The sequence below is a fragment of the Microbispora sp. NPDC046973 genome, assembly GCF_040644495.1.
In the GTDB taxonomy this organism is placed as follows: domain Bacteria; phylum Actinomycetota; class Actinomycetes; order Streptosporangiales; family Streptosporangiaceae; genus Microbispora.
Genome location: NZ_JBEYWQ010000018.1, coordinates 1 through 56518, shown reverse-complemented (window position 1 = coordinate 56518; position 56518 = coordinate 1). Strand labels below are relative to the sequence as shown.

Sequence of the window (56518 nt, the reverse complement as noted above, 5' to 3'; positions counted from 1 at the left end):
TCCTTTTACGGTGACGGCTCGTTAGGGTGAGCGATCGATTCCCGCTTGATTTCCTGCTCGAGTTCCCGGGTGCGTCTGTGCGTCATTATCGGTGGGGTGTTTCCGCCCTTGTCGCCGCCGTCGGATATGGCGCGGTGGTCGCGGTCGCCGCCGTGGTCGCGACGGCCCGCGGCGACATCGGACTTCTCTGGCGGGTGACCCTCCTGTCCGATGTGGACGAGGACGTCACGGTGCGGGACCTGTTCGCGAAGGTGGACGTCACGGCCGTGTGGCCGAACGCGCTCGTCCTCCTCGCGGCGGGCGGCCTGTGGGGCTGGACGCTGTGGCAGGGCCTGCGAGGCCCGGTCGCGGGGCGCCCGCCGGTGACGGACCGCGGTGCGCTGCGGCTACGTGTGGCGTTGTACGCGGCGGCGGGGTCCTGGCTGGTCTACGCGGTCGCACCGGCCTGGCCGTGGTGGGCGGTGGTGATCGACTCGCTGGTCATGTCGGTGGTCGTGGTGCTGTTCCACCCGGTGCTGCGCCGCACAGTGGGGTTCCCCGGACTCGCCCTGGCCGCGGGCCTGCTGACCAACACGAGTGTGGCTGCCGTCGAGGTGTTCGACGTGCTCGACTGGCGCGAGGCACGGCGCGTGGCCGACATGCCCGATCTCAGCGCCGTGGCGGGCCTGATCTGGACGGCGCTGGTGTTTCTGACGCAGTGGCGGGACGGCCGCTGGCGGCGGGCGACCGTCTGGTATGGCATCGCCTCCCTGGTGGTGCCGGTCGCGCTCCTGCCGCTGGCCGTCCCACTGGAGATCGCCGGGATCTCCGGAGGCGTCTACGGCGCCGCGATCACGACCGCCGACGCCCTGTCGGTGATCTGGCTCGCCCGCTCCGCCCACGAGCTCGCCGACCCACCTGACCCGGCCGCCCCTCTCGTCCCGTCCGACCCACTCGGCCCGCCAACCGCCCAGGCCGCCGGGTAATGGTTCGTTATGCGGATACCCGCCCTCGCCTTGGGGATAGCAGGTGTTCGTATGGCCTGCCTAATCTGAGGTAAGTGGCGCTCTCTACGACCGTATGACGCGCAGCGTACGGAGCGTCCGGGGCGCTTCTGCACGGGTGCCCGCTGGTGACCAAGGAGCACGACACGATGAACTCGCAGACCATGGACCGCGCCGACGTCTGCACGGCCAGGGCGGTCGTTTCCGAATACACGTGTCCGGTGCCGCACTCTCCTCAAGAGGTCGTTGCCGTACGGCACCGTGCGCTCGGCGTCCTCGCGGCCTGGGGAACGCCCGGGACCGCCGCGCAGGAGGCCGTGCTGGTGATCTCCGAGATGGTGACCAACGCCGTGCTCCACGCCCTGCCGCCGGCCGAGCTCCGGCTCCTCCTCTGCTCGGAGGACGATCGCGACGTCATCCGGGTCGAGGTCACCGACGCCGGAGCGGCGCCGGTGTGGCCGGGGGCCGGGGCGTCCCCCGGCGAGAGCGGGCGCGGCGCCGTCGTCGTCGACGCCCTCGCCATCCGGCACGGCTCCCTGAGCGGCCCCTCCGGCATGACCACGTGGTGGGCGGACCTGCCGGCCCGCTGAGCGCCGCCCGGCGCGCCCGCGCTCAGCGGCGCAGCGTCTCCGACGGGGACTCCCCGAAACGCCGTCGGTAGGCGAGGGCGAACCGCCCCAGATGGACGAACCCCCAGCGGTAGGCGACGTCGGTGACCGTGGTGGCGCCCGAATCGTGGACCGTGAGTTCGGCACGCACCCGATCGAGGCGCACCTCCCGCAGATAGCTCATGGGCGTCGTCTCCAGCTGGCGCCGGAACCCCTCCTGCAGCGCCCGCGCGCCGACGCCCACCGACTCGGCGATCTCCTCCACCGTGAGCGGTTCCGCCGCCCGCGCCTCGATCAGGTCCACGGCCCGTTCCACCGCCGTCGGTGCGACGCGGGGCTGCCCGCCCGACAGCGCCTCGCTGTAGTTGCTGGGCTGGGCCAGCAGCAGCTGCGTCATCAGCAGCCCCTCCAGCTGCCTGAGCGCGACGGGCTGCTCCAGCATCGCGCCGCCGGTCTCCGCCTCCCGTCTGAGCAGCTCGACGACCGACAGCCAGGACCGGGCGGGCGGCCTGGTCAGGTCCATGCCGAGGGAGAAGGTGAGCGGCCTGCGCGGCGTGCGCCCCAGGAGCTTGGCGAGGTGGGCTTCGAGCGCGGCGCGGTCGAAGCGGGCGATCAGCGACGCGTGCCCGGGGGACCACCGCATGCACATGGGCCGCGTCAACGACAGCACGGCGGCGAGCTCGGGCGTCGCCACGATCCGTTCGCGGCCGTGGGTCACGTCCGCGGTGCCGGTCAGCGGGATCTCGACGAGCAGGTAGCTGTCCAGCGGCCGCGGCGTGATCAGCACCTCCGTGCCGTAGCCGAGCGAGTACAGCCCGACCCCGTCGAACGCCACCCCGTTCATGCGGACGTCGAGCCGGGTCTCCGGATCCACCGGCCGCAGCCCGTGATCGCCGAGGTCGTTTCCGACCCGCGTACGCGCCTCGTCGACGTCGTGTGTGTGCAGCCGCAGGTGCGCGGCGAGTGGCAGCGACTGTTCGGCCATCTTCGCCTCCCCAAGGCGGCAGGCCCCCCGTTCCCGCAGGTCGCGGGCGCGACACAAGCCTACGCGCGCCGCCCGCCCGGGCGGTACGCGGCCGCGGAGAGAACGGGCCGGTCGGTCAGATCAGGCGGCGGGAGACGATGCCGGTGCCGACATCGTGGCCGCACCACAGGCGGAAGCGCTCCCCGGGGCGCAGATACTCGACCGCGTCGTCGTCGGTCGTCGCGATGGTCACCACGTGCAGCCGGTCGCCGGGGGTCAGCGGCTCCTCGTCGTCCGCGGTGATCGCCACCTGGAAGGGGCGGCTGGGTCCGCTGCCGTCCTCCCCGGCGCAGGCGCAGATCACCAGCGACTGCGTGCGGAAGGGCAGTTCGTGCGGCAGGCCGCCCTCGTCGGAGGGCAGGAGCGTGATCAGTGCCTTTGCCTGGACGGTCATCGAGACCACCAACTTTCACGCGACTATTGCACGGCGTCTATCGCACTGCGGTCTATCGCACTGCGGTCTATCGCACTGCGGTCTATTGCGCTGCGGTCTGTCGCATCGCGTCGTCTATTGCACTGTGCAACGTTCGCTCCGACCGAATTGCTTCCCCGTGAGGGCCTCACTCCCCAGTGTGCGCCGCGGGGGCGGTGGAGCCGCGCACCACCAGCTCCGTCGCGAGTTCCACGTGGTGCGACTCGACCTGCTCCCCCGCCGCCAGGCGCAGCGCCGTACGCACCGCGACGGCGCCCATCTCCCGGAGCGGCTGCCGCACGGTGGTCAGGGGCGGCGAGGCCATCCGGGCGATCTGCGTGTCGTCGAAGCCCACGATGCTGAGGTCCTCGGGCACGCGCAGCCCCCGTGCCCTGGCCGCCTCCAGCACGCCGAGCGCGATGTCGTCACAGCCCGCGAAGATCGCCGTGGGCGCCTCCGGCAGGTCGAGCAGGGCCGCCCCGCCCGCCACGCCGTCGTGGTAGTGGAAGGTTCCGGTCCGCACGTACCCCGGCAGGACGGGCGCACCCGCGGTCTCCATGGCGGCCCGGTAGCCGTGCAGCCGGGCCTGGTTGCAGGCCGCGGTGGCCGGGCCGCCGAGGTAGGCGACGCGCCGGTGGCCGAGCCCGAGCAGGTGCTGCGTCGCGGCCATGCCACCGGCGAAGTTCGTCGAGCCGACGCTGGTCACCCGGGCCCTCGGCAGGTTCAGCGGGTCGATCACGACCAGGGGCAGCCGCGCCCGGGCCAGGGCGGTGAGCTGCCCGGCGCTCAGCTCGCCGGTGACGGCGACCAGCGCCCGCCGCCCGGCCGCGACCAGGTCGCGCGCCCACCCTCCCGTGCGGTCGGCGTTGCGCCGGATGCTCACCACCACGGCCACGTCGAGATCGGCGCCGGCCTGCACCGCGCCCTGCACGATCTCGGTGGAGTACGCGTTGAGGTCCGCGTCGAACTCCACCTCGATCGTGTCGGGCGCCGCCTCGCCCCGGCGCTGCGGCGGCGCGACGTAGTCGTGCTGCTCCAGCAGCGACAGCACCAGGGAACGGGTCTCCGGCGCGACGTCGCTGCGGCCGTTGAGCACCTTCGACACGGTCGCGACCGACACCCCCGCCGAGGCCGCGACCGTGGCGAGAGTGGCCCGCCTACGACTGGGCGGCATCTGTTCCTCCCTGATCGGGGCCCGTGGCCGGTCGCACGTCCACGGGGGTGACCAGCCGCCGGTCGTGGCCGACGTGGCGCAGCGGGCCGGTCAGCCGTACGCGGCCCTGGCACGGCAGGTCCGACGCGGAGGTGCCGACGTAGACGTCGATGTCCCCGGGCTCGACGATCCGCCGCAGGTCGCGGCCGGTGAAGGCGGTCCTGTCCGCGTGCACGGTGAAGGTCGCCCGCGCGCTCTCGCCGGGCTCGAGCCGCACCCGGGCGAACCCGGCGAGCTGCCGCATCGGCCTGGTCACCTGTGCGAGCACGTCGTGCAGGTAGAGCTGGACGACCTCCTCGCCCGTCCGGCCGCCGGTGTTGCGCACGCGCACCGACACCGTGAACTCCCCGTCGGTGGGGACCTCGGAGTCGCTGATCTCCAGGTCGCCGACCTCGAAGGCGGTGTAGGACGCGCCGTAGCCGAACGGGAACAGCGGGGTCGGGTCGAGGTTGCTGATCCCGTGGCTGTCGGAGCCCAGCGGCGGCTGCAGGTAGGTGCCCGGCTGGCCGCCCGGGGTCCGCGGAATCTGCACCGGCAGCTTCCCGCTGGGCTGCACCCGGCCGGACAGGACGCCGGCGATCGCCGCCCCGCCCTCCTCGCCCGGCATGAACGCCTGGACGAGCGCGGCGGCCCGGTCACGCACCCGCCCCAGCGCGTACGGCCGGCCCGACACGACGACCACCACGACCGGCGTGCCGGTGGCGGCCAGCTCGATCAGCAGGTCCTCCTGCACCCCCGGCAGCCGCAGGTCCTCGGCGTCACAGCCCTCGCCCGAGGTGCCCTGCCCGAACAGCCCGGCGAGGTCGCCGACGACGGCCACGCACAGGTCGGACTCGCGGGCGGCCGCGAGCGCGGCGGCGAAGCCGGAGCGGTCCTCCTCCCGCCAGTCGCAGCCCCGCTCGTGGACGATCTCGGCGTCCGGCAGCTCGGCACGCAGCGCGTCGAGCAGGCTGGGCGCCTCCACGCCGAGCCCGAGATTCGGGTGGCGGGGCAGCACGTGGTTGGGGAAGGCGTAGCAGCCCATGAACGTGCGCGGGTCGTCGGCGCAGGGCCCCACCACGGCCACCCGGCGCGGCCCCGGGCGCCCCTCACCGAGCAGCGGCAGCGCGTCGCCCGCGTCGAGCAGCACGATCGACCGCTCGGCCAGCTCGCGGGCCAGCGCCCGGTTGGCCGGCGAGTCGAGGTCCACGGTGTCCGCGCCGGCCACCGACCCCTCCGGCGTCCAGTCCGGGTCGAGCAGCCCGAGCTGCACCTTCTGGGTGAGCAGGCGGCGCGCGGCCCGGTCCACCAGTTCCTCGGGCAGCTCGCCCCGCCGCACCCGCTCGGCCAGGTGCCCGCCGAAGCCGAGCGTGTCGGGCAGCTCGACGTCGATGCCCGCGGTCAGCGCGAGCACCCCGGCCTCTTCGTGGTCCGCGGCGACCTGGTGCATCTTCGCGAGGAACGCGATCGCCCAGTAGTCCGACACGACCGTGCCCGTGAATCCCCACTCGTCGCGCAGCACCTCGGTCAGCAGCCACGGGTCGGCGGCGGCGGGCACGCCGTCCACGTCGGAGTAGGAGTTCATGACCGAGCGCGCGCCACCCTCGGCGATGGCGGTCTCGAACGTCGGCAGGATCATGTCCATCAGCTCGCGCCGGCCCATCGGGACCGGGCCGTGGTTGCGGGCCGCCCGCGACGCGGAGTATCCGGCGAAGTGCTTGAGCGTGGCGATGACCCCGGCCTTCTCCAGACCGCGCACGTAGGCGGCGCCGAGCGACGCCACGAGGTACGGATCCTCGCCCAAGGTCTCCTCGACCCGGCCCCAGCGGTAGTCGCGCACCACGTCCAGCACCGGCGACAGGCCCTGGTGGGCGCCCACGGCGCGCATGTCCCTGCCGATGGCGGCGGCCATCCGCTCCACCAGCTCGGGGTCGAAGGTCGCGCCCCACGCGATGGCCGCCGGGTAGACGGTCGCGCCGTAGGTGGTGAAACCGGTCAGGCACTCCTCGTGGACCAGCGCGGGGATGCCGAGCCGGGAGTGCTTCACCACCTCGCGCTGCAGCCGCACCACCTCCGCCGCGCCCTCCACAGCCGTCACCGGAGCACTGCCGAACACCCGCGTCAGGTGGCCGAGCCCATGGCGTGCCGCCTCCTCGATGGGCACCGTCCCCGAGGCGGCGAAGACGTCCTGCATGGGGGCCACGTTGTGCGCGTTGTCGGGCTCCACCTCCTCCGGGGACTGCATGTCGTTGCCGATCCACCGGCTGCCGAGCTGGCCGACCTTCTCCTCAAGGGTCATCTCCGCGAGGAGGGCCTCGACCCGGTCGGCCACGGGGAGTGCCGGGTCCTGCCACGCCCGGAGCGTCCCGTCCGCCGCGTGCGTCCGATCTGGGGCCGTCATCTGCTCTCCTCAAAAAGGTTTCGAAACATTTCGGCGCCACGGGCAGTTCTGTCGTCATATTTTCGGTCGACCATGATCACCAGGTGTGACGCCTGTTCGTCGGTACTTTACACACGCCTCACGCTGAGCTGGAGAGCTCGTGAGAGCGCTCTTGACAGTCAGGTACCGCAAATCTAGATTGGCGTGCCACGCGGCTTGTGTCGAAATGTTTCGAACGAGCTGACTTCAAGAAGGAGTGGACAGTGGCACCGGGGTGCCGATCCACGTCGCCCCGCCCCGCCGCGTCCGAGTATTTTTCAACGAGCCGCGGCCAGCCTCGGCGTTCGACGTACGGAGATCAGCGTGGAGTCCAGGAATACATCCCGCCGCACCTTCCTCAGCCTTTCCATGGGCCTCCCCCTGGGTGCCGCGTTGGCGGCCTGTGGCACATCCGGCCCGGCCCCCTCCGGCGGGGGCGCGAGCGGCGGTGCCGCCGGCGGCAACGGTGGCGGCGGGGGCAAGGCCACCTACTGGTTCCTCCAGGGCCCGCCCGGTGAGGCTCCCCGCACCGCGTCCGTCGAGCGGTTCAACAAGGCCAACCCCAACGGCCAGATCGCGATCACCACGATCCAGAACGACGCGTACAAGACGAAGATCAAGACGGCGATCGGCGCGAACCAGGCGCCCACCATCATCTGGGGCTGGGGCGGCGGCGGTCTGCGCAGCTACGTGCAGGCCGGCCAGGTCGAGGACCTCACCTCGTGGTTCGGCGAGAACGCCGCCGTGAAGGACCGGCTGTTCCCCGGCGCCTTCGGCGCCGCGACGATCGACGGCAAGATCTACGCGATGCCGTGCGAGACGGTGCAGCCGATCGTCCTGTTCTACAACAAGAAGGTCTTCGAGAAGGTCGGCGCCCAGCCGCCGCAGTCGTACGGCGACATCCTCGACCTGGTGAAGAAGTTCAACGCCCAGGGCATCGCGCCGTTCTCCCTGGCCGGCCAGTCGCGCTGGACGAACATGATGTGGCTCGAGTTCCTCTTCGACCGCATCGGCGGCCCCGAGGTGTTCCAGGCCGTCTTCGACGGCGAGAAGGACGCCTGGAACAACCCCGCCTCCATCGAGGCCCTGACCAAGATGCAGGAGCTCATCAAGGCCAACGCCTTCATCAAGGGCTTCTCCTCGGTCACCGCCGACTCCAACGCCGACCAGGCCCTGCTGTACACCGGCAAGGCCGCGATGATGCTGCACGGCAGCTGGTCGTACGGCATCCAGCAGGCGCAGGGCGGCGACATCGTCCCCAGCGGCGGCCTCGGCTGGATGAACTTCCCGGGGGTCGACGGCGGCAAGGGCGACCCGACCAACACCGTCGGCAACCCCGGCCAGTACCTGTCGATCTCCTCCAAGGCGACGCCCGAGCAGAAGGAGATCGCCAAGAAGTTCTTCGCCACCGGCGTCCTCGACGACCAGGAGCAGAAGGACTGGGTCGGCACCGGTGGCGTGCCGATCGTCAAGGGCTCCGACAAGCTGTTCGCCGGCTCCAAGGACGCCGAGTTCCTGAACTTCATCTACGGTGTCGCCAGCAACGCCAAGGTGTTCGCCCAGTCGTGGGACCAGGCGCTCAGCCCCACCGCGGCCGAGGTGCTGCTGGACAACATCGCCAAGCTGTTCCAGCTGTCGATCTCGCCCCAGCAGTTCGCCACGAACATGAACGCGGTCATCGGTAAGTAAGCATGTCCGCTATCAACGCAAGAAGGACGTCGTCCGCCGTCGCGCCCAAGACGCGCGGCGGCGCCGTCCTGCCGTGGCTGGCCACGCCGGCGCTGCTGGCCTTCGTGGTCTTCGCGCTGATTCCGCTGATCGGGGTCCTGCTGCTCAGCTTCACGTCCTGGGACACCCTGGGCGAGATCAAGCTGACCGGGCTCGAAAGCTGGCGGTCGGTGCTCACCGACCCCGGTCTGCCGCACGCGCTGTGGGTGACGTTCCTGATCACGGCGCTGTCCTGGGCGGTCCAGACACCGGCCAGCATCCTGATCGGGGTGTTCCTCGCGGGCCGTCAGCGCTACCGCGAACTGCTCGCGGTGCTGTACTTCATCCCGCTGCTGCTCAGCTCGGCGGCCATCGCCATCACCTTCAAGGCGCTGCTCGACCCGAACTTCGGGCTCGGCGCGGGGCTGCACATCGACCTGCTCAACCAGGACTGGCTCGGCGAGCCCGGCCTCGCCATGGCCGTCGTGATCTTCATCGTGTCCTGGCAGTTCATCCCGTTCCACGCGCTGCTCTACCAGGGCGGCGTACGGCAGATCCCGCGCTCGCTCTACGAGGCCGCGGAGCTGGACGGCGCGGGGCGGGTCCGCATGTTCTTCAACATCACCCTGCCGCAGCTCAAGTACACCGCCATCACGTCCTCCACGCTGATGGTCGTCGGCTCCCTGACCTTCTTCGACCTGATCTTCGTGCTGACCGAGGGCGGTCCCGGCGACGCCACCCGCGCGCTCGCCCTGGACATGTACAAGCGCGGCATCCAGGCCAACCTCATGGGTCAGGCCTGTGTGATCGGTGTCATCCTCGTTCTCGTGGGTCTCGCCCTGGCGCTGCTGCTGCGCCGGCTGGGCGGCCGCAACCCCAACGCCAGCCAGCTGGAAGGGGCCTGACCGTGACCGCGACCCACACCTCGAGGGCGGCCCAGCGCGCCGCGGCGCCGGGAGCGCACGGACGCCGCCGGGCGAAACCGTCCTCCCAGCGCCCCAACTGGCTGGCCGGTCTGATGGGCTGGCTGTGGCTGGCCGTGGTGATCATCCCGATCTACTGGATCGTGATCACCAGCTTCAAGACGCAGTCGAACTACTACGTCACCAACCCGCTGGTGCCGCCCAGCGATCCGACGCTGGACAACTACCGGCTCGTGCTCGACCTGGACTTCCCGCTGTACTTCCTGAACAGCCTCCTCGTCGCCATCGGCACGGTCATCCCGTCGGTCCTGTTCGCGTTCATGGCGGCGTACGCCATCGTCCGGAGCGCCGGCGCCAGCCGTTTTCTCCGCGGGGTGAACTCGCTGTTCCTCATGGGCCTGGCCATCCCGCTGCAGGCGACCGTCATCCCGGTCTACCTGCTGATCATCAAGCTGCACCTCTACGACTCGCTGACGGCGCTGATCCTGCCGTCGGTCGCCTTCGCGATCCCGCTGTCGGTGCTGGTGCTGGCCAACTTCATCCGGGACGTGCCCAAGGAACTGTTCGAGTCGATGCGGATGGACGGCGCGACCGAGTGGAAGACGCTGTGGGGCCTGGCCTTCCCGCTCACGCGGCCGGCCGTCGTGACGGTGTCGATCTACAACGCGCTGCAGGTCTGGAACGGGTTCCTGCTGCCGCTGATCCTCACCCAGAGCCCCGACAAGCGCACGCTCCCGCTGGCGCTGGCGGCGTTCCAGGGCGGTCCTTACGGCGTGAACGTGCCCGCCGTGCTGGCCTCCGTCGTGCTGACCATCCTGCCGATGCTGATCCTCTACACGGTCGGCCGCCGTCAGCTGCTCAGCGGCCTGACCGCCGGTTTCGGCAAGTGAGTTCCGGCAGGTAAACGCAGGACCTCACTCCCCGCCGTACAGACGGCCGAGATCGACGAGTTCCACGTCGGGCCGTCTGTCGGCGAGGCGAACCAGCGCGGCGGAGAACCCCGAGCGCGCGAACAGGAGCAGCTCTTGGGCAGCGCGGGCTGCCCACACCGCTTTTCGGGTCTTGTACGGGCGCCTTCCCGGGGTTACGCTCACGCCTAACTATTAGGAAACTTTCCTAAGGAAGGAAGGCCACGGGACCGGCCGTCGTGTCACCCGACGCCTCCTCGCGGACGCCGATCGGCACCCCGGAAGGACGGCATTGATGAACAAACGGCTGCTCAGCGCGGTGTTACTCGCGTTGGGCCTCTGTCTGGCAGGGGTCGGGGCGGGCCCCGCGCCCGCGTCGGCGTCCAGCGCGGCGCTCGCGTACGCCGCCTGGGCGCCCAACACCTACTACGCCACGGGCACGCGGGTGACCTACAACGGCGCCGACTACGAGTGCATCCAGGCGCACACGTCGCTGACGGGGTGGGAACCGCCCAACGTCCCGGCGCTGTGGAAGGCGCTCGGGAGCGGGGGCGGTGACACGACGGCTCCCAGCGTCCCCGTCGGCCTGCGGGTGACGGCCACCACGTCGAGCAGCGTGTCGCTGGCGTGGAACGCCTCCACCGACGACGTCGGCGTAACCGGCTACCAGGTCTACCGCGGCGCGCAGCTCGTCACCACCGTCACGGGGACGACGTACACCGACGGCGGCCTGGCCTCGGGCACCGCGTACAGCTACACGGTCAGGGCGCGGGACGCGGCGGGCAACGTGTCGGCGGCGAGCGCCGCCGTCTCGGCCACGACCGGCGCGGGCACCGGCACGCCGGGGCAGCCCGGCGCCCCCACGGTGACGGGCAGCACCGACACCTCGATCTCGCTGTCGTGGACCGCCGCGAGCGGCACCGTGACCGGCTACCGCGTCTACGAGGGCACGACCCAGCGGGCCCAGGTCACCGGCACCACCGCGACGATCGGCTCGCTCGGGGCCTGCACCACCCACACCTACACCGTCAGGGCGTACAACGCCGCGGGCGAGTCCGCGGCGAGCGCCGCCGTCACCGGCACGACCACCGGATGCTCCTCCGGCGGGGGGCTGCCCAAGCACATCCTCACCGGCTACTGGCACAACTTCGTCAACCCGGCCGTCGAACTCAAGCTGTCGCAGGTGCCACAGGACTACGACGTGGTCGCGATCGCGTTCGGAGAGGCGACCACCACGCCGGGCCAGGTGACGTTCGCCCTCGACCCCGGCCTGTCCACCGCCCTCGGCGGATACACCGAGGCCCAGTTCAAGGCGGACGTGCAGGCGCTCAGGCAGCGCGGCCAGAAGGTCATCCTCAGCGTCGGCGGCGAGGCGGGCCACGTGCAGGTGTCGAGCGCCGGGGCGGCCACGGCGTTCGCGAACTCTGTCTACTCGATCATGCAGACCTACGGGTTCGACGGCGTCGACATCGACCTGGAGAACGGCCTCAACGCCACCTACATGGCCCAGGCGCTGCGCGAGCTGCGGACGAAGGCGGGCTCCGGCCTGATCATCATGATGGCCCCGCAGACGATCGACATGCAGTCGGCGGGTATGGAGTACTTCACGCTCGCGCTGAGCGTCAAGGACATCCTCACCGTCGTCAACATGCAGTACTACAACTCCGGGGCGATGCTCGGCTGCGACCAGAAGGTCTACAGCCAGGGGTCGGTGGACTTCATCACCGCGCTGGCCTGCATCCAGCTGGAGAACGGCCTGCGCCCCGACCAGGTCGGCCTCGGCCTGCCCGCGGGTCCCGGCGCGGCGGGCGGCGGCGTCGTCTCTCCGGGCACGGTCACCAGCGCGCTCAACTGCCTGGCGCGGCGCACCAACTGCGGCTCGTTCGTCCCGTCGCGGACCTACCCCGACATCCGGGGCGCGATGACCTGGTCGATCAACTGGGACGCCGCGAACAACTGGAACTTCTCCAGGACCGTCAAGCCGTTCCTCGCCACCCTGCCCTGAGCCACCGGACGCCCCGCACTCGGGGGTGCGGGGCGTCCGGTCGAAGCGTCAGGCGATGAGGAACCAGAAGTTGCCCCCGCCGGTCCCCCATTCGCAGCGGAAGGAGGTCCACCAACCCCACTGGATGCCGAGGTTGCCGCCGTTGTAGCAGTCCGACTGGTAGTAGTAGGCGTACCGGATGCTTTCCGCGTGTGCCGGCGCCGTGGCGACGGACACCAGGCCGGCCGCCAGGGCCGCGGAGACGAGTAGAGCCCGAACCGTACGCATGCGATCCTCCCGGGATGGACGCCCACAGGGCGAGCGGCACCCGCAGCATCGCATCGGAGATCGCCGGCGGCCAGGGCCGCAGGAGGGCACCGATCCCGACCTGCCCCGCCGCCGGGACGGCGCTGAAAGATTCACGAACTAGATCACATAGCGACGGTGCGGAAGCCGGCGTTGGCCATGGAGGAGTCGGGGGTGTTCGACGACCGCGCCGAGTTGCGGTAGCGGTTGCAGTAGGAGTCGTGGCACAGGAACGAGCCGCCGCGCAGCACCCGGGCCCCGCCGCGCAGCGGACCGCGCGGGTTGTCCGAGGGCGAGTAGACGTAGTAGTCGGGCGCGTACCAGTCCGCGCACCACTCCCAGACGTTCCCCACCGTCTGCCACAGCCCGTACGCGTTGGGCGCGTACGTGCGAACCGGGGCGGTCGTGAGATAGCCGTCGTCCAGGGTGTTCTCCGTGGGGAAGACGCCCTGCCAGATGTTCACCCGCCACTCGTCCTGAGGCAGGTCGTCCCCCCACGGGTAGCGGGCGCCGTCGAGGCCGCCCCGGGAGGCGTACTCCCACTCGGCCTCCGTGGGCAGTCGCCGGCCCGCCCACGAGCAGTACGCCATCGCGTCGTTCCAGCTCACGTGGACCACCGGGTGGTCGGGCTCGGCCTCGGACAGCCGTCCGGCGGGGTGCCGCCAGTCGGCGCCGCGTACGCCCACCCACCAGGGGGTGCCGGGCACCGGCCCCATCACGTCGCCGGGGTGGGCGCGCATCGCCAGGTGGAAGACGGCGGAGAAGCCGTACTCCTCCGCTTCGGTGCGGTAGCCGGTCGCCTCGGCGAAGACGGCGAAGTCCGCGACCGTCACCGTCGTGGCGTCGATCGAGAACGGCGCCACGGTGACCGTGTGCACGGGGCCCTCGCCGTCACCGGGGTTGCCGTCACCGGTGGCGTCGCCCATCCGGAACTCGCCGCCGGGCAGGCGCGCCTGCTCGATCCCGTGGGCACCGTGTGCGGTGAAGCGCACCGGCTGCAACGGCTGTCCGGGCGTGGCGGGCGTGCAGCAGCTCCCCGACATGGTCAGACCCCCGTGTTTTCCAGCGATCGGGGCACCGGCTGGCTCGGGTGCGGCGCGTCGCCGAGGGCCGCCTGCGCGTGCCACATGCGGACCTTCATCTCCTCGCGGACCTCGCGGTAGGCCGGGTCGTCGTAGACGTTGCGCAGCTCCTCCGGGTCGGCCTCCAGGTCGTACAGCTCCCACTCGCCCGGGTAGGTGAACGCGCCCGTGCCGGGGATGCCCATGCCGTCGTTGTAGAAGTAGATGATCTTGTAGCGGGACGTCCGGTAGCCGTAGTGGGCCGGCGCCTTGTGGAAGACGTCGTCGTGCTCCCAGTAGCGGTAGTACATGCCCTCCGCGGGAGGCGGGCCCGGCTCGCCGGTCAGGTCGGCGAGGAAGCTGCGGCCCTGCATCCGGGGGTGGTGCGGCACCCCGGCAGCGTCCAGCACGGTCTGCGCGAAGTCGACGTTCGTGACGATCCCGGTGTGCGCCTGGCCGCCCGGGATGCGCCGCGGATAGCTCAGCACGAGCGGCATCCGCAGCGACTCCTCGTACATGAACCGCTTGTCGAACCATCCGTGGTCGCCCAGGAAGAATCCCTGGTCGGAGCAGTACATCAGCAGCGTGTCGTCGAGGTCCCCGCGCTCGCGCAGCCAGTCGACCACCCGGCCGACGTTGTCGTCCACCGACGCGACGACGGCCAGGTAGTCCTCCATGTAGCGCTGGTATTTCCACAGCGCCAGTTCCTCGTACGACAGCCCCTCGGGCGGGTCCTGCTTGAGGTCCTCGGCGTTGAGGTGCTCGGCGATCCGCATGGCGGCCCGCCGGGCCGACGACGAACGCGTCGCGTAGTCGTCGCCGAACGTCGAGGGCACCGGGATGGGGCCGGTGTACATCCCCGCGTGCTTGGCGTCCGGCTCCCACGGGCGGTGCGGCGCCTTGTGGTAGATCAGCAGGCAGTAGGGATCGTCGCCGTCGAGCGAATCGGCCCAGCTCAGCGCCATGTCCGTGATGAGGTCGGTGGCGTAGCCGGGGACGGTCCGCAGGCCCTCCTCCGACAGGAACGACGGGTCGAAGTACTCCCCCTGCTCGATCAGCACGTCCCAGTAGTCGAACCCCTGAGGGTTGTGCCCCGGGCCGTCCCCCATGTGCCACTTGCCGACGATCGCCGTGCGGTATCCGGCCGCCTTCAACTGGCTCACGAACGTCGGCTGCGCCGCGTCGATCGGCGTGACCAGCGTCGAGACGCCGTTCACGTGCGAGTACGTCCCGGTCAGGATGCTGGCCCGGCTGGGCGAGCACAGCGCGTTGGTGGCGAAGCAGTTGTCGAACCGGACGCCGAGGTCCGCGATCTCGTCGATCCGCGGCGTCCGGTTGACGACCGAGCCGTACGCGCTGACCGCGTGCGACGCGTGGTCGTCGGTCAGGATCATGACGATGTTCGGACGCCTGCTCACCGGTAGGTCGCCTCGTCCAGTCCGCTCAGCGTCGGGTCGTAGGAGACGTCGCCGACGTCGTACATCGAGGTCATCCAGTGGTAGAAGTTGTCGCCCCGGTCGCGCAGCACCTGGTAGAGCCGCCGCATCAGCCGTCCGCGCACCTCCGCCATCTCGGGGTGGCCGTAGACGTTGAGCAGTTCGTCCGGGTCGGTGAACAGGTCGTACAGCTCGTTGGTCGAGTCGGGGTTGACGACCAGCTTGTAGCGGTCGGTCCTGATCATCCGCTGCGGGTACGGGAAGTGGTGCCCGTGGAACTCGCAGACGATGTCCTGCTCCCACGGCACCTCGTGGGTGGAGGCGAGCGGCACGAGGCTGCGCGAGTCGACCGCGGGGGCCGGGTCGATCCCGGCCAGCTCCAGGATGGTCGCCGTGCAGTCCAGCAGGCTGACGAACTCGGTCCTGACGACTCCGGGCTCCTGACCGGGGATCCGCAGCAGGCCGGGCGTGCGGTAGATGTCCTCGTACATCGCCGGGCCCTTGTCGTGCAGCCGGTGGGCTCCGGTGAACTCGCCGTGGTCGCAGGTGAAGAACACGGCCGTCTCGTCGTTCAGGCCGAGGCGCCGCATGGCGTCCATGACCCGGCCGATCTCCATGTCGATGAGCGCGACGTAGCCCCAGTAGACCGCGATGAGCTTGCGCGTCACCTCCAGCGGCATGGTGTCGAACGTCCAGTGCGCGCTGTAGTTGGCCTGCACCGGCGGCTTCCCGGCGAAGGTCTCGGCGATCGACGTGGGCAGCTCGACCAGCTCGGGGTCGAACATGTCGAAGTACTCGTCCGGCACGATGTACGGCAGGTGCGGGCCGAAGAAGTTGAGCTGCAGGAAGAACGGCTTCGGCTCGGCGGCGTACCGCTCCAGCATCTCGATCGCCCGGGTGGCGAGGTAGTGCTCGAACGTCGCCTCGACCGGCTGGCGCAGCCGCGCGGCGAGCAGGTTGCCCGGCCCGCCGTTCGGCAGCGTCCCGCGGATGCGGTCGTGGATCTCGTACGGCGGCAGATCGTTGGCCTTGAGGTAGTCCAGGTAGTCGGGGTGGTCCACGGGGTTGTGCCACCCCGGCAGGTCCGGCCCGTCGAACCCGAAGTCGGCCGCCCGCCGGTGGTGCCCGACGTGCCACTTGCCGATGAGCCCGCAGTTGTACCCGGCGTCCCGCAGGGCGGTGGAGAAGGCCCACTGGTCGTCGGGCAGGTCCTCGATGTAGCCGACGTTCCTCTCGTGGTTGGCGAGCAGCTTGTGCCGGAACGGCGCCTGCCCGGTGAGCAGGCTCGCCCGCGCCGGCGTGCAGATCGCGGTGGGGGTGTACCAGCGGTCGAATCGCGTCCCGGTCCGGGCCAGCTCGTCCAGCACCGGGGTGGCGGCGAGGCGGTTGCCGTACGCGCCCAGGGTGTCGGCCCGGTGCTGGTCGGTCATCAGGAACAGAACGTTCACCGGGCTCGTCATCGGGCGGCGCCCGTGAACAGATCGCCGGTGTAGTACGTCTTCGGGTCGACGGCCGAGGGCAGCTTGCCCGCGCCGACGAAGTAGTCACCCATCCCGCTCAGCCACTTCTCGATCGTCCCGTCCTTGCTGTAGCCGTCCAGGTCGGAGAGCGACAGCACCGTGGAGTTGGCGGCGTCGGCCTTGACCTGGTCGGCCGGCAGCTTGAGCATCTCGGCGGTCGCGGCCACGGTCTCGTCGAGGTGCTCACTGCGGTACTGGATGGCGTCGCGCAGCACGCCGATGACCTTCTCGGTCTTGTCCTTCTCCTTGGCGACGACGTCGTTGCCGGCCACGAACGCGGTCGGGAACGACACGGTGTCGGCGAAGTCCTCGTTCTTGGCCAGCTCGACCAGGTCGGGGACGCTCTTCTTGATCGTGGAGATGGCCGGATACCAGAAGCCGGCCGCGTCGATCTGCTTGGAGGTGAACGCCGACACGATGGTGGACGCGTCCATCGGGACGATCTTCACGTCGTCCTTGGTCAGCCCGGCCTTCTTCAGCGCGAGGGTGAGGATCATGTCGCCGGAGGTGCCCTCGGGCACGCCGATCGTCTTGCCCTTCAGGCCCGCCAGGGACGTGATGCCGGCCTGGGCGATGACGCGGTCGGCGTTGCCGAGCGTGTTCAGCGCGATGACCTTGGCCTTGCCGGAGGCGGGCAGCCACATGGCACCGGGGCCGATGTAGCCGAAGTCGAGGTCGCCGGTGCCCAGCGCCTGGATCTGCAGCGGTCCGTTGGTGAACACGCTGACCTTGGCGTCGAGGCCGTGCTTCTTCCACAGGCCCTGCTTGTCGGCCACGGCGAGCAGGCTCGCGCCGTTGAAGTCGGCGATGTAGCCGAAGTCCACGTGGGTGGTTCCGCCGTCCGAGCCGCCCGGCCCGGCGGAGTCGTCCGACCCGCAGGCCGCCGCGGACAGTGTCACGACGACCGCCGCGGCGGCCAGGAGTGTCTTCTTCATTTCGCGGGCTCCTTGATCTGCCGCTGGTGGTACACCGCGTGCCAGACGCGGTTGCGCAGGGCCCCGAACTCGGGGCTCAGCCTCATGTCCTCGTCGCGCGGGTAGGGGAGATCGACGTCGATGATCTCCGCGATGCGGCCCGGCCGGGCGGCCATGACGACCACCCGGTTGGCGAGGAACACCGCCTCGTCGACGTCGTGGGTGATGAACATGACCGTCCGCCGGTCCTTGCTCCAGGTCTCCAGGAGCTGCTCCTGGAGCCGCACCCGGGTCAGCGCGTCCAGGGCGCCGAAGGGCTCGTCCATGAGCAGGATCGACGGGTTCACCGCGTACGCGCGGGCGATCGCGCAGCGCTGCTTCATGCCGCCCGACAGCGTCTTGGGCAGCGCGTCGGCGAACTGCTCCAGGCCGACCAGGCGGATGAAGTGCTCGGCCCGCTCCCGCCGCTCCCCCTTGGGGACCTTCGCGGTGCGCATGCCGAACTCGACGTTCTCGCGGACGGTCAGCCACGGGAACAGCGCGTACTGCTGGAAGATGACGCCGCGCTCGGGGCCGGGGCCGGTGACCGGCTTGCCGTCCACCAGCGCGGTGCCGCCGGTGGGCTGCTCCAGCCCGGCGAGGATGTTGAGCAGCGTGCTCTTGCCGCAGCCGGAGGGGCCGACCACGGTCACGAACTCGTTGTCGGCGATGTCCAGCGAGACGCCGCCGAGCGCGACGAACGGCTCCCTCCCCACCGGGAAGACCTTCTGGACGTCGCGTACGGAGATCTTGGGGGTGCTCATCGGTTCTCCTGCCAGGCCGTCAGCTTGTTGCCGGCGATCATGAGCAGCCGGTCCATGATCAGGCCGAGGACCCCGATCGCGATGATGCCGACGAAGATCGTCGGAAGGTCGTAGTAGAGCTGCGCGCTCTGCATCCGGTGGCCGAGCCCTGCCTGCGCGGCCAGGAGCTCGGCGGCCACCAGCGTGCCCCAGGCCGAGCCGAGCCCGACCCGCATGCCCACGAGGATGAACGGCGTCGAGGCCGGCACCACGACGCGGCCGAAGATGGTCCCGTCGCTCGCGCCGAGCACCCGCGCGGCGTTGATGAGCGTCCTGTCCACGTTCACCACGCCCTGGTAGGTGGAGATGACGCAGGACAGGAACGCCGCCAGGAAGATGACGAAGATCTTCGGGCTCTCCCCGATGCCCATCAGGACGAGCACCAGGGGCAGCATCGCCAGCGGCGGGATGGTGCGGAAGAACTGGATCCACGGCTCGAACAGGCCGCGGGCCACCGTGTACCACCCCATGACGAAGCCGACGATCACGGCCGCGACCGAGCCGAGGGCGAACCCGGCCAGCACACGCCCGAGCGAGGCGCCGACGTCGGTGGCGAGCGTGCCGTCCTGGATCATCTTCCACGCCGCCGAGACGACCTCGGCCGGAGTGGGGAACTGGAGTCCGGCCAGGGACAGCCCCCACCAGATCGCGATGCCGGCCACGATCGAGATGATGTTGAGGACCAGGAAGGTCCGGTTCTTGCGCGGCCGGGCGGGGGCGTTGTCGGCCCTCGTGGCGCCCGCACTGGTCACGGCCACTATCGGCCTCCGTCCGTCGTGACGTTCGCTTCGTATCCGGCGAGCAGGGGGGACTCGTGGAACAGGGCCGCGATGGCCCCGCGCGCCCCGCCGTCGTCCGAGAGCAGGGCGGGGCGGATCACGGGCGCCGCGTCGGTGCGCCACGACAGCTCGTAGGTGACCGTGTCCGCGACCTGCCGCAGCAGGGCCGGAGCGACCTGGATGATCTCGCCGCCGAGCACGATCTCGTCCGGGTTGAGTGTCATGGCCGCCGTGCCGAGCACCCGGCCGACCGCCACGCCGGCCTCGCGGAGCACCTGGTCCACGGTCGGGTGGGCGATCTCCACCGCGGCCTTCAGGTCGTCCAGCGTGTCCACCGGCACGCCGAGCTCGCGGCACCGCCCGAGGATCGCCGGGACCGACGCGACGGTCTCCACGCACCCGTTCTTGCCGCAACGGCACCGCGCGCCGCCGAAAACTGCGGTCACGTGGCCGAGCTCCCCCGCGTACCCGTTGGCGCCCTTGACGAGCTGTCCGCCCACCACGAGGCCGCCGCCGACGCCGTCGGACAGGCGCAGGTAGATGAGGTCGCGTACGGAGTCGGACTGGGCGTGCAGGGCCTCGGCCAGCCCGGCGAACCTGACATTGTTGTCGACGATCACACCGGCGTGGAAGCGGGTGGCGAACACCTCCGCCACGCCGTCGGCGCTCGAACGGTCGCCCCAGCCCGGCACGCCGATGGCGATCGCCTGGAGCGCCCCGTAGTGGACGCCGGTCTCCGCGCTCAGCCGGTCGATCAGCGCGAGCCCGGCGTCGAGGCGCTCGGGCCACTGCGCCGACTCCTCGTAGCGGGCGGTCCCGGACGCGATGATGTCGTGCGCGGCGTCGGCCACCAGGACGTTCACGCGGCGGTGGCCGAAGTCGACGCCCATGTACTGCCCGGAGGCGGGGTCGAGCGCGAGCCGCTCGGCCGGCCGGCCGCTGCCCACGCGCTCCACGGCGTCGGTGTCGACCACGCGGATGGCACCGCGGCCGAGGAGATCGCTGGTGATCTCGGAGACCGTGGTGCGTGACAGGCCGACCCGGGCTGCGATCTCGTTGCGGCTCTGCGCGCCGTTCTGGCGGAGCACGCGCAACACCCGCTCCTCATGGGAGCGGCGCACGAGGGCATGCACGCCGTTGGGGGTCGTTGACACGCTGGAAACCTAAGGTTCGTCCGTTTTTTACGTCAACCATCCGGCAAAAAGATTCGGTAAATATGCCCGACAGCTTGACGAAAGCCTCTGACCAGCGCGGACGCCTCTCCGACAAGCTCCATGGCATCCTGCCGCACCCGCCGCAGGCCCCTGAGGCCCCTGGGACACGGGATTCTGACGACGTCTCGACGGAAGAATTTGCCCTGTCTACGGTGCTCGCCGTGAGACAACTGGTGATCGGAGCCTTACTCCTCGCGTCCTCGGTGGTCCCGGCGACGCTGCCCGCCCAAGCATCGACAGCACAGGCGTCGACAGTGCAGGCGTCGACAGTGCAGGCGGCGTCCGGCCCCACCTACGCCAACCCCGTGAGCGCCGGGGCGGTGCAGACCTTCCCCGACCCCACGATGATCCGCGGCAAAGACGGCCTGTGGTACGCCTACGGCACCACGAACCCGATCGACGGGAAGAACGAGCACATCCTGCCGATGCTCACGTCACCCGACATGGTGCACTGGACGTACGCGGGGGACGTCTACACCGGAGACGACCACCCCTCGTGGTGGCCGAACGGCACGCGGCCCTGGGCTCCGGACATCCGATATGTGAACGGTGCCTACCACCTGACGTACGCGCTCTCCACGGGCGGCGTCGGGCTCGCGACCAGCCCGCATCCGACCGGGCCGTGGACCGACCACGGGCGGATCGTCCCGGCGGGCGGCAGCGGCTGCCCGACGGGCAACATCGACCAGGCCATGTACACCGACGTGAACGGTGACAACTACCTCTACTGGGGCAGCTACGACACGATCTGCGGCGCGAAGATGAACGCCGAGGCGACCGAGGTCACCGGCCCGGTCACGCAGATCGCCCGCGGTCGCCGCATGGAGGGCGGCTTCGTCGTCCGGCGCGACGGCAGGTACTACCTGTTCTACTCCGACGCCGGATGCTGCGACGGCGCGTTCAGCGGCTACACCGTCAAGGTCGGCCGCTCCGACAGCCCGCTCGGGCCGTTCACCACCCCGACCGGCGTCGACCTGATGGACCTCACCAGCAAGGACGGCATCGTCCTCGCGGCCAACGGCAACGGCTGGGCCGGCCCGGGCCACAACGCCGTCCAGACCGACCTCAGCGGGCAGGACTGGCTGGTCTACCACGCGATCCCCTCGTCGGCCCCCGAGTTCGGGCCGGTCACGACGACCTGGGGCACCACGATCAGCAACCTGAGCCGGCGTCCGCTGATGATCGACCGGCTCGACTGGATCGACGGCTGGCCGGTCGTACGGGCCGGGGCCGGGCCGTCCACGGGCGAGCAGCCGGCGCCGGTCACCACGTGGACCGTGGGCAGCACATTCAACGGGGGCGGCACGTTCGACGAGGGCGCGGACGGGTGGATCGGGCCGTGGAAGCTCGCCTCCGACCCCGACTCGCTCGGCTATCTCACCGGCAAGGGCTCGACCAGCGAGCTCAGCGACGACCAGGTCCAGGGCGACGTGCGGGTGGAGGCCGACCTGCGGCTGCGCGAGGGCGGCACCGCCGCCGGGCTCGTCGTGACCCGCGAGAACGGCGCGAGGAACATCACGGCGTGGCTCGACCGGGAGCAGGGCGCGCTCGTGGTGACGACCACGGTGAACGGGAAGACGACGACGGTCTCGAGCCCGCTGCCGGCCTCGTTCGACTACGGCTCCTGGCACAACGTGGCCGCCGAGCGGCGCGGTAGCTCGCTGGTCGTGTCGGTGTCGGCCGACCGGCTCGGGGACCCGCTGGCGACGGTCGCCACGACGCTGCCCGGCGGCGCGCCCACCTCCGGCGCCATCGGCGTGGCCACGCGCGGCGCCGCCGACGCCGACAACGTGGGCGCCGCTCCGCTCTACCGGCCGGTGACCGAGCGGGTGCCCGATCCCGTTCTGGGCGCGCAGCTCCCGGCCTACTCCGACGAGTTCGACGGCACCGGCTCTCCGACCGGCTGGGCCAAGGTCCGCAACCCGTCGGCGACCCTGTCGAACGGTTCCCTGGTCTGGCCGACCCAGAACGCCGAGCTGTACCTGGGCAACAACACCGCGTCGATCCTGCTCCGTGACGCGCCGCAGGGCGACTTCGCCGTGGAGACGAAACTCACCTTCGACGGCACGAAGGGCAACCAGCAGGCCGGTCTGCTGCTGTACGAGAACGACGACAGGTGGCTGAAGCTGACCCACTCGATCCTGCCCCTGAACAACGGCGGCGGCCTGATGCTGCACCAGACCGAGTTCGGCAAGGAGGGCCCGCGTCCCGGCACCACGCCGCCCACCGCGGTCGCCAACGCGCCCATGTTCGGCGGCCCGGCCGCGGAGACCACCTGGCTGCGGCTGCTCTACCACTACGACCAGAAGAACGGCGAGCACGACGTCCGCATGGCGTCGAGCACCGACGGCGTCCACTGGATCTGGGGCGGCACGTGGTCGCTCCCGCGCACCGGGCCCGTGAAGATCGGCCTGATCTCGATGAACACGGCGGGCGCCACCGCGACGTTCGACTACCTGCGGACGTACGAGGTGACCAGCCGATAACCGGCGACCGGCCGCCCCTTCACCCAAGGGGCGGCCGGTCAATGCGCCGGGAATGGTCCGGCGCGCTTTCCGCCGGGGCCGGGACGCGGGCCCGCGGGCGGGGTAGAGGCACTTCGATGCCGATCATCCACACCCTCACGGGACTCCCTGGCGCCCTTCCGCGGCGGCCCGCGGCGCTCGCCCTCGCGCCGGCCGTGTCACTGGCCCTGGCGGTGTCCCTGGCCTTGGCGGTGTCCCTGTCCCTGGCGGTGCCCGTGAAGGCGGGCGCGGCGGCGGCCGGCGACGGCAACGGGAACGGCTCCGCCGTACGCGTGGGCAACGGCTCGGCCAACCGCAACCTGGTGGCGATGGGCAGCACGCACCTGCGCGGCGTCCTCCACCAGTATTCGGCGGGAGTGGGCGGGCTCAGCAGCGTGCAGGGCGGCCTGTGCAGGCCGCGCGGCCGGCTCTGCGCGCTGTCGCAGAACATCCGCGCCCGCGGCCCGTCGGGCGACGACACCGGGCGCGGACGGTGAACCGCTGATGCGCGGCGGTCTCGCCCTGGCGGCGGTCACGGTCACCGTCACGGTTATGGTCACGGTTATGGTCGCGGCGGCGGCGCTCGCCGCGTCGCCGCCGGCCACCGCCGGGCACGCGGCGGTCACCCGTGCGGCCGGGACCGGCGACCGCAACGGCAACAGCGCCACCGTCCGCCTCGGCAACGGGATCCGCAACGTCAGTCAGCTGACGGTGGGCAGCGCGCGAAGCGGGACCGGCATCCAGCAGAGGACGGTCGGCGTCGGCGGCCTGGCGAACGCGCAGAGCGTCATGTGCCGCCGGTCGTCCCGTCTCTGCGACCTGACGCAGCGGGTGCGGGCGTCGGACCGCCAGAACGACGTGGTCCGCCTGCCGGAGGCGCGAACCCGGCGGGACACCGGGTCGTCGTCCGGGCGCCGGGCTTCTACGCCCAGCCCGCGCCGGGCACCGTGACCCGGGTCGAGAGCACCTGCCCGGTTCCGGGTGGCACCATCTCGGGCATGCGCCACTCGGCCGCCAGGATGAACAGCGTCTTCCCGTCCCGGCCCCCGAGCTCGCAGGCGAAGCACCCCCGGTCGACCTCGACGGTCTGGAGGACCTCACCGCCCTCCCGGATCCGTACGCACCGCTTGTTGCCGACGTCGGCGTACCAGACCGCGCCCTCGGCGTCGACGCAGATGCCGTCGGGGTGGTCCTCGCCGGTCTCGGCCCAGACCCGGCGATCGGACAGGCCGCCGTCCGCCTCGATGTCGAAGGCGACGAGCCTGTTGCCGTACGAGTCGGCGACGATCAGCGTCGCGTTGTCCCGTGTCACGGCCATGCCGTTGGGAAAGGCGATGTCGTCCGCCACCTGACGGGCCGAACCGTCGGGGCCGACGTGCACGACGGATCCGGGGGCGAACGCCCCTCCGCTGAGCATGTCGAAGCCGATGCGGTTGACGTAGATGTCGCCGCGGCCGTCGATGACGATGTCGTTCCACCCGCGCCCGAGACCGGTGAGGTCGGCCAGGACCGTGTGTGAGCCGTCGGGTTCACGTCGCAGCAGCAGCCCCCGCGCGGAATCGACGATCACCAGCCGTCCGTCGGCCTGCCATGCCGTGCAGAGCGGAAGCGAGTCCACCCGCGTCACCACGTCGTGCGTGCCGTCCAGGTCGAGCGCGATCACCTCGTGCGCCGTCCAGTCGGAGAAATACAGGCGGCCGTCGTGCCAGCGTGGTGACTCGACCAGCCCGAGACCGGTGAGCCACGTGCGCACTTCCGTCATCGAGGACTCCCTTCGCGGCGTCGAGTGGCACGGTACGCGGCCGCTACGACAGTTTCCGCGCGCCTCCCGCCGGCCACGGCGAAAGACCGGAGCACAACGGAGATCGTTCCGATGGGAGGTCCTAATCCTCGTCCAGCGACCGTGACCGGCGCGTCCGCCCGGGGTAGATGCCGGGCAGGTCCGGGCGATCGGATCTCCTTGACGGACGACGGGGAAGGCGCAGGAGAACATGGCTCGTCACAGGGCTCACACCAGGGGGCGGCACGCGCTCACCGGCCCGGCGGCGCGACTGCTGGCGCTGACCGCGCTGACCTTCACGAGCGCCGGCCTCGCGCTCGCGCCCGCGGCCGCGGGTTCGGCGACGGGCAGGGGATGGGGCGGCGGCGGCGACGGAAACGGCGCCAACTCCAGGTACGTGATCAACAACGGCCAGAACAACCTGAACTCCCTGCTCGTCGGCAGCCAGCGGAACGCGACGGGCGCTCAGCAGGTCATCACGGGCGTGGACGCGTCGGTGAACACGCAGGCCGCCAACTGCCGGCACCGCCCCGGCTGCAGGGGCGCCCAGAACCTCTGGGGCCGCAACCAGAGCTCCCCCAGGACGAACGGCACCGTGATCAACGGACGCTGACGCGCCGCGAAACGGCCGAGAACATGACGGGACACGTACGCCGGAGAACATCGGCCGGACCCCGGCGGAGGCTACGGTGTGACCAGGTCGCGGACGGACGGGCGGACGGGCGGTGGCGGATGCTTCATTCATGCGGCGCGTCTCGGCGGGTCCCGCTGTTCGCCGTCGTCCTCGTCGCGGCCGCCGCCGCGCACGTCCTCCTCACCACGCCCGCGGACGCGCGGGCCGGGCGGGAGGACGGGGACGGCCCGGTCTCCGCCGGCAACGGCACCCGCAACCGGAACATCGTCTATCTGGACAGCCCCACGCGCAATCGCGGTCACCAGCACACCGCGGCCAGCACCGCGGGCGGGGCGACCAGCGTGGCGGACGGATTCTGCCGCCGGGCCAGGCACTGCGACATCAGGCAGAACATCGTGGTCGCCGTCGCCGCACCCCTGTAGGCCCTCACCTGCCCCTGCTCATTTGCTCAGCACGCGTACGGCCTCTTCCGGGCTGTCGTAGAAGGAGAGCAGCTGGTCCAGGCCCATGATCTGGAAGACGCGGGCGATGTCGGCGTCCAGACCCGCCAGGAGCAGGGCGGCGCCCGCGTCGGCGGCGCGCTGGTGGGCCGCGACCAGTGTGGCGATGCCGGTGGAGTCGCAGAAGGTCAGGCCGGACAGGTCGACGACCAGGCCGGCGTCCGGGCCGAACTCGATCTCCTCCAGGGCCGCCCGCAGGTGTGGAGTGGTGTGATGATCCAGGTCGCCGGCCACGACCAGCAGGCGCGGCCCGGAGGTGTGCGGCTGGAGGCTGACGGTCAGACCGTTGTCATGCTGCACCGAGACTCCCGGAGGACGGTGTTCGAGTGGCGGGTGGGACGGACAGGGCGAGGATCGCGGTGTCGTCCGACACCCCCTTGCCCAGGGCCGTGATCAGGTCGTGCACGGTGGTCAGGAGGTCGTCGGCGCTCGTGGGCCCGGCGGCGGCGAGATACGCGGTCAGCCCGTCCTCGTCGAGCATCGAGCCGGACGGCGTCCGCGCCTCGGTGAGGCCGTCGGTGTAGAGCAGCAGCGCGTCGCCGGCGTTCAGGCGCGCGCTCACCTGGGCGAAGTGGGGATCGCGCAGGATGCCGATCAGCTGTCCGCCGGCGGGGTGGATGGGCTCGACGACGCCGTTCGCCCGCACCGCCAGCGCCGGGGGATGGCCCCCGGTGGCGAGCGTGACGCCGAACCCGTCGCCGTCGGGCTGCAGGACGCCGAAGACCGCCGTGCAGTAGGGCGCAGGGGCCTCGCCGCCCGCGTGCTCCTGTTGCAGGACCGCGTCGAGATTGGCCAGCACCGCGTGCGGGTCGGCGTCGTAGACGGCCGCGGCGCGCAGGGTGTAGCGGACCAGTGAGGTCAGCGCGGCGGCGTCGGCGCCCTTGCCGCAGACGTCGCCGAGGAAGAACCCCCACCGGTCGCCGTCGAGGGGGAACAGGTCGTAGAAGTCGCCGCCCACCTCGTCGGCCGAGACGGGATGGTAGGCGGCGGCCGCGCGCAGTCCGGGCACCCGGGGCAGCGCCGGCGGAAGCAGGGTGCGCTGCAGGGTGCGGGCCAGCCGCTCGGCGCCCGCGCGCAGCTCCCTTTCGACCTCGACCGTGCGGTGCGTGGCCAGCCGCACCTCCAGTTCGTCCATGACGAGTCCGGCCAGGTCGCGCAGGCAGGCCAGCTCCTCATCGGAGGCCTCACGGGGGCGGACGTCCATGACGTTGACGCTGCCCAGTGCCTCGCCGTCGGGCGTCGTGATCAGCGCGGCGGCGAAGAAACGGATGCCCGGCTCACCCCGCACCGCCGGGTGGCCGGCCGATCGAGGGTCCAGCAGCGCGTCGTGGACGACGTACGGACCGTCGTGCCGCACGGCCGCGGCGCACAGGCTGTCGACGATCCCGCGGCGCGGCAGCCCGTGCGCGGCGATGACCCGGACCGTGTCGTCGCCGACGATCGTCACGGAGGCGAAGGGAGCGTGGAAGATCCGCGCAGCCAGGGCCGCCACCCGGTCGAACGCGGCGCCGGAGGCGGTCTCCAGGGCCGCGTAGCGGCGCACGGCCGCTAGACGGCACGCCTCTGAGGTGGAGGCGAGCGGCATCGGCCTGCCGGGCGCTTCGTCGACGGTGCTGACCTCTGGCTCCTTCCGTCCCACCGGGCCGGGGCCTTGGGGAGCTCGTGTGGTCCGATGAATGGTTTGCCCTATCCTACGAAACCGTTGAACTGTTGCTTCCCCGGCCTGCCGGACGCGCGCGGAGGGCCCGGCCCACGACCCGATCCGGCGACGCCGCCGGTACTACCCGTCCGCGTCGGCCGAGCCGGTCGTACGGCCGGTGTGCAGCACCTCGCGCTCCCAGCGTCCGCGTGGCTGTGTGTGCAGGCGCCAGTAGTGCTCGGCGATGTCGTCCGGGTCGAAGTCGGTCCCGGGGGCGACCGGGCCGGCCACGGTGACGCTCGCCACATGTACCCCGGAGGGGCCGTACTGCTGGTCGAGCAGCGTCACCAGGGTGCGAACCCCGGCCTTGCCCAGGGACAGGCTCACGTACTGCGGCTTGGGCTCGGGCATGCCCCCCGTGACGAGGAAGGAGCCGCTGCCGCGAGCCGCCATGGCGGGGGCGACGTGTGCGGCGGCTGTCAGCGCGCCGACCACGTTGACCGCCCAGGCGTCCAGATGGCCGCGCAGCGGTAGCTCTCCCGGCCCGTCGGCTTGGATGATCGCCGCGTTGTACACCACCACCTCCGGCAGGCCGTGCCGGTCGGCGGCCTCGTCGAGCGCGCTGCGCAGCGCGTGCTCGTCTGTGCTGTCGGCCGCCAGAGCGAGCACGGGGACGTCGCTGCGCGCGACGGCCTCGGCACCGGCGCGCAACGTCGAGTCGCTTCGCGCGATCAGCGTGATCGCGAACCCCTCCCGGGCGAACCGGCGGGCAACCGCCTGACCGATCCCCGGCCCCGCCCCGATGATCACTGCTCCAGGCACCGCGTCTTCCCTTCTCCTGTCTCGGTGACAATGGGCGACGGTAGGGGGTCACATCCATGTGACGGTCAAGCGGAAGGAGTCGCATGCGCATCGGCGAGCTGGCCCGGGAGACCGGAGTGAACCGCCGGCTGCTGCGCTACTACGAGGAGCAGGGCCTGCTCAGGCCGGCGCGGCTGGCCAACGGTTATCGGGAGTACGCCGAGACGGACGTCGTGGCGGTGCGTCACATCCGCATGCTGCTCGCCGCCGGGCTGCCGACGGCGGTCATCGCCCGGCTGCTGCACTGCATCCATGACGAGGGCGACGTGGCGACGCCGTCAGGCTGCCCGACGCTCCTCGACAGCCTGCGGCGCGAGCGTGCTCGCATCACCAAGACGATCGACGAGCTGCGCGGCTCCCAGGAGGCGCTGGACGCCATGCTGCACATGGCGCTGCAGCAGGCCGCGGAGGCGGCGCAGGGCGAGGCCCCGCGCCGATCAACGCACTATTCGGCGGGCGGCGGCCAGGCGTCGCCCCAGACGACGTCGCGCGCCTCGCGGTAGGTGTCGCCCTGCCGCTTGGAGACGGCGCGGTCGGCGAGCCCGTCCTCGGCCGTGCACAGGCGCAGCGTCACCAGCCCCTTGCGCTTGAGGGGGTGGCGCAGGATCCGGCTCTCGGCCCTCGGCCACGGCCGCGCCGAGGCCGCGACGTAGGAGAACTTCTCGTCCTCGAAGCTCAGCGTGCCGTCCTTGATCCGCCGGTGCAGGGCGGTGCGGTTGAGGCGGACCGCGAAGTGACACCAGTCCTGGTCCGGACGGATCGGGCACTCGCCGTCGTGCGGGCAGGGGGCGACCACGTGCAGGCCCGACTGCGCCAGCAGCCGGCGGGCCGCCGCGATCCGGGCGTAGCCGGCGGGCGTGCCGGGCTCGACGATCACCAGCATGGCCGCGCCGCCGGCCGCTCCCCGTGCCAGGGACCCGACCACGTCGTTCTGGACGGCGGGCGACAGCTCGCCGAGCACGTAGGACATCGTCACCAGGTCGGCCGCCGGCGCGGGCGCGCTCCGGTCGACGAACGCCTGCTGCCAGCGCGCCTCCCGTACGGCCGCCGCGGGCGCGCGACCCGCCAGACCGCGCCCGAAGGCGATGGCGGAGGTCGACTGCTCCAGGACGGTGACCGTGCGCAGCGTCGGCCAGACCGCGCTCGCGGCCCACAGCGCGCTGCCCGTGCCGCCGCCCACGTCCACCTGCGTCTCCGGCGCGAAACCGGGGGCCAGCAGGGCGACCTGGCGCAGCGCCGCGCGCACGGCGCTGTAGGTCGCCGGCATGCGATAGCCGGCGTACGCGGCGACCGCGACCTCCGAGTTCAACGCGGGCACGCTCCGGTCGAAGCCCTCCCGATACTGCCGGATGAGCGTCTGCACGCCGCGCGTCAGCTCGGCCGCCGGGAAGCGTCCGAGCGAGGCTTCCAGCGCGTCGTCGAGGTCGTCAGGCAGGGTGGACACGGCGTTCATGATGCCCGGCCGCGCTCAGGCTGTCGAAGTGCCGAGCCGCACGGCCACCGTGCAGGAGGCGCCCTCATGACCGGCCGGCCCCGCGAAGGTGAGCGTGAGCCGGGCGCCGGTCGTCGCGCGGTCCAGGAGCGGGTGCCCGCGCACGACCCCGGCCACCGGGCGGTCCCACGTCACCGTCAGCCCGTCGAGGGCGCGCCGGGGGTCGGCCACCGTCACCGTGGCCGTGCCGTCGCCGAGGTCGCGCACGAGGATCGCGCACGGATCGGAGGCCGTCAGGCCGCCCGCCCGTCCCCCGGCCACTCCGCCCGTCCAGAAGTTCACCGCGGTGAGGCCCAGCGACGAGACCTCGATCCCCTGCTGGGCGGAGGTGTTGGCGAGCACCCGGGCCCAGCCGGGATCGGCGGCGCGGGCGGCGGTCTCGGCCGGGCCCGCCCCTGGCATGAGGTGGTAGACGTAACCGGCCGCGTCCGGGTCCACGCCGTGGTCCAGCCACAGTGTCACGTAGGCCCGGGTGATCCCCGCGGCCGTGCGGTCTTCGCGCAGCGTGCGCAGCGGCTGCCCGGCGGGCACGACGTAGCCTCCGTGGCCGTCCAGATGAGCCCATCCGGTGTCCGCGGTGAGCCGGGCGCCGGTCCTGCGGTTGTCCACGACGGTCTCGACCGGCACGCCGTCGCGGCAGGTGATGCCGGCGCCGAGGCAGACCACGGCGTCGTCGAGGAAGAACCACGACGTGAACGCCTCCAGCGTGCTCTCCAGGCCGTAGAGGTGCTGGCCCACTGCGGCGTACACGCCGTCGGTCGCGCCGCCCACCCATTCGGCCGGCGGGCGGGTGTCGCCCCACGCGCCGCCCGCGCCGTCCGGCAGTCGCCGGGTGGAGACCGTCGTGCCCGGCAGCCGGTAGGGGTCCACGGTGGGCCAGAAGGCGTCGGAGTACTGGTCACCCTGGCCGGTCGTCCACCAGTAGAGCATTCCTGAGCCGGTGTGCCAGCCGCGCAGGTTCTCGCCGTTGCCGTACTCGTAGTGCGCGACGCGGGAGGAGGCCATGCTGACCGCCGCGCACCAGCCGGGCCTGCGGTGCACGGCGCGGGCGCTCATGGGGAACAGGCGGTGCCCGGTGGGCTCGGCGGCGGCCGGGACGGTCGCGTCGTCCAGCACGGCCGACAGGCGCGCGTGGAACGCCAGGTCGCCTCCCTCGGCCGCCTCCTCGGCCGCTTGGAGCATCGGCTTCGCGGTGTCGCGCACGGCCCAGCCCTTGACCATGGCCCGCCAGCGGGCCCGCTCCGCGGCCGGGGCGGTCTCGGCCAGCAGCAGGACCGCCGCGGCGATCTGCCTGCCCCTCCTGTGGTCGCCGTACGGCCGCCTGCCGATGTCCCGTCCGCGAACGAGGTCCATGCAGGCGCCGTCGTGGACGAAGGGCGCGAACGACCTGTCCACGGCGTCGAGGACGATGCGCGCCGCCGGGTCGGTGATCTCCCACGGTGTGCCGCGCAGCACGGCGAACAGCGTCGCGAGGCCGGTCAGCAGCACCGCGCCGTACCCGCCCTGGTAGGGGACGGAACCGTGCTGGATGAACGAGCCGTCGCGGTAGAAGCCGTCGCCCTCGGTGACGTAGCCGAACACCGGGGAGAGCGCGGAGGCCGCGAGCGCGGCGCGGCCGGGGTCGGCGCCGGCGATCGCCCGCAGCAGCGTCACCGTGCACAGATCGACCCGGTTCGCCCCGGTGCTGTTGCCCTCATAGTCGTCCAGGCGGCTTTCCGGCACGAAGGTGTCCACCGCCTCGCACAGCGCCGAGACCTGGGTGTCCGTCAGGTGGGGAGCGGCCAGCACGGCCGCGTCGAGCAGCGGCCTCGGCGTGCCGATCTGCCAGTCCCACCAGTTGCCGATCTGCTCGGCGTCCGCGGCGTACACGTGCCGCACGTAGTGCTCGACGCCCTCGGCGACGGCCGTACCGAGACCCGGCTCGGCGGTCAGCCCGGTGCCCGGCAGCGCGTACGCCCGGGCCATCGCCCGCAGCCGGGCCGGCGTGGCGTCGAGGGAGGGGAAGGGCAGGTCGGGCCAGAGCGACCGGCGCGCGGGCGTCATCGCGTCGCGGTGCCGGGCGGCCTGCGCGCCCAGCCGCGCCAGCCGCGTCCGGTACGGCTCCCGCTCCGGGTCGAACGTCCCCGGGTGGCCGAGCGTGACCTCCCGCCATCGGCGCCGCAGCAGGGTGAAGGTCCCGGCGTCGCCCTTCTCGCGGGGAGCACAGGCGGCGGCCAGCACGGCGAGCCCGCCGAGCTGGAGAAATAATCGCCGGGAAGGTCCTTTCACGCGTAGATTATCCGCGCGATCCACCCCTTTCATCGATCTTCCACGCGCATCTATGGGAGCGCTCCCAAATGGCGTACCTTACTTCTGCCGTTGTCACCGGGAAAAGGAGCGCGTCGTGCGACGACTGTTACCCGTGGTGTCGTCCTGTCTGGCCCTGCTGCTGCCGCTGACGGCCGCACCGGCCTCCGCCACGCCGGCGCCCGCGTCGCACGGGCCGGGGACCTGCGCGAAGGGCGGCACGCTGTTCTGCGAGGACTTCCAGTCGCTGCCGGTCGGCGGCGCGGCGAGCCTCAAGTGGGGCGTCGACACCAAGCACGGCACGCTCATGGTGGAGCGCGGCGCCCGCGGCCAGAAGATGCTGCACGTCCACACCGAGGGCAACGGCCGGGCGTTCCTCAAGGTCGACGACTTCGCCCCGCCCGGCAACGGCTTCTACGGCCGCCTGCGGCTGCGCGTCAAGGCGTTCCCCACCGCCCCCGACTGGGCCCACTACACGCTGGTCGAGGCCACCGGCGCGGGCCCGGAGATCGTCCGGCCGCTCGGCGGCCAGTACGTCCCCACGCTGGGCGAAGACCTGTGGGGCGTCGGCGCGGACGGCGGCCCGACCGGCGACTGGACCAACTGGCGCGAGTCGGCCCCGTCGCGCCCGGACGTGTGGCAGTGCGTCGAGTGGCGGATGGACCCCGCCGACAACGCGATCTCGCTCTGGTTCGACGGCGTGCCCAAGCCCGACCTCAGCGTCTCCACGCGCAGCCACGGCGGCAACGACGTCGACTTCGTCTTCCCCCGCTTCGACACGGTGAAGATCGGCTGGCAGCTCTACCAGCCGAACCCCTCCCCCGCGGCGTACGACCTCTGGGTGGACGACATCGCCCTGAGCACCCAGCGCGTCGGCTGCGCCTGACGTCTCACGCGGCCTGTCACGCGGCCTCCGCGCGGCCGCCGTCGCGCGGGCCGGTCAGCAGGCGCAGCGAGCCGGCGGCCAGGCCCGCGACGAGCACCACGTGGACGACCAGGTGGACGGCCATGAAGTAGGCGGCGAAGAGCGGCCCTCGCTGTCGTCGGACGAACCCGACCAGCTCCGGATCGGCGAGGACGAACCCGGCGACGAACACGCCGGGAACGGCGAGCAGGAGCGGGTGGAACAGCCCGAACGGCAGGCTCAGCAGCGCCAGCGCCAGCCCGGCCAGGGCGAGCCCGCAGGACAGGATGCCCGCCGGGCTGTTGGCGTGCTCCGGCTTGGCCGCGCCGCGCCGGGTGGTGGTCAGCGCGAGCGGGATCAGCGGCAGGGCCCGCCGCCACTGCTCGGTCAGGATCGGCAGCAGGCGGCTGCCGTCGTCGTGACGGCCCACGACCGTGTCGGTCAGCACGATCCGGCTGCGTACGGCGAGCCTGCTGCTGTATTCGACGTCCTCGCAGTCGCGCAGCCGCTCGTCGAGCCTGCCCACGGCGAGCAGCACGTCGCGGCGGACGGCGGCGAGGGCGAACACGACGCTGTTGACCTCCCCCAGGTGGCGGCGGCGCCAGTGCACGGCGTGGAGGATGCGATACCACTCGACCGGCCCGTCGTCGATCAGCGGCACGGTGTCGTAGACCCCGTGGACGCAGCCGACCTCGGGATCGTGCTCGAGGATCTCCATCGCGTTCGCGACGGCGTCGGGCCGCAGCGCCACGTCGGCGTCGAGGAAGAAGATCACCTCGCCCGTGGTGGCGTCGATCCCGGCGTTCCTGGCGGCGGACACGCCCCGGTTCTCCGGCAGGCGCACGACCCGGCAGCCCAGCTCCTCGGCGATCCGCGCCGAGCCGTCGGTGCTGGCGTCGTCGACCACGACGATCTCGCCGGGCACGCGGGTCTGCGCCAGCACCGACTCCAGGCACAAGCGCAGCGTCCTGGCCGCGTTGTAGCACGGCACGACCAGCGAGATCACCGCGTCGGTCCCGCGAGCACCCGCGCGTACACGGCGAGCGTCTCCTCGGCGGCGCGGCTCCAGCTCAGCGTCTCCCGCACCAGCCGCTCGCCCCGCTCGGCCAGGGCGCGGCGCAGCGTGGGATCGGTCATGACCTCGATCACCCCGTCGGCGATGTCGCGGGGATCGGCCGCCCGCACGAACCGTACGGCGGGCCGCGCGGGGTCGCCGAGGAAGATCCGGGAGAAGCCGTCACCCAGGATCACCGGCCGGGCCAGGGCCATCGCCTCGGTCGCCACCAGCCCGAACGGTTCGAAGAGCGAGGGGAACACGCAGGCGTCGGCCATCGTGTAGTACTCCAGCAGCGCCCGCCCGTCCACGAAACCGCCGGAGGTCAGCACCCGGCCGCCGAGCCCCGTCTCGGTGACGATGCGCGCGACGCCCGCCTCGTCGCCCTCCCCCACGAGCACCAGGCGCAGCCCCGGCACGGCCGGCGCGATGTCGCGCATGGCCTCGAGGAGCGGGTAGATGCCCTTCTGCCGTTCCAAGCGGCCGACGAACAGCAGCACCGGGTCCTCCTCGGCGATGCCGAGCCGGGCGCGCAGGTCCGCCGCGCGGAGGCGCAGCTTGTCGCGGTCGAACGCGGGGTCGGCGACCACCCGTTCGTACGTGCCGCCGAGGCGGACGACGTCGATCGGCGCGCGGTCCCAGCCCGCCTCCAGCAGTTGCTCGCGCACCTCCGGCGTCGCGACCACCACCCGCCGGGATGTCCGCGCCAGCCACCGCTCCAGTGCGGCGAACAGGTTGAGCGGGTCGGTGATGCTGCGCTGCGGGGCGACGCCGTACTCGGTGGTGTGGACGTGGAACACGACCGGGAGCCGCAGCACGTAGTGGCACAGCAGGCCGCACAGGAAGTTCGTCGAGTCGTGGACGGCGACGAGGTCGGGCCGCCGGCCGGGACGCAGCCGCCGCAGGAGCAGGAAGTAACGCCAGTTGCTCACCACGACGGTCAGCGCGAGCAGGAGGAACTCCACGCCCCGCGTGCGGTTGAGCCGCCGGCGGCGCGCGATCGCGCCGAGCACCCGCCCGCGCGGCCGATACACGGTGATACCTCCGGTCCGCTCCCACACCGGCAGGCGTCCGTCGTTCAGCGTGAAGACCACCATCTCGTGGTCGCGTGCCAGATGCGGCGCGATCAGCTCGGCGTAGCGGCCGAGCCCCGCCGTGATGTTGGGCGGAAACTGGTTGATGACGTGGGCGATCCTCACCCGCGCACCTCCAATGCGCCGGCCGGCCGGTAGAGCCGGGCGGAGACGGCCGTCACGACGGCCACGAGGACGAGATTGCTCAGGGCGAAGGCCACCAGCCCGCCGGCCAGCCCCTGCCAGGCGATGAGCGCCGCCTGGCAGGCGAGCGCGAGCGGCGTCCCGGCCAGCAGGCAGCCGATGAGCACCTTGGCCCCCCGCACTCCGTCCATGGTCAGGGCGACCTGCTGGAGGTTGAAGACCGTGTGCGCGCCGATCCCGAGCGCCGACAGCGCCATCAGGCCGAGCGAGTACGGATACTCGCCCCCCATGAGCAGGAAGAAGACCGTGCTCGCCGCGAACGAGAACACGGCGGTCGCCGCGAACACCACCGGGGCGATCCGGGCGATCCGCCGCATCACGGCGGGCTTGTCCGACGTCGCCAGCGTGGGCAGCAGCACCAGGCCGACGCCGTCGGTGAACACCACGCCGAGCAGCCGCTTGGGGAAGCCGTTGTAGACCGAGTAGACGCCGACGTCGGCCTGGGGCGCCCAGTGGTTGAGGAAGATGACGTCGACCCCGAACACCACCGCCGTGAGCGCGGCGATGGCCGTGACGTACGCACCGTGCCGGTAGAGCGAGCGGGCCAGCGCCCACGACCAGGACCGGGGCACCACGTCGAACCCGGCGACGGAGACCAGGGCGAAGGCCAGATTGGTGCCGATCAGCGCGACCAGGTACGGCTCGGCGTCCCGCACGCCGAAGACCAGCAGGCAGCACGCGGCGGCGCCCAGGTAGACGACGGCCACGGCGAGCTTGAGCCCGGCGACGAGGCGGAACCTCTTCAGCCCGCGCAGGAAGCTCTCGGTGAGCTGGTTGAGCGTCATCGACAGCGCCAGCGCCAGCGCGAAGGCGAGCGTGCGGGTGTCCACGCCGAGCGCGGCGGTCAGCAGCGGAGCGGCCGCGAGACCCGCGGCGAACACCGCCGAGCCCAGCACGAGCGTGGCCAGCAGCGCCGTCGTCACCAGGGCGGGCCGCGCACCCGGCTCGGCCCGCGGCAGCTCCTGGAACATGACGTAGTTGAGGCTGGTCAGCATGCCGACGGTGACGATCAGCGCGATCGACAGGACGACGGTGAAGTGGCCGAACGCGGCGGCGCCCACCCCTCGTGCGATGACGAGCGTGGTCGCGGCGGCGGTGCCGCTGGCCACGGTGCTCACCAGCGTGGGCCCCGCGGCCCAGCGGTGGGCGGCCAGGAGCCCGGCCGCCCGTTCCGTCAGCGCGCCCACCGCAGGTACGCCCGCCGGGCGAATTCGAGGTCGTCGGCCGTGTTGACGCCGCGCGCCTCGTCGGGGTCGCTCACGGGCACCACCGTCAGCGGCCGGTTCCGCTCCCCCGACAGGTAGGGCAGGAACGGCAGGAAGTTGACCTCCCCGGTGCGGGCGCCGAGAGCCGCCTCATCCAGGTAGCGCGTCCACGCCTCGTGGAGCCCTTCGGTGCTCAGGCAGAACACGCCCACGTCGCTGAGCCCGCCGGGCCGGCACTCGTCGCCCTCCCGCGACTGGCGCACCCGCAGCAGCGTCCCGGCGTCGTCCAGCTCGTACTCCACGTACGGGTCGGCCATCGGCACCAGCGGGAGCGTGAGCCCCTTCTCGTGCGCCCGGACGACGCGGCCGACCGTCTCGGGGGACAGGCCCGCCTGGTCGCCCCAGACCACGAGGATCGCGCCGTAGGCCTCCCAGTGCGGCGCGGCGCCGAAGATCGCGCCGCCCATGCCCGTGGGCGTGTCCTGCACGCTCACCGAGACCTCGCCGCCCGCGATCCGTTCCGCCGCCAGCGCGCGGAACGGCCCCTCGCCGTCCGGGGACATCACGACGTGGACGTGCTCGACGTACGGCCGCAGCCGCTGGTGGAGCACGTCCCACACGGTGACGCCGTCGGCGATCTCCACCATGATCTTGGGGATGCCCAGGCCCAGGCGCGACCCCCGCCCGGCCGCCGGGATCACCGCGCACATCCGTTCAGCCGGCACCGCCCACCTCCGCGTACAGGAGAGACACGATCTGTTCCAGGTCGCGTACGGCCACCGCACCGGGAGCGGGCTCGGCGGCGACGTGGACGTGCAGGGTCGCCAGGCCCGCGCCGACCGCCGACGCCACCCCGTGCGCGGAGTCCTCCAGCACCACGGCCGCGCCGGGATCGAGCCCCCAGTGCTCGCACGCGTACGCGTAGAAGGCCGGGTCGGGCTTGCTCGCCGGGACGTCGTCGCTGGTGAGCACGCCGCGGAAGTAGGCGCCCAGCGAGCAGGCCGCCAGCACCCGCGCGACCGACGCCCGGCTGCCGCTGGTGACGAGGTAGGCGTCGCGTCCCCCGGCGACCAGGCGCCCGAGCAGCCGCCGCGCGCCGGGGAAGACGGCCACCGCGCCGGCCCGCTCGCGATACAGCCGCTGCTTCAGCCGGGCCAGCCGGTCCGCCTCGCCGGTCTCGCCCAGCAGGCGCGCCGCCACCTCGCGGGTGCTCGCGCCCGCGTGGTCGGCGTACCGGAAGGACGCGAGCAGGCCGGGCGCGACCTCGGCGATGGCCTGCCGGAAGGCCGCCTCGTGGGCCGGGCAGGAGTCCACGAGCGTGCCGTCGAGGTCGAAGAGCCAGACGCGGCGGGCACACGCCTGTGCCAGGAGCGCCGTCATTGCGCCCGCGCCAAGGCCGCCTCGTCCCTGATCGCGAGCAGGGCCTCGGCCGTGCGCTCCGCATCGTGCAGGCCGGGGCGGGTGGGGTGTTCCAGGTCGGCGGTGACCCAGCGGGCCCCCGCCCACTCGCCCCGGTCGAGCACGCCCTGAGGCACCGCCGGGGCGTCCGGCGCGGGCCGGTGGCTCAGCACGTGGGTCACCAGCCGCCGGCCGTTGCGCGGATCGCCGAGGTAGGCCAGCGTGCGGTCCACGAGGTCGGGCGCGCTCAGCTCCCGGATGTCGTGGTCGCTGCGGGTGTTGACGACGAACACCTTGGCCGCCGCCCGGCTCCGCGCGACGGCGTCCGCCACGCCGGGCGTGAGATAGCTGGGCAGGAGCGAGGAGTGCGGGGTGCCGGGGCCGTAGACGACGAGGTCGGCGTCGCGAATCGCCTCCAGCGCCCGCGGGTTCGGCGTCACCTCGGCGCGCTCGCGGCCCAGGACCTCCCTGGTCCACGCGGGCGGCAGCGCCTCCAGCTCGGCCCGCCGCCGCGCGCCGAGCGGCTCGCGCAGCAGGAACAGGTCGGTGATCACTCCGGGGCCCTGCGGCGCGACGATGTCGGCCTCGTCGGCCAGCAGGCTGCCGTCCCGCCGGAGCGCGGCCAGGAAGGCGTTCTCCCCGTTGGTCACGTTGAGCAGCCGTACGGGTGAGCCGAAGGTGCGGGCGCAGGCGTCGACGGCGGCGTTGAAGTCCCGGCCGAGCCGCAGGTAGGCCCCGGCGAACACGAGGTTGCCGAGCGCGCAGTCGGCGAGGTCGAGCCCGTGCGGGTAGGCGGCGAGCCGCCGCGCGAACACGCGCAGGTCGGCCGTGACGGCCTCGCGGGCCGCCTCCGGCAGCGCGGCGAACGGGCCGCGCCGCGCGGCGATCGCCTCGATGACGGCGGTGAGCCCCGCGGGCGTCGTCCCGACCGGCAGCCGGTGTTCGAGCACGGTCGTCAGCGCGGCCTGCGCCGGATCGGCGGGGTCGAGGTGGAGCAGGAGGTTCTTGCGGAAGTCCGACGGCCCGAGCATCCCGGGCAGATAGCGCCGCAGCGCGCCGGTGGACAGGCCGTTGTCGTAGCCGTTGACGACCAGCGACAGGCCGACGCCCGGGGTGCCCAGCATGCCCCTCGCGATGCCGGCCGCCCCGCGGCCGCCGCTGAACATCGTCACCGCGACGTTCATCGGATCTCCTCGGGCGCGGCCGGCCGGCGCAGGACCCCCCGGCGCAGCAGCCAGTGGCGGTAGCCGAGATAGGCGACGAACAGGGCCCGGTCGCGGGCGCCGCGCCAGTAGCGCCAGCCGCGCGTGCCGCCGCCGCGCTCCCGGTGCTCGATCGGGACCTCCACCCACTCGTGGCCCATCTCGGCGACCCGCGCGGTGATCTCGGTCGAGCAGTTCATCCCGGCCGACTCCAGCGGCAGCGACCGGAAGAGCGGGCCGTGCACCACCTTGAAGATCGAGTTGAAGTCGCGGTAGTGCGTGCGGTGGAGCAGGTTGCTCACCGCGCCGCTGGCCGCCGACCCCCACCGGTAGGCCACGCCGTCGGCCTTCCTGATCCGGGCGCCGGAGAACGCCAGGGCCTCCCCCGCCTGGACGCGCGGCAGCACGCGGTCGAGGTTGGCGATCGGGAACTGGCCGTCGGAGTCGAGCAGCACCACCCAGTCGAGCCGGGTGCGGGCGATCGCGGCGGCGATGGCCGCGCCCGCGCCGCGGTTGCGTTCGAACGTGACGACGACGAGCCGCGGGCACCGGGCCCGCAGGCCGGCCAGGATCTCGCCGGTCGCGTCACCGCTCCCGTCGTCGCAGACGACGATCTCCCAGTCGCCCACGGCCGGGGTGTTCTCCAGGTAGTCCTGCCATTCGCCCACCACCGCCGCGATGGTGTCCGCCTCGTTGTACGCGGGCGCGGCCACGGAGATGTTCACGGCGACGCTCATCAGCGGCCACCGGCACTGTCACCCGCGCCCAGCAGGCGGCCGATCCAGCGGTCCAGGGGAAGCAGGTTGACCCCGACGACGATCGGGACGTGCACGAGCGCGAACACGATCGTCGCGCCGAAGGAGATCGGCCCCCCGGTGAACAGGTTGATGTGCGGCGCGTCGATGACCTCGGGGATGCCGACCGGGTTGACGACGAACCACATGATGTCGAGGAAGCCCGAGAACACGATGAGGACCCCGCTCACCATGATCTTCAGGCATCGGCCCGGGGTGCCCCCGCCGATGCGGTAGGCGGCGGCGACCGTGAGCACGATGCCCGGATAGAGCAGCAGATAGAGGTGCGTGTAGAAGCTGTCGCCCTGGGCCCGCGCACCGTCCCCGTAGTAGAACCAGCTGATCCGCGGGATGAGATAGCCGGTGAAGAAGACGAACGGGACGTAGAGCAGCCAGTTCAGCCGCGGCGACACCCAGGGGAAGACCGCGATCGCCACGCACAGGCAGGCGAACGCGACGAGCTTGGCCACCAGTTCCCAGGGCGAGCCGATCTCCCTGGCGTGCGGCGTGGCCAGCCACACGAAAACGAAGCCGAGCGCCCCGACGGCCAGGGCCATCCACCACAGGTGGGGCGCCCAGGGGCGGGAGCCGGCGCGGACGACGTCCGCCGGAATATTTCCGTCGAGTTGCGGCCGGGACGGAGGACTTTTGCCGAATGCCGTCATGAAGACGCGGCACCTTCCTTCCAACGTGCCCTTCGGGCAGGCGTGCCGGATGGCGCTGCGGAGAATGCAGCCGGGAGCGCGGGAGCGCTCCCACGCATTATGTCACCCTCATTCGGGAATTCGTCCGCAATATCAAATATTGGGCAGCAGATACCGTCATTTACGGCATCTGAGCTGGTCAGGGCTGGTTCCGGACGAGAAAATTGTACTGGCGGGTAGTTGAATTCCGCGCTATCGCCGCCGATTCATTGCATTACGGACACTGTCAATCGCGTTTGCGGGCCCATGTCAATTTTGGACCGGTCCTATTACGCCCCCGGGCACAATCCTCAAGCGGAAAGCGCCTCCCGAGCCAGCCGGCCCAGGAGGACGTCCAGGCTCTGCACCCGGCCCGGCAACGGGGTCGTGCCGTCCCACCATCCGATCGCGGCGATCTCGGCGCTGGGCCTGAACCCGCCATGCGGTCCGGGGACGCGCAGGGCGTACACGGCCGCGTACTCCGCGCGCCGCTCGGCCCCCAGCACGAACCGCGCGTACCCGGCGAAGGTGAGGTCGTCCGCCCGCAGCCCGGACTCCTCGCGCAGTTCCCGTACGGCCGCCTGGCGGGGCGTCTCCCCGGGATCGATCAGGCCGCCCGGCAGTTCCCAGCAGTCACGGAAGCGGTTGAAGACGAGGAGCAGCCGGTCCAGACGCGCGTACCGGTGCCAGGCCGCGACCAGCGCGAGCGGCGTCGGGGCGTCGGAGAACATCGCCTGCTCCGCCACCCGGTGGAACGCGATCAGCTCGTTGCCCGCCTCGTCCACCGCCATCGCGTCGGTCACGGCCACTCCTCAGGTCCGGGGGACGGCACCCTCACAGTGCCTCAGGATGCCTCAGGAGGCGAAGGCGGCCAGTCCTATGGTCTGGAGCATGACCGAGTCGCCCTTGGTGGTCGAGCCCACCGAGACGACCACCCTGCGCTTGAGGTCGCGGGTGGCGAACATGCCGGTGCTGTAGCCCCACCCGCGGCAGCAGCCTGCCGCCGAACAGCGCGACCGGCGGATCGCCCGTACGAACGATCCCGCGATGGCGATGAACGTTTCACGGAATCTTGTCGCCGCCCCGTTAACCCGGTTAATTTGTTCGGCCAATTGACGAACTAAATGACCGTCGTTTCCGGAAGGATGGCATCGATGAGCCAACCCCCCGGCGGCCCCCTGACCAGCCGCCGCGGATTTCTCGGAATGGTCGGCGCGGGCGCGCTCGCCGCCGGCCTCACCGGCTGCGCGGCCAAGAAGGAAGTGTCCAAGGGCACCGCCGTCGCCGCCGACAAGCTCAAGGGCCTCGTGCCCACCCGCGTGCCGTTCCAGGTGTCCGGCCTGTCGCCCGACCTGCCGGGCGGTGAATTCGTCGAACCCGGCTTCCTGACCAGGCCGGGCACGATGGTCCAGGCCGTGACCACCAAGCCGATCACCAGCGGCGCGGAGGTGAAGGCGATGACCCCGCTGTGGGGCACCGTCCCTCCCGGCCTCGGTGAGAACTCCTATTACGACGCCGTCAACGAGCGGCTCGGCGGGGTCGTCCGGTTCAACATCTCCGACGGCAACACGTACGTGGACAAGCTGAACACGATCCTCGCCAGTGGCGACGTGCCCGAGATGATCCAGATTCCGGGCTGGAACCTGATCACCATCGCCCACTTCACCGAGGCGGCCAACAAGCTCTTCGCCGACCTGTCGCCCTATCTGGCGGGCGACAAGGCCAAGGAGTTCCCGCTGCTGGCCAACTACGACACCGCCGCCTGGGAGTACGGGGTGTTCGGCGGCGTGCTCCAGGGCATCCCCTGGCAGAACGCGCCCTACCCGTTCGCCACGATCGTCCGCCAGGACATCCTCGACGAGTTCGGCCTGCCTCATCCCAAGAGCGCCGACGACCTGCTCACGCTGGGCAAGGAGCTGACCGACCCGAAGAAGAAGCGCTGGGCCTTCGGCGGCATGGACCAGGAGGTCCAGCGGGCGTTCGGCGCCCCGCGCGAGTGGCGCAAGCAGCCCGACGGCACGCTGATCTACAAGTACGAGACGCCGGAGTGGCAGCAGTCCATCGAGCTCCTGACGAAGCTGTTCGACGCGGGATACGTCCACCCGGACGTCGTGGCCAACCAGTTCGCCGACCACAAGGAGCCCTTCGGCAGCGGGCAGCTCGTCATGTACAAGGACGGGCTCGGCGCGATCCACGAAATCCTCGGCCGGTTCCTGCCCAGCAACCCGAAGATCGACGTGCGGGCGGCGGACCCCTACCCGGCCCACCCGGGAGGCAGGGTCATCGTCTGGCGCAACGAGCCCGCCGGCATGTTCTGCTTCATCAGGAAGGGTCTCGGCGACGCCCGCACCCGTGAGCTGATCGGCATCGCCAACTGGTGCTCCGCGCCGTACGGCACGCAGGAGTACGACCTGGTCAACAACGGCGTCGAGGGCAAGCACTTCACAGTGAAGGACGGGCAGGTCCAGCAGACCGCGCTCGGCCGCAAGGAGGTCGCCCCGACGTACATGTTCCTGTCCGGACGGCCCGGTGCGATCACCGAGAACCAGTATCCCGGCTACGTCGAGGCCTACCACGGCTGGGAGACGACGGCCTCGCGATACCTGGAGAACGACCCGTTCGTCGGCATCCGGGTCGAGGTGCCGTCCAAGATGGCCGCTCTGGTCAAGCCGACCGAGGACAAGATGAACGAGATCTTCCGCGGCAAGCGGCCGGTCTCGGAGTGGGCCACGATCCTCAAGGACTGGCAGGAGCAGGGCGGCAACGAGGCCCGCGAGTTCTACATGAAGGTCGCCAGGGAGAACGGCCGCCTGTGAGCGCCGACGCGGACACGAGGAGCGTGGAGGAGGTCCGGCCCGGGGCGGCCCAGGCCGGACCGGCCGCCGGCCGGCGGCGGGACACCTTCGCCGCGCGGCTGCGCCGGGACTGGCCGCTGCTGGTCATGGCCACGCCGATGCTGGTGCTGGTCACCGCCTTCTGGTGGATCCCGGCGCTGGGGAACGTCATCGCCTTCCAGGACTACAACCCGTTCACCGGCGGCATCCTGGGCAGCCCGATCATCGGTTTCACCAACTTCGCGGAGCTGTTCGGCGACCCGCAGTTCATCCGGGCGGTGGTGAACACGCTGGGCATCACCGCGTTCCAGCTCGTCTTCTACTTCCCGGTGCCGATCGTGCTCGCGCTGCTGCTCAACAGCGTGGTCTCCGGGCGGCTGCGGGCCTTCATCCAGGGCGTCGTCTACCTGCCCCACTTCTTCTCGTGGGTGCTGGTGGTCGCGATCTTCCAGCAGATGTTCGGCGGCGCCGGCCTCATCGCGCAGATCCTGCGCGACCACGGGCACGCGGGCATCGACTGGATGACGAACTCCGACACGTTCATCCTGCTCGTGACGGCCGAGACGGTCTGGAAGGACGCCGGCTGGGGCACGATCGTGTTCCTCGCCGCGCTCAGCACGATCGACCCCAACCTGTACGAGGCCGCGGCCGTCGACGGGGCCCGCCGGTGGCGCCGGATGTGGCACATCACGCTGCCCGGGCTGCGGCCGGTCATCGTGCTGCTGCTGATCCTGCGGCTCGGCGACGCGCTCAACGTCGGCTTCGAGCAGTTCATGCTGCAGCGCGGCGCGGTCGGCAGCAAGGTGTCGGAGGTCTTCGACACCTTCGTCTACTGGTCCGGCCTGCGCACCGGCGACTTCGGCTACGGCGCTGCGGCCGGGCTGTTCAAGGGCCTGGTCGGGCTCGCGCTCATCCTGGCGGCCAACCGGGTGGCGCACGCCCTGGGCGAGCGGGGGGTGTATTCGCGATCATGAGCAAGTCGAAGGTTTCCGGGCTCGCGCCCTGGGAGGAGCCCGGATCGTTCGCCGGGCGCCTCGGCAAGGGCGGCGCGCTGGCGGTCATCGTGCTCGCCGTGCTGCTGCCGCTCTACACGATCGTGCTGACCAGCCTGTCGTCGGCCGACACGGTGAACCGGGTCGGCGGCCTGGTGCTGGTGCCGGACGGCATCACGTTCGACGCCTACCGCCAGATCTTCTCCGACAGCGTGGTCAGCCGCGCGGTGCTGGTGAGCACCGGCGTCACCGTCGTGGGCACCGCGGTCAGCCTCGGCGTCAGCGTCCTCGGGGCGTACGCGCTGTCGCGGCCGGGGACGCTGTTCCACCGGCCGATCCTGTTCTGCGTGCTGCTGATGTTCGTGTTCTTCCCGGGCCTGATCCCGACCTACCTGATGGTCGCCTCGCTCGGGCTGAAGGACACGTACTGGTCGCTGATCCTGCCGTCGGCCGTGTCGGCGTTCAACGTCGTCGTGCTGCGCGCGTTCTTCATGAACATTCCGCGCGAACTGCTCGACAGCGCCCGCATCGACGGCGCCGGGGAGTTCCGCATCCTGTGGCGGATCGTGCTCCCGCTGTCGAAGGCGGTCACGGCCGTCATCGGCCTGTTCTACGCGGTCGGCTACTGGAACGCCTGGTTCAACGCCACGCTGTTCATCGACGACACCCGCAAGTGGCCGCTCGCGCTGGTCCTGCGGTCGTACGTCGTGGACTCCAACCCGCTGCCCACGGCCACGGTCGGCGTGAGCGGCTTCGGCCACGTCGCGCCGCCGACCCTTGCGATCAAGATGGCCATCGTCGCCATCGCCGTGCTGCCCGCCCTCGTCATCTATCCGTTCGTGCAACGTCACTTCACCAAGGGCGTCATCATCGGCGCCATCAAGGGCTGACGCCCTTCCCTCGACCGACGCCCCGCCGCGCCTCCCACCGGCGGGGCGTCGCCGTACGTCCCGTCGTCCGCCGGCAGAAAGAAGGGCACGTGCATGTCGCTGTGGTACGGAGGGGACTACAACCCGGAGCAGTGGCCCGAGGAGATCTGGGCCGAGGACGTCGCGCTCATGCGCCGGGCCGGAGTCACCCTCGTCACCGTCGGCGTCTTTTCCTGGTCGCGGCTGGAGCCGTCCGAGGGCCGCTACACCTTCGGCTGGCTCGACCGGGTGCTCGACCTGCTCGCCGACGGCGACGGCATCCGCGTCGACCTGGCCGTCCCGACCGCGTCTCCCCCGCCGTGGTTCTCCCTGGCGCACCCCGACGCCCTCACCGTCACCGGCGACGGCGTGCGGCTCTCGCACGGCAGCCGCGACACCTACTGCGTGAGCGCCCCGGCGTACCGGGAGGCGTCGCTGCGGATCACCCGCGCCCTCGGCGAGCGCTACCGCGGCCACCCCGCTCTGACCATGTGGCACGTGCACAACGAGTACGGCACGGCCTGCCACTGCGACCACGCCGCCGCGGCGTTCCGGGCCTGGCTGCGGGAGCGGTACGGCGGCCTCGACGCGCTCAACGACGCCTGGACGACCGCGTTCTGGGGCCAGCACTACTCGGACTGGGCGCAGATCACCCCGCCTCGGGCGACGCAGTACCTCCCCAACCCGGCGCAGGCGCTCGACTTCCGCCGGTTCGTCTCCGACGAGATGCTCGCCCACTTCACCGAGCAGCGCGACCTGCTCCGCGAACTGACCCCCGGGGTGCCCGTCACCACCAACTACGTGCTGGCCGGCTGGGCCTGCGTCGACCACTGGAAGTGGTCGCGCGAGGTGGACCTGGTCGCCGTCGACGACTATCCCTCCGGGCGGGGCATCGCGGCGGCCGAGCAGACCGCCTTCGCCGCGGACCTGGCCCGATCGTGGGCGGGCGGGCGGCCGTGGCTGCTGATGGAGCAGGCCACGGGGTATGTCCTGGGCCCGCGCACGTCGCCCAAGGAGCCCGGCGAGATCGCCAGGCACAGCCTGCAACACGTCGCCCGGGGCTCGAGGGGCGCGATGTTCTTCCAGTGGCGGGCCTCCCGCGGCGGCGCGGAGCAGTGGCATCCCGGCATGGTGCCGCACACCGGCCCGGACTCCCGCGTCTTCCGTGAGGTCTGCGCCCTGGGTGAGGCGCTGCGGCGCATCCCCGCGCCGCCCGACGAGCCGCCGGTCGTCGAGGCGCCGGTCGTCGAGGGGGAGGTCGCGATCCTGTGGGACGAGGAGGCGTGGTGGGCCGTCCAGGGGCCGGGTCTGCCGTCCACCGAGATCGACTACCTCGCGGCCGTCGAGCAGGCCCACCGGGTGCTGTGGCGGCAGGGCGTCGCCGCCTGCTTCGCCCATCCGTCGCACGATCTGCCGGCGTACCGGGCCGTCCTCGTGCCGAGCCTCTATCTGATCTCCGACGAGTCCGCCCGGAACCTCGCGGCGTACGTGGAGGGCGGCGGCACGCTCGTCGTGTCGTTCTTCAGCGGGATCGCCGACGAGCACACCCGGATCAGGCTGGGCGGCTACCCGGGCGCCTTGCGCGAGATCCTCGGCATCAGCGTGGAGGAGTTCCGCCCGCTCGCCGACCCGATCGACCTGCCGGAGTTCGGCCGTGCCACGGTGTGGAGCGAGGTCGTCCACCTGGACGGGGCCGAGGCGGTCGCCCGCTACCCCGGCGGCGGGCCCGCCGTCACGTGCCACCGCCTCGGCGGTGGCACGGCGTGGTACGTCTCGACGCGGCTCGACGACCCCGGCTACGCCCGCGTCCTCGCCCGCGCCGGCCTGGCCGGGAGAGGCATCCCCGGCGTCGAGGTCGTACGGCAGCGCGACCGGGTCTTCGCCGTCAACCACACCGGAGACGAGCAGCCCGTGCCGGTCCACGGCACCGACCTGATCACCGGCAGGCCGGTCGGCGGCAGGCTCGCCCCCGGTGGATACGTCGTCGTGTCCCTATAGATGCGCCGGGACGGCGGGCAGGGTCAGCGTCCGACGGGGACCCGGGGAGCGGGCGCCTCGGTAGCCGGCCGGCGGTGCCGGGCGGCCTCCACCGTCCCCTGTTGCGCCTCCTGTTGCGCCCCCTGTTGCGCCCTCTCCGGCTGCCCGGGCCGCGGCTTGTCCGGCGCCTGTTCCCGCGCGGGGCGGCCCTCGGCCTGCCGGATCGCGTCCTCCAGGTCGTCGGCCGCCGGCGCCTCCAGCATGCGGGGCACGATCGCCGTGCCGGCCCGGGGGACGGCCCAGAAGCTTCCGGTGCGCTCGCCGTACCAGACCATCCAGCCGGGCGTCCTTGCCGCCAGTGCCCGCGCCGCGTTCCTGCCCGCGGTGATCTCGTCCGCCATGCCGATCCTCCCGTTCGCCGTACTTCCGGGATCCGGCCCTCTACCCGCGCGCGGACGGGTCAAGCGCCGATGCCTGACGTTCACGTGACCTTCCGGATGGGCCGGTCAGGTCTGGGCCACGGACGCGGCATGGCTGGTAACGCGCGCATCAAGAAGGAATGGGAAGAGTAAGCATTTTTCGAGAAAGGCGGGATACGCCTCATTTATCTGGCTAGCTGGTATGTTGGAGGAGTTCCAGTCTCCACCCCCGCGAGACCGGGCTGCCCGCACCGGTCACCGCGCCCGGGCACCCGCCTCCGGCGATCGCCCGAGGGCCCCGAACCCCTGCAGGACAGGGGTTACCCGTGATCCTGGGACGTTCGGGACACACCGCCGAAGATCGCCGCAAACCCCAACTTCTTTACCTATTTGCCACATTCTGGCGTACATGTGGGATTGCCGGACGGACCCGCATCCCATCGACCGTCGCGCATTACCGGGACCTGACACTCCGCCGGGTAGCGTCGTTCAAGACAGTACGCCCGAAAAATATGGATGAAGGCGCGTATATGACAACGCAGCAGCTCGAGATTACTGTGAGCGATCACCAGCCGGCCGTCGTGGTCGCGCTGCGAGGTGAACTCGACATCGCCAGCGGGGACACGCTCCGGAGGGCGATCAGGAATCTTGTCCGCCAGGGTCGCAGCAAGATCGTGGTGGATGCGTCCGGTCTGCGGTTCTGCGACTCCTGCGGCCTGGAGGCGCTGCTGGACGCCCGGGACGACATCGAGAAGGCCGCCGGTTCGATGCGGCTCACCGGAGTTCACGGCATCTTGAAGATCGTCCTTGAGGCGACCCGGCTGCGCGACACGTTCGTCATCGACGGCACACCCGTCGAGGCCGTCGCCGCCATGGTGCTGTCGGCCTCGCACGACGTGTCCATGGTCTGAGTGTCCATGGTCTGAGTGTTCACGGCCTGAGTGTTCACGGCCTGACCGTTTGACCGACGCCCCCGCCCTCTCGTCGAGGGCGGGGGCTTCCGACCGCCCGCCGCGGTCGTTTGTGCCGGTCAGGGCCGGGTAGGCGCGGACGAGGGGAACGACCTCCGTCGTTCAGGGGAGGAACGCGACATGGATCAGTCCCGCGCACCTGTACTGGAGGCGCTCACCGCCTATCGCCGACGGGGAGACATCAGCTTCACGCCTCCGGGCCACAAGCAGGGGCGGGGAGTGGATCCGCGGGTCCTGGAGGTCCTGGGGGTGGACCTCTTCAGGGACGACGTGATGGTCATGAACGGCCTGGACGACCGGTTGCAGACCAACGGCGTGCTCGAAGAGGCCCAGCAGCTCATGGCGAAGGCGGTCAACGCCGAGCAGGCGTTCTTCTCCACCTGCGGCAGCTCCCTGTCGGTCAAGAGCGCCATGCTCTCGGTGGCCGGGCCCGGGGAGAAACTGCTGGTCGCCCGCAACGCCCACAAGTCGGTCATCTCCGGACTGATCCTGAGCGGCGTCGAGCCCGTCTGGGTGCACGGGGACTGGGACGGCGATCTGCACATGTCCTACCCCCCCACGCCGGAGGCGGTGGAGGAGGCGTTCACGGCGGCCCCCGACGCCAAGGGCGTCATCGTCGCCAGCCCGGTGGACTACGGCACCTGCGCCGACCTGGTGGGCATCAACGAGGTGTGCCGCAGATATGACCGGACGTTCATCGTGGACGAGGCCTGGGGCGCCCACCTGCCGTTCCACGAGGGCCTGCCCACGTGGGGCATGAACGCCGGGGCGGATCTGTGCGTGACGAGCGTCCACAAGATGGGCAACGGGCTGGAGCAGAGCTCGGTGTTCCACCTGCAGGGCAACCGGGTGGACCCGGCCGTGCTGAAGGCCCGCGAGGACCTGCTCGGCACGACCAGCCCCTCGACTCTGATCTACGCGGCGCTCGACGGCTGGCGCAGGCAGATGGTGGAGCACGGCAAGGACCTGCTCGACCGCGCGCTGGAGCTCGCGGAGTCGGTCCGTCGAGAGATCGGCAAGATGAACGGCCTGTGGGTGCTGAGCAAGGAGAACACCCGCGCCTTCGACATGGACCCGCTGAAGATCGTGGTCGACGTGTCGGGGCTCGGCGTCGACGGCTACCACGCCGCCGACTGGCTGCGCGAGCGCTGCCACGTCAACCTCTCGCTGAGCGACCACCGCCGCGTCAGCGCCGAGATCACCGTCGCCGACAGCGAGGAGACGGTGGGCGTGCTGCTCGACGCGCTGCGCGCCCTGTCGTCGGCCCGCGACCTGCCGCCGGCCGCCGCGATCGACGTGCCCGAGCCGGGGGAGCTGGAGCTGGACGTCGCGATGCTGCCCAGGGACGCGTTCTTCGGGCGGGTCGAGATCGTGCCCACCGGCCAGGCGGTCGGCCGGATCGTGGCCGAGATGGTCACGCCGTACCCGCCGGGCGCGCCCGCCCTGTGCCCGGGCGAGCGCATCACCCAGCCGGTGCTGAGCTACCTGACCAGCGGCCTCGAAGGCGGCATGGACATCCCGGACGTCAGCGACCCCAGCCTGAAGACACTGCGCGTCGTCGCCGAGTGACGGGGGTGTGACGGGAGCACCTGATCAGGACCGGCGCGGTCAGGCCCAGCAGGAGGCGGCCGTCTGCGCCACGAGCAGCTCGGCCACGTCACGCAGGCTGCCGCGCCGGGCGTACGCCACCCGCTGACGCGCCGCCCCCGACCCGATGCGGCGTAGGCGTTCGAGCTGGTCGGTCAGCGGCGTCCAGTCGCCGTTCTCCTCCAGCACCGGCCGCACGTGCTCGAGCAGGCGGTCGACCAGCCGCCAGGCCGGCACCCTGCCTCCGGAGAGTCCGGCGCCGGCGAGCAGATCGAGGGCTTCGCCGTCCACGCCGTCGCGGGCGGCCCTCCAATAGGCCGCCCGCAGCAGGGTGTCCTCGACGTCGGGGGCGGGGACGCCGGCCCGGACCTCGCGCAGCGCCGTCTCGGCCAGCCCCCGCACCAGCCCGGCCAGCAGCACGGTCTCCCCGGCCGTCGGGCACACGTCGGCCGCGCGGATCTCCAGCGTCGGCACGTGGTCGGACGGGCGGACCAGCCAGTAGATCATTTTCCGGTCGAGGATCGTGCCCCCGGCCAGCATGCCGGCGACCAGGCGCTCGTAGTGCTCGACGGAGCGGAAGAACGGCGGCGGCTCCGCGCTCGGCCACCTGCCCATCATCAGGGCACGCCAGCTCGCGTAGCCGGTGTCCCGGCCGTCCGCGATCGGCGAGTTGGCCGCGAGCGCCTGCAGGACCGGGAGCCAGGGCCGCAGGTGGTTGCTGACCCGCACCGCCTCCTCGCGGTCCGCGATCCCGACGTGGATGTGGCAGCCGCAGACACCCTGGCCGTCCATGACCGCCCCGAAGTGGCGGAGCATGGCCTGGTAGCGAGGGCACGGCGACAGCGGCGGCACTCCCGCGTTGCCGTCGAGCGCGGTGCCGCACGCGACGAGCGCGACCCCGGCGCTCGCGGCGGCGCAGGCGGCCGCGCGGCGCATCTCGAGCAGGTCGCCGTGCAGATCCCGCAGGGTGGTGTGCACGGCGGTGTTGCTCTCCAGTTGGAACTGCGTCAGTTCGAACACCAGCCGGTCCGCCCCCGGTCCGGCCGCCCGCTCGCGGATGTCCCGCGCCGCCGGGACGACCCGCCCGGTCCGCGGGTCGACGAGCAGGAACTCCTCCTCGACTCCGAGCGTGAGCGTCGCCGAACTCACGGTTGCCTGCGCGACGAGGGAAGGTCCGTGCACGGTGTCGAACTGGACCTCCCTTGTCACGTCTGGCATAACCGGTCTTTTCAGGAAGGGTCCAGTCGGTTAGTCCCCCATTCCCCCCGGCCATCGCGCGGAAAACCCCATATGGCGTTTCTTGACCCTCCAACCCGACCTTCCGGCCACCGTGGCGGAAAACTGTTCCGCAGGCCGTGCGCCCCGGCGCAGGGGCGTCGCTGCTCTAGACTGGCGAACCTGGCCGGGACCCCGGCCAGGCCATCCCCCCGCTCCCCCCACCGCCCGACCGTCCCCGCAGCGTCCGCCGAGGTGTGCTCCGTGACCGCCGCCGTCGTACTGACCCCCGTGTCCGCCCCAGTCGCCGACCACGTGCTGGTCGTCGCGCTTGACGGCGCCCTGGACTACACGAACGCCGAGCGGTTGCGCCGGGACGTCGAGTCGGCCCTCGGCGAGCAGCACCGCGAGCTCGTCCTCGACCTGAGCGGCGTGGGCTTCTGCGACTCCACGGGCATCCGGATCCTGCTGTCCGTGCGGAAGCTGATGCAGGAGCGGGACGGCGCGGTGACGCTGGCGGGCCTGAACGCCCGGCTGGCGAGGATCTTCAGAATCACCGGACTGATCAGCGCCTTCACCGTCGCGCCGAGCCTGGAGGAGGCCCTCGACACGGTCAGCGGGCGGTCGACCCCCAGGTGAAGGCAGGCAGCGGGTAACGAGACGGTAGCCTCGGTGACATCGGGCGGCAGACCCAGTCAGGAAAGACAGCGGCGAGGAGGACAGGTGGTGGATCACCGCCGGCAGTGGCCGATAACGGATGATCTCGCGGCGCTCCGCGAGAACATCCAGCGGTACGCCGTGCAGGCGGGCCTCACCGGCCCCCGGCTGGACGACCTCGTGATCGCCGCCAACGAGGCCGCCATCAACGTGCTCGAACACGGAGGGGGAGCCGGCACGCTGGCGATCTCCTGCGACGACGGCGTGCTCGCCGTCGACGTCGCCGACCACGTCGGCGTCCTGCGGCCCGGCGCCGTGCCGAGCGAGCGCCCCACCGGCCGCGGCGACCGCGGCTTCGGCCTGTGGCTCATGGGCGAGCTGTGCGACTCTGTGACCATCGACCGGGTCCCCGGTCAGTCGACGATCCGGCTGTCCATGCAGGTCGACGACGGCGCCGCCGACGGGGGCGCCGCCCATGTCGGGCGCAGCGCCCACCCCGTCTGAGCGGGCGCCCGCCCCCACCGCCCGGCCCCTGCCCCCCGTCGGCAAGCGGCGGCCCGTCGCGGACCCAGGCAGCGCCCGGGTTGACCCGGGTCGACCCCCGGTTGGCCCTGGTTATCGTCCCGATCCCGTAAACCGGGCCGTCACGGCTCTCCGGCCGCCATAACCTGGGTCCGCGACCTCCTCATGGCTGCTGGACGGCTACCTGAGGAATGCCCATGACGCGGCGGCAACCGCGATCAGGGCGCAGAGGCGGATGGTCCGGGGTGTGCTGTCGACCACGTCCCGGACCGCTCTGGCCACCTCTCCGATCCACGAGCCGAACTCCGGGTCGTGAATCCGCCCTTCGTGACGGCGTCCCCCGCTCCCGCGGGGCCTGATAGCAGTCATCGGGGCCCCCTCCCCATATGCGCTGTCCGAGACCGATGTCTCGGACCTGTCGATCGGCCCGATCAGGAATCCGTTCCCGGCCGGTCCGGGGCGCGCCATGGGCGGAATCCCCGCCGCCGTCGCGCCGCCGACCCGGTAGGAGGGATTCCGGACCTTTCCCTGATGTTCACAGGTGACCCACCGTGCACGCAACGAAAACGAGCGGCATTCGAGGTTCCGTACGATGAGTGACGATCAGATCACAGCTTGCGATAGCTTTTGATCCTGATTTGTCCAGCGATGCGAAGTTGTCTGTCCGATTTGTCCGCAGCGCTTTCCGGAATTTTGGGTCAGCGCGCGACACGCCGTCATTTGTCTCAGAGGACGGCATCGGGCGGCATATCCGGGCCGCCCGCACCCACGCCTCCACGACGCCAGAGACCACGTCCGGATGGGGATGCCGAGACCGATGTTACCGAACGTGACGCCATCGTCACGCATCAACGGGAGGTGGCGGCTTCACGCCCCGAGGTCGCGCACGGTGTTCTCGAGGCACCGCGTGAGCGCCTCCACCCGCTCCTCCGTCACGGGCTCGTCGGCGTGGGCCTCGGGCAGGTCGGCGCGGCGCACCACCACGAGGTTGCGGTGCCTCTCGTCGATCTGGTCGAGCGGCAGCACGAGGCACTCGCCCCGGACGAAGACCAGCGCGACATCCGGGTCGGCCGACTCCAGCAGCCGCCGTACGCAGTCGGGGTCGAGCAGCGTCATCGTGCCTCCCTCGCCGATGCCTTCTACGGCCGCCTGCCCACGCCCGTCGCGACCTCCTTGATCCGCTCTCGGCCGGAGTCGGGCGCGAGCGGCGGGGTCTCCATGCCCGCACCGCGCCGCATGCCGTCGATCACCGCGCGCAGGGCGTCCACCGCGCTGTGCCGGGGCTGCCAGCCCAGCTCCTCACGGGCGCGGGTGGTGTTCATGATCGGAATCTGCAGGATCATCTCCACCATGCCGGGCGAGGCCGGTATGAGTCGCAGGTGCCAGCCGGCCGACACCGCCGTGCGCACCACCGCGGCCGGGACCGGCATCCGCCGCGCGCCGAGCAGCTCGGCCAGCACGGCGGGATCGATCACGGGGTCGGCGGCGATGTTGAACGCGCCCCGCACGTCGCGGGTGAGCGCCAGCCGGAACGCCTCGCCGGCGTCCCGGGAGTGGAGGGCCTGGAACCGCAGGCGCGGCATGTCCGGCACGAACGGGATCAGCTCCGGCCGCACCAGCCGCTGCGGCAGGAACGGCCCGGCGAACAGCCGTCGCTGCTCGGTCGCGGCCTCCTCCTTGAAGATGAACCCCGGGCGCATCCGCACCAGGCGGATGTCCGGGTGGTCGCGCTCGAAGATGTCGAGCACGCGCTCGACGTAGGCCTTCTCGCGTCCGTACGCGGCGTTCGGCCAGCCGTGGGTCGGCCAGGACTCGTCGACGGGCGGGTCCTTCGGCCCCGGCGAGTACGCCCCCACGGACGACGAGTGGACGAGGACCGAGACCCCGGCCCGTACGGCGGCGTCGAAGACGCGCATGCTGCCGAGCACGTTGGAGTTCCAGGTGGTGACCGGGTCGTGCGTGGGCTGGAACAGCCAGGCCAGGTGCACGACCGCGTCGGCGCCCGCGAAGATCGGATCGAGGTCGTCCCTGAAGACGTCGGCCGTACGCCATTCGGTCTTCGCCGGGTGCCAGCCCGGCATCCGCCTGGCCACCCCGACGATCGAGGTCACGCTCGGCTCGGACTCGAGGGCGGCGAGCACGCTCGTGCCGACGTTTCCGCTCGCACCAACCACGACAACTCGCATGAAATACTCCGTTTCCTGGCATCCGCCGCTACAAACCGCGATAGCGCCCATCCCCGGCAATCGGGCGATCATGCGGCTCCGCGATCCCCCGGCTGGAGCGGGCCCGAAGATGGGGTTCCAGATTTCCCCTGGGACAATGCGGGGGAATCAGTGGTGGCGCGGGAATACCGCTACCTAGGAGGATTAAGTTCTCAATCTGGTCAGAGAGGCGGAGCGGCAGAGATGGCTCAGATCGTCGGTGGCGGACGCCCCGTCAATGACGCCGAGCGAAGGGTCATCGCGCACCTGCGGGACAACGCCCCTGACGACTGGCTGCTGCTGCACAACATCGAGGTTCCGCGCGGGGCCGACCTGTTCGAGGTGGACGTGGTCGTGCTCACCGGCCACTCCCTCGTGGTGATCGACGTGAAGGGAGCCCGGGGCCGGTTCGAGGTGTCGGGCACCCGGTGGTTCCCCCAGCACCGGGAGGCGTTCGGCTCGCCGGTGGCCAAGCTGCGCGGCACCGCGCGGGCGCTGAAGGGCCTGCTGATCGAGGAGCACCGCGAGCTGGAGCGGTTGTACGTCGACAACGTGGTGGTGCTGACCGCCCCCGGAGCCGTCCTCGTCGACCCCAGCGGCCGCGACGCCCGGCACGTCACCACGATCGCCGGGCTCATCCCCATGCTCAGCGACGTGTCCCGGGTGCGGCACGGGTGCAGCCGCGACGCCGAGCCGTACCGCACCGCGATCCTCGAGGCGCTGAACGGCACCGTGCGCCGCTCGACCGCGCCGCCGCGCTTCGGCAACTGGGAGGTGGAGGAGCAGCTCGGCGGCGACAGCCGGGTCACCGAGTATCGCGCCGTCAACGCGACCGCCCCGACCAGCGGGACCGTGCTGCTGCGGGTCTACCGGGCCGACCCGATGGCCGAGCAGCGGCGGCGGGTGGCCGAGCAGCGCCGGATCGCCAACGCCTACCAGTCGCTCGCCAAGATCCCACCGCATCCCTGCGTCGTACGCTCACGGGACTTCTTCGCGATCGACGACGAGAGCCGGTTCGTGCTCGTGCTCGACGACGTCCACGGGCAGGCCCTGCACCTGCACCTGACCGGGCGGAGGCTGGGCATCGACGCCAAGCTCGCCGTGATGGAGGACATGCTGGACGGCCTCGCCCACGTCCATGCCAACAACGTCATCCACCGGGCGCTGACCCCCGCCTGCGTGCTCGTCACCGACGACGGGAACGCCATGCTGACCGGCTTCGACTACGCCAAGCCCGGCCCGCGCAAGCACACCGTGGCCAACGAGCTGCCCAACATCCTCGACGTCCACTACGTCGCCCCCGAATGCCGGGCGCGTCCCGACCGGATGACCCCCGCCGCCGACGTCTACTCGGCGGGGGTGATCGCCTTCCAGCTCCTCACCGGCGAGCTGCCCGCGCCCGGCGTGGACGCCGAGCCGGACGCCGGCGGCGTCGCCCCCGAGGTCATGGACCTCGTACGGCGGATGCGCGACCCCACACCGGCCAAGCGGCCCGACGCGGCCACGGCCCTCGCGGAGCTGCGGGTGGCCCGCGACGCCCAGCCCCGGCGGCGCGCGCCGTTCGGCGGGAGGATCAGGAGCGCCCTGCGCCGCCTGTCCCGCCACTGAGTCCTGTCCCGCCGCTGAGTCCGAGGCGGCCACGCGGGACCTTCGTCACTTCTCCGGCGGCCCGAGGAAGGCTAACGTCCAGGTCATGATTCGGGTGTTTCTTGTGGACGATCACGAGGTCGTACGGCGTGGTGTGGCGGCGTTGCTGGACGCCGAGGACGACATCGAGGTCGTCGGCG

54 protein-coding genes and 1 pseudogene are annotated in these 56518 nt (G+C 71.5%); 23 read left to right on the top strand and 32 right to left on the bottom strand.

The genetic code is table 11. The annotated features are described in order from the left end of the window. Positions 1-77 precede the first annotated feature (77 nt). Together ABZ860_RS28495 and ABZ860_RS28490 are read left to right on the top strand one after the other, a co-directional pair. A complete protein-coding gene (locus tag ABZ860_RS28495; protein WP_357225718.1) occupies positions 78-965 on the top strand; it encodes a hypothetical protein in 888 nt (295 codons plus the stop codon). Between the two features lie 146 nt (positions 966-1111). Then, a complete protein-coding gene (locus ABZ860_RS28490; RefSeq protein WP_357225715.1) occupies positions 1112-1573 on the top strand; it encodes an ATP-binding protein in 462 nt (153 codons plus the stop codon). A 22-nt stretch (positions 1574-1595) separates the two neighbouring features. Here the strand turns inward: ABZ860_RS28490 and ABZ860_RS28485 are convergent, their stop codons facing one another. The 4 genes from ABZ860_RS28485 to ABZ860_RS28470 form a co-directional block, all read right to left on the bottom strand. Beyond that, on the bottom strand, positions 1596-2576 hold the full coding sequence (locus ABZ860_RS28485; protein ID WP_357225713.1) for an AraC family transcriptional regulator: 981 nt from the start codon (positions 2574-2576) through the stop codon (positions 1596-1598). A gap of 115 nt (positions 2577-2691) precedes the next feature. Next, positions 2692-3009 (bottom strand): hypothetical protein, encoded by a 318-nt coding sequence (locus tag ABZ860_RS28480; protein ID WP_357225710.1) that lies wholly within the window; start codon positions 3007-3009, stop codon positions 2692-2694. A gap of 166 nt (positions 3010-3175) precedes the next feature. Then, entirely contained in the window at positions 3176-4201 is a 1026-nt protein-coding gene (locus ABZ860_RS28475) for a LacI family DNA-binding transcriptional regulator (protein WP_357225709.1), read from the bottom strand. After that, positions 4185-6620, bottom strand: a complete 2436-nt coding sequence (locus ABZ860_RS28470) for a glycoside hydrolase family 3 N-terminal domain-containing protein (RefSeq protein WP_357225707.1) — start codon at positions 6618-6620, stop codon at positions 4185-4187. The genes ABZ860_RS28475 and ABZ860_RS28470 overlap by 17 nt, the downstream gene beginning before the upstream one ends. A gap of 342 nt (positions 6621-6962) precedes the next feature. Between ABZ860_RS28470 and ABZ860_RS28465 the strand changes: the two genes are divergently transcribed. From ABZ860_RS28465 to ABZ860_RS28455, 3 genes are all read left to right on the top strand, one after another. Continuing rightward, positions 6963-8327 (top strand): extracellular solute-binding protein, encoded by a 1365-nt coding sequence (locus ABZ860_RS28465; RefSeq protein WP_357225705.1) that lies wholly within the window; start codon positions 6963-6965, stop codon positions 8325-8327. A gap of 2 nt (positions 8328-8329) precedes the next feature. After that, positions 8330-9250, top strand: a complete 921-nt coding sequence (locus ABZ860_RS28460) for a sugar ABC transporter permease (RefSeq protein WP_357225703.1) — start codon at positions 8330-8332, stop codon at positions 9248-9250. 113 nt (positions 9251-9363) lie between these two features. Further along, positions 9364-10158 carry a carbohydrate ABC transporter permease gene (locus ABZ860_RS28455; protein WP_357225920.1) on the top strand — a complete coding sequence of 265 codons (795 nt, stop codon included), beginning with the start codon at positions 9364-9366 and terminating at the stop codon, positions 10156-10158. 24 nt (positions 10159-10182) lie between these two features. Here ABZ860_RS28455 and ABZ860_RS28450 read toward each other — a convergent pair whose 3' ends face one another. Then, positions 10183-10317 (bottom strand): hypothetical protein, encoded by a 135-nt coding sequence (locus ABZ860_RS28450; RefSeq protein WP_357225701.1) that lies wholly within the window; start codon positions 10315-10317, stop codon positions 10183-10185. 154 nt (positions 10318-10471) lie between these two features. Here ABZ860_RS28450 and ABZ860_RS28445 point away from each other — a divergent pair, with 154 nt between their 5' ends. Next, positions 10472-12181, top strand: coding sequence for a glycosyl hydrolase family 18 protein (locus ABZ860_RS28445; protein ID WP_357225699.1), 1710 nt, complete (start codon positions 10472-10474; stop codon positions 12179-12181). Positions 12182-12229: 48 nt separating this feature from the next. Here the strand turns inward: ABZ860_RS28445 and ABZ860_RS28440 are convergent, their stop codons facing one another. The 8 genes from ABZ860_RS28440 to ABZ860_RS28405 form a co-directional block, all read right to left on the bottom strand. After that, complete coding sequence (locus ABZ860_RS28440; protein ID WP_357225698.1) at positions 12230-12448, bottom strand: hypothetical protein; 219 nt, start codon at positions 12446-12448, stop codon at positions 12230-12232. Between the two features lie 143 nt (positions 12449-12591). After that, positions 12592-13509, bottom strand: a complete 918-nt coding sequence (locus ABZ860_RS28435; protein WP_357225696.1) for a formylglycine-generating enzyme family protein — start codon at positions 13507-13509, stop codon at positions 12592-12594. Between the two features lie 2 nt (positions 13510-13511). After that, entirely contained in the window at positions 13512-14945 is a 1434-nt protein-coding gene (locus tag ABZ860_RS28430) for a sulfatase (RefSeq protein ID WP_357225693.1), read from the bottom strand. Continuing rightward, a complete protein-coding gene (locus ABZ860_RS28425; protein WP_357225691.1) occupies positions 14942-16411 on the bottom strand; it encodes a sulfatase-like hydrolase/transferase in 1470 nt (489 codons plus the stop codon). The genes ABZ860_RS28430 and ABZ860_RS28425 overlap by 4 nt, the downstream gene beginning before the upstream one ends. 8 nt (positions 16412-16419) lie before the next feature. After that, the gene (locus ABZ860_RS28420; protein ID WP_357225688.1) at positions 16420-17418 is read right to left on the bottom strand and encodes an aliphatic sulfonate ABC transporter substrate-binding protein; all 999 of its coding nucleotides are present in this window, start codon (positions 17416-17418) and stop codon (positions 16420-16422) included. Next, positions 17415-18200 carry an ABC transporter ATP-binding protein gene (locus tag ABZ860_RS28415; RefSeq protein ID WP_357225685.1) on the bottom strand — a complete coding sequence of 262 codons (786 nt, stop codon included), beginning with the start codon at positions 18198-18200 and terminating at the stop codon, positions 17415-17417. Before ABZ860_RS28415 ends, ABZ860_RS28420 begins: the two co-directional genes overlap by 4 nt. Then, positions 18197-18997, bottom strand: a complete 801-nt coding sequence (locus ABZ860_RS28410; RefSeq protein WP_357225684.1) for an ABC transporter permease — start codon at positions 18995-18997, stop codon at positions 18197-18199. The genes ABZ860_RS28415 and ABZ860_RS28410 overlap by 4 nt, the downstream gene beginning before the upstream one ends. Next, positions 18997-20172 carry an ROK family transcriptional regulator gene (locus ABZ860_RS28405; RefSeq protein WP_357225682.1) on the bottom strand — a complete coding sequence of 392 codons (1176 nt, stop codon included), beginning with the start codon at positions 20170-20172 and terminating at the stop codon, positions 18997-18999. Before ABZ860_RS28405 ends, ABZ860_RS28410 begins: the two co-directional genes overlap by 1 nt. Positions 20173-20393: 221 nt before the next feature. On the opposite strand from ABZ860_RS28405, the gene ABZ860_RS28400 reads away from it, so the two are divergent. The 3 genes from ABZ860_RS28400 to ABZ860_RS28390 all read left to right on the top strand — a co-directional run bounded on the left by ABZ860_RS28400 (position 20394) and on the right by ABZ860_RS28390 (position 23687). After that, positions 20394-22718, top strand: coding sequence for a family 43 glycosylhydrolase (locus ABZ860_RS28400; RefSeq protein WP_357225681.1), 2325 nt, complete (start codon positions 20394-20396; stop codon positions 22716-22718). Positions 22719-22834: 116 nt separating this feature from the next. Then, positions 22835-23233 carry a hypothetical protein gene (locus tag ABZ860_RS28395; RefSeq protein ID WP_357225679.1) on the top strand — a complete coding sequence of 133 codons (399 nt, stop codon included), beginning with the start codon at positions 22835-22837 and terminating at the stop codon, positions 23231-23233. Between the two features lie 7 nt (positions 23234-23240). Beyond that, positions 23241-23687: a hypothetical protein gene (locus ABZ860_RS28390; RefSeq protein ID WP_357225677.1), complete on the top strand. Its 447-nt coding sequence runs from the start codon at positions 23241-23243 to the stop codon at positions 23685-23687. Here the strand turns inward: ABZ860_RS28390 and ABZ860_RS28385 are convergent. Beyond that, positions 23659-24498: an SMP-30/gluconolactonase/LRE family protein gene (locus ABZ860_RS28385; protein WP_357225674.1), complete on the bottom strand. Its 840-nt coding sequence runs from the start codon at positions 24496-24498 to the stop codon at positions 23659-23661. The two genes, ABZ860_RS28390 and ABZ860_RS28385, sit on opposite strands and share 29 nt — an antisense overlap. Positions 24499-24727: 229 nt before the next feature. Between ABZ860_RS28385 and ABZ860_RS28380 the strand changes: the two genes are divergently transcribed. Beyond that, on the top strand, positions 24728-25129 hold the full coding sequence (locus tag ABZ860_RS28380) for a hypothetical protein (protein ID WP_357225672.1): 402 nt from the start codon (positions 24728-24730) through the stop codon (positions 25127-25129). A 119-nt stretch (positions 25130-25248) separates the two neighbouring features. Further along, positions 25249-25572: a hypothetical protein gene (locus tag ABZ860_RS28375; protein ID WP_357225669.1), complete on the top strand. Its 324-nt coding sequence runs from the start codon at positions 25249-25251 to the stop codon at positions 25570-25572. 18 nt (positions 25573-25590) lie between these two features. On the opposite strand, the gene ABZ860_RS28370 is transcribed toward ABZ860_RS28375, so the two are convergent. The 3 genes from ABZ860_RS28370 to ABZ860_RS28360 all read right to left on the bottom strand — a co-directional run bounded on the left by ABZ860_RS28370 (position 25591) and on the right by ABZ860_RS28360 (position 28111). Further along, positions 25591-25950, bottom strand: coding sequence for an STAS domain-containing protein (locus ABZ860_RS28370; RefSeq protein ID WP_357225668.1), 360 nt, complete (start codon positions 25948-25950; stop codon positions 25591-25593). After that, the gene (locus ABZ860_RS28365) at positions 25940-27289 is read right to left on the bottom strand and encodes a GAF domain-containing SpoIIE family protein phosphatase (protein WP_357225665.1); all 1350 of its coding nucleotides are present in this window, start codon (positions 27287-27289) and stop codon (positions 25940-25942) included. Before ABZ860_RS28365 ends, ABZ860_RS28370 begins: the two co-directional genes overlap by 11 nt. Positions 27290-27430: 141 nt before the next feature. Then, complete coding sequence (locus tag ABZ860_RS28360; protein ID WP_357225664.1) at positions 27431-28111, bottom strand: SDR family NAD(P)-dependent oxidoreductase; 681 nt, start codon at positions 28109-28111, stop codon at positions 27431-27433. Between the two features lie 83 nt (positions 28112-28194). Here ABZ860_RS28360 and ABZ860_RS28355 point away from each other — a divergent pair, with 83 nt between their 5' ends. Then, positions 28195-28653: a MerR family transcriptional regulator gene (locus tag ABZ860_RS28355; protein WP_357225663.1), complete on the top strand. Its 459-nt coding sequence runs from the start codon at positions 28195-28197 to the stop codon at positions 28651-28653. Here the strand turns inward: ABZ860_RS28355 and ABZ860_RS28350 are convergent. After that, positions 28596-29594 carry a small ribosomal subunit Rsm22 family protein gene (locus ABZ860_RS28350; RefSeq protein ID WP_357225661.1) on the bottom strand — a complete coding sequence of 333 codons (999 nt, stop codon included), beginning with the start codon at positions 29592-29594 and terminating at the stop codon, positions 28596-28598. The genes ABZ860_RS28355 and ABZ860_RS28350 overlap by 58 nt on opposite strands. Positions 29595-29618: 24 nt before the next feature. Further along, positions 29619-31910, bottom strand: a complete 2292-nt coding sequence (locus ABZ860_RS28345) for a polysaccharide lyase 8 family protein (protein WP_357225659.1) — start codon at positions 31908-31910, stop codon at positions 29619-29621. 115 nt (positions 31911-32025) lie between these two features. Between ABZ860_RS28345 and ABZ860_RS28340 the strand changes: the two genes are divergently transcribed. Continuing rightward, positions 32026-32814: a hypothetical protein gene (locus tag ABZ860_RS28340; protein WP_357225657.1), complete on the top strand. Its 789-nt coding sequence runs from the start codon at positions 32026-32028 to the stop codon at positions 32812-32814. A gap of 16 nt (positions 32815-32830) precedes the next feature. Here ABZ860_RS28340 and ABZ860_RS28335 read toward each other — a convergent pair whose 3' ends face one another. The 9 genes from ABZ860_RS28335 to ABZ860_RS28295 form a co-directional block, all read right to left on the bottom strand. Then, complete coding sequence (locus ABZ860_RS28335) at positions 32831-33838, bottom strand: glycosyltransferase family 2 protein (protein WP_357225656.1); 1008 nt, start codon at positions 33836-33838, stop codon at positions 32831-32833. Then, entirely contained in the window at positions 33835-35085 is a 1251-nt protein-coding gene (locus ABZ860_RS28330) for a glycosyltransferase family 4 protein (RefSeq protein ID WP_357225654.1), read from the bottom strand. The genes ABZ860_RS28335 and ABZ860_RS28330 overlap by 4 nt, the downstream gene beginning before the upstream one ends. Beyond that, the gene (locus ABZ860_RS28325; protein WP_357225652.1) at positions 35082-36350 is read right to left on the bottom strand and encodes a hypothetical protein; all 1269 of its coding nucleotides are present in this window, start codon (positions 36348-36350) and stop codon (positions 35082-35084) included. Before ABZ860_RS28325 ends, ABZ860_RS28330 begins: the two co-directional genes overlap by 4 nt. Next, positions 36338-37093: an NTP transferase domain-containing protein gene (locus ABZ860_RS28320; protein WP_357225649.1), complete on the bottom strand. Its 756-nt coding sequence runs from the start codon at positions 37091-37093 to the stop codon at positions 36338-36340. The genes ABZ860_RS28325 and ABZ860_RS28320 overlap by 13 nt, the downstream gene beginning before the upstream one ends. After that, positions 37083-37748 (bottom strand): HAD family phosphatase, encoded by a 666-nt coding sequence (locus ABZ860_RS28315; RefSeq protein ID WP_357225647.1) that lies wholly within the window; start codon positions 37746-37748, stop codon positions 37083-37085. The genes ABZ860_RS28320 and ABZ860_RS28315 overlap by 11 nt, the downstream gene beginning before the upstream one ends. Then, a complete protein-coding gene (locus ABZ860_RS28310; RefSeq protein WP_357225645.1) occupies positions 37745-38950 on the bottom strand; it encodes a 2-phospho-L-lactate transferase CofD family protein in 1206 nt (401 codons plus the stop codon). The genes ABZ860_RS28315 and ABZ860_RS28310 overlap by 4 nt, the downstream gene beginning before the upstream one ends. Beyond that, entirely contained in the window at positions 38947-39705 is a 759-nt protein-coding gene (locus ABZ860_RS28305; protein ID WP_357225644.1) for a glycosyltransferase family 2 protein, read from the bottom strand. Before ABZ860_RS28305 ends, ABZ860_RS28310 begins: the two co-directional genes overlap by 4 nt. Beyond that, positions 39705-40427, bottom strand: a complete 723-nt coding sequence (locus ABZ860_RS28300; protein ID WP_357225642.1) for a hypothetical protein — start codon at positions 40425-40427, stop codon at positions 39705-39707. Before ABZ860_RS28300 ends, ABZ860_RS28305 begins: the two co-directional genes overlap by 1 nt. Positions 40428-40756: 329 nt before the next feature. Beyond that, positions 40757-41248 carry an NUDIX hydrolase gene (locus tag ABZ860_RS28295; RefSeq protein ID WP_357225641.1) on the bottom strand — a complete coding sequence of 164 codons (492 nt, stop codon included), beginning with the start codon at positions 41246-41248 and terminating at the stop codon, positions 40757-40759. 351 nt (positions 41249-41599) lie between these two features. Here ABZ860_RS28295 and ABZ860_RS28290 point away from each other — a divergent pair, with 351 nt between their 5' ends. From ABZ860_RS28290 to ABZ860_RS28275, 4 genes are all read left to right on the top strand, one after another. After that, entirely contained in the window at positions 41600-43261 is a 1662-nt protein-coding gene (locus tag ABZ860_RS28290; RefSeq protein ID WP_357225638.1) for an extracellular solute-binding protein, read from the top strand. 23 nt (positions 43262-43284) lie between these two features. Beyond that, positions 43285-44253, top strand: coding sequence for an ABC transporter permease subunit (locus ABZ860_RS28285; protein WP_357225917.1), 969 nt, complete (start codon positions 43285-43287; stop codon positions 44251-44253). Further along, positions 44250-45161 carry a carbohydrate ABC transporter permease gene (locus ABZ860_RS28280; protein WP_357225636.1) on the top strand — a complete coding sequence of 304 codons (912 nt, stop codon included), beginning with the start codon at positions 44250-44252 and terminating at the stop codon, positions 45159-45161. Before ABZ860_RS28285 ends, ABZ860_RS28280 begins: the two co-directional genes overlap by 4 nt. Positions 45162-45254: 93 nt before the next feature. Next, positions 45255-47177 (top strand): beta-galactosidase, encoded by a 1923-nt coding sequence (locus ABZ860_RS28275; protein WP_357225635.1) that lies wholly within the window; start codon positions 45255-45257, stop codon positions 47175-47177. A gap of 23 nt (positions 47178-47200) precedes the next feature. Here ABZ860_RS28275 and ABZ860_RS28270 read toward each other — a convergent pair whose 3' ends face one another. Then, entirely contained in the window at positions 47201-47557 is a 357-nt protein-coding gene (locus tag ABZ860_RS28270; protein WP_357225633.1) for a hypothetical protein, read from the bottom strand. A 548-nt stretch (positions 47558-48105) separates the two neighbouring features. On the opposite strand from ABZ860_RS28270, the gene ABZ860_RS28265 reads away from it, so the two are divergent. Then, positions 48106-48486, top strand: coding sequence for an STAS domain-containing protein (locus ABZ860_RS28265; protein WP_357225631.1), 381 nt, complete (start codon positions 48106-48108; stop codon positions 48484-48486). Positions 48487-48666: 180 nt separating this feature from the next. Beyond that, positions 48667-50115, top strand: a complete 1449-nt coding sequence (locus ABZ860_RS28260; protein WP_357225630.1) for an aminotransferase class I/II-fold pyridoxal phosphate-dependent enzyme — start codon at positions 48667-48669, stop codon at positions 50113-50115. 39 nt (positions 50116-50154) lie between these two features. On the opposite strand, the gene ABZ860_RS28255 is transcribed toward ABZ860_RS28260, so the two are convergent. Then, complete coding sequence (locus ABZ860_RS28255; protein WP_357225629.1) at positions 50155-51351, bottom strand: glutamate--cysteine ligase; 1197 nt, start codon at positions 51349-51351, stop codon at positions 50155-50157. Positions 51352-51612: 261 nt separating this feature from the next. On the opposite strand from ABZ860_RS28255, the gene ABZ860_RS28250 reads away from it, so the two are divergent. Both ABZ860_RS28250 and ABZ860_RS28245 read left to right on the top strand, forming a co-directional pair. Next, positions 51613-51987 (top strand): STAS domain-containing protein, encoded by a 375-nt coding sequence (locus ABZ860_RS28250; protein WP_357225627.1) that lies wholly within the window; start codon positions 51613-51615, stop codon positions 51985-51987. Positions 51988-52071: 84 nt separating this feature from the next. Then, complete coding sequence (locus tag ABZ860_RS28245; protein WP_357225625.1) at positions 52072-52509, top strand: ATP-binding protein; 438 nt, start codon at positions 52072-52074, stop codon at positions 52507-52509. An 885-nt stretch (positions 52510-53394) separates the two neighbouring features. Here ABZ860_RS28245 and ABZ860_RS28240 read toward each other — a convergent pair. Beyond that, on the bottom strand, positions 53395-53643 hold the full coding sequence (locus ABZ860_RS28240; protein ID WP_357225624.1) for a hypothetical protein: 249 nt from the start codon (positions 53641-53643) through the stop codon (positions 53395-53397). Positions 53644-53666: 23 nt separating this feature from the next. Further along, a complete protein-coding gene (locus ABZ860_RS28235; protein WP_357225622.1) occupies positions 53667-54713 on the bottom strand; it encodes an NAD-dependent epimerase/dehydratase family protein in 1047 nt (348 codons plus the stop codon). Between the two features lie 222 nt (positions 54714-54935). Between ABZ860_RS28235 and ABZ860_RS28230 the strand changes: the two genes are divergently transcribed. Beyond that, entirely contained in the window at positions 54936-56339 is a 1404-nt protein-coding gene (locus ABZ860_RS28230) for an NERD domain-containing protein kinase family protein (protein WP_357225620.1), read from the top strand. Positions 56340-56424: 85 nt separating this feature from the next. Then, a pseudogene (locus ABZ860_RS28225) lies at positions 56425-56518 on the top strand (DNA-binding response regulator); the annotation flags it as partial.

Bases quoted from the DNA above. Each gene is read 5' to 3' on its own strand.
- ABZ860_RS28485 (WP_357225713.1), bottom strand. From the start codon at position 2,576: ATGGCCGAACAGTCGCTGCCACTCGCCGCGCACCTGCGGCTGCACACA.
- ABZ860_RS28480 (WP_357225710.1), bottom strand. From the start codon at position 3,009: ATGACCGTCCAGGCAAAGGCACTGATCACGCTCCTGCCCTCCGACGAG.
- ABZ860_RS28475 (WP_357225709.1), bottom strand. From the start codon at position 4,201: ATGCCGCCCAGTCGTAGGCGGGCCACTCTCGCCACGGTCGCGGCCTCG.
- ABZ860_RS28470 (WP_357225707.1), bottom strand. From the start codon at position 6,620: ATGACGGCCCCAGATCGGACGCACGCGGCGGACGGGACGCTCCGGGCG.
- ABZ860_RS28460 (WP_357225703.1), top strand. From the start codon at position 8,330: ATGTCCGCTATCAACGCAAGAAGGACGTCGTCCGCCGTCGCGCCCAAG.
- ABZ860_RS28455 (WP_357225920.1), top strand. From the start codon at position 9,364: ATGGGCTGGCTGTGGCTGGCCGTGGTGATCATCCCGATCTACTGGATC.
- ABZ860_RS28445 (WP_357225699.1), top strand. From the start codon at position 10,472: ATGAACAAACGGCTGCTCAGCGCGGTGTTACTCGCGTTGGGCCTCTGT.
- ABZ860_RS28440 (WP_357225698.1), bottom strand. From the start codon at position 12,448: ATGCGTACGGTTCGGGCTCTACTCGTCTCCGCGGCCCTGGCGGCCGGC.
- ABZ860_RS28435 (WP_357225696.1), bottom strand. From the start codon at position 13,509: ATGTCGGGGAGCTGCTGCACGCCCGCCACGCCCGGACAGCCGTTGCAG.
- ABZ860_RS28420 (WP_357225688.1), bottom strand. From the start codon at position 17,418: ATGAAGAAGACACTCCTGGCCGCCGCGGCGGTCGTCGTGACACTGTCC.
- ABZ860_RS28415 (WP_357225685.1), bottom strand. From the start codon at position 18,200: ATGAGCACCCCCAAGATCTCCGTACGCGACGTCCAGAAGGTCTTCCCG.
- ABZ860_RS28395 (WP_357225679.1), top strand. From the start codon at position 22,835: ATGCCGATCATCCACACCCTCACGGGACTCCCTGGCGCCCTTCCGCGG.
- ABZ860_RS28390 (WP_357225677.1), top strand. From the start codon at position 23,241: ATGCGCGGCGGTCTCGCCCTGGCGGCGGTCACGGTCACCGTCACGGTT.
- ABZ860_RS28385 (WP_357225674.1), bottom strand. From the start codon at position 24,498: ATGACGGAAGTGCGCACGTGGCTCACCGGTCTCGGGCTGGTCGAGTCA.
- ABZ860_RS28380 (WP_357225672.1), top strand. From the start codon at position 24,728: ATGGCTCGTCACAGGGCTCACACCAGGGGGCGGCACGCGCTCACCGGC.
- ABZ860_RS28375 (WP_357225669.1), top strand. From the start codon at position 25,249: ATGCTTCATTCATGCGGCGCGTCTCGGCGGGTCCCGCTGTTCGCCGTC.
- ABZ860_RS28355 (WP_357225663.1), top strand. From the start codon at position 28,195: ATGCGCATCGGCGAGCTGGCCCGGGAGACCGGAGTGAACCGCCGGCTG.
- ABZ860_RS28315 (WP_357225647.1), bottom strand. From the start codon at position 37,748: ATGACGGCGCTCCTGGCACAGGCGTGTGCCCGCCGCGTCTGGCTCTTC.
- ABZ860_RS28310 (WP_357225645.1), bottom strand. From the start codon at position 38,950: ATGAACGTCGCGGTGACGATGTTCAGCGGCGGCCGCGGGGCGGCCGGC.
- ABZ860_RS28305 (WP_357225644.1), bottom strand. From the start codon at position 39,705: ATGAGCGTCGCCGTGAACATCTCCGTGGCCGCGCCCGCGTACAACGAG.
- ABZ860_RS28300 (WP_357225642.1), bottom strand. From the start codon at position 40,427: ATGACGGCATTCGGCAAAAGTCCTCCGTCCCGGCCGCAACTCGACGGA.
- ABZ860_RS28290 (WP_357225638.1), top strand. From the start codon at position 41,600: ATGAGCCAACCCCCCGGCGGCCCCCTGACCAGCCGCCGCGGATTTCTC.
- ABZ860_RS28280 (WP_357225636.1), top strand. From the start codon at position 44,250: ATGAGCAAGTCGAAGGTTTCCGGGCTCGCGCCCTGGGAGGAGCCCGGA.
- ABZ860_RS28275 (WP_357225635.1), top strand. From the start codon at position 45,255: ATGTCGCTGTGGTACGGAGGGGACTACAACCCGGAGCAGTGGCCCGAG.
- ABZ860_RS28270 (WP_357225633.1), bottom strand. From the start codon at position 47,557: ATGGCGGACGAGATCACCGCGGGCAGGAACGCGGCGCGGGCACTGGCG.
- ABZ860_RS28265 (WP_357225631.1), top strand. From the start codon at position 48,106: ATGACAACGCAGCAGCTCGAGATTACTGTGAGCGATCACCAGCCGGCC.
- ABZ860_RS28260 (WP_357225630.1), top strand. From the start codon at position 48,667: ATGGATCAGTCCCGCGCACCTGTACTGGAGGCGCTCACCGCCTATCGC.
- ABZ860_RS28255 (WP_357225629.1), bottom strand. From the start codon at position 51,351: ATGCCAGACGTGACAAGGGAGGTCCAGTTCGACACCGTGCACGGACCT.
- ABZ860_RS28240 (WP_357225624.1), bottom strand. From the start codon at position 53,643: ATGACGCTGCTCGACCCCGACTGCGTACGGCGGCTGCTGGAGTCGGCC.
- ABZ860_RS28235 (WP_357225622.1), bottom strand. From the start codon at position 54,713: ATGCGAGTTGTCGTGGTTGGTGCGAGCGGAAACGTCGGCACGAGCGTG.
- ABZ860_RS28230 (WP_357225620.1), top strand. From the start codon at position 54,936: ATGGCTCAGATCGTCGGTGGCGGACGCCCCGTCAATGACGCCGAGCGA.